The organism is Achromobacter sp. Bel (assembly GCF_012928505.1).
GTDB lineage: Bacteria > Pseudomonadota > Gammaproteobacteria > Burkholderiales > Burkholderiaceae_B > Achromobacter.
Genome location: NZ_JABBJN010000038.1, coordinates 1 through 55051 on the forward strand (window position 1 = coordinate 1; position 55051 = coordinate 55051).

Genomic DNA, 55051 nt, shown 5'->3' on the forward strand with positions numbered 1-55051 from the left:
GGCTTCTGCCTTGGCCGCTGGCGCCGCAGCCGCAGCGTCGGTCTTGGCGGCCGGAGCCGCCGCAGCGGCAGCGCCTTCCACCACGACCACGACCGAGCCCTTGGCGACCTTGTCGCCGACCTTGACCTTCACTTCCTTGACCACGCCGCCTTGCGAGGCCGGGATCTCCATCGAGGCCTTGTCGGACTCGACGGTGATCAGGCTTTGCTCGGCCTTGATCGTGTCGCCGACGGCGACCATGATCTCGATGACTTCCACTTCCTTGAAGTCGCCGATATCCGGCACTTCGATCTCGATCGGGCCGCTGGCGGCAGCCGGCGCAGCGGCTTCGGCACGGGCGGCGGGCGCGGCAGCAGCGGCCTGCTTCGGCGCTTCCTTGGCGGCAGCCTTGGGGGCCTCTTCCTTGGCGGCCGGGGCCGCAGCGGCTTCCGCTTCCACTTCCAGCACGACCGCGCCTTCGGCGACCTTGTCGCCGACCTTCACGGTGATGGACTTCACCACGCCGCCCTGCGACGCGGGGATCTCCATCGAGGCCTTGTCGGATTCAACCGTGATCAGGCTTTGTTCGGCCTTGATCGTGTCGCCCACCGCCACCAGCACCTCAATGACTTCCACTTCCTTGAAGTCGCCGATGTCCGGAACCTTGATTTGCACGATGCTCATGTCTCTTTACCCTCAGGCGTATTGCGGGTTGGCTTTGTTCGGATTGATGCCGTACTTCTTGATGGCTTCGGCCACCTTGGCAACCGGGACCTTGCCCTCGTCGGCCAGGGCGCGCAGCGCGGCGACGACGACGAAGTGGCGGTCCACTTCGAAGTGCTCGCGCAGCTTCGAGCGGAAATCCGAGCGGCCGAAACCATCGGTGCCCAGCACCTTGTATTCGCGGCCCTTGGGCACGAACGGACGGATCTGGTCGGCAAAGAGCTTCATGTAGTCGGTCGACGCGATGATCGGGCCTTCCGTCTTGGCCAACTGCTCCGTCACGTAAGCCACCTGCGGCTTCTTCTCGTCGGGGTGCAGCATGTTGTGGCGTTCGACGTCCAGGCCGTTGCGGCGCAGTTCGGTGAAGCTGGTGACGCTCCAGATATCCGAGGCGACGTCCCAATCGGCGGCCAGCAGGTCTTGCGCAGCCATGACTTCGCGCAGGATCGTGCCCGAACCCATCAGCTGCACGCGGTTCTTGCCCTTGCCGTGCGACTTCAGCTTGTACATCCCCTTGATGATGCCTTCCTCGTCGCCCTGGGTCAGACCCGGCTGCGGGTAGTTCTCGTTCATCACCGTCAGGTAGTAATAGACGTTTTCCTGGTCTTCCACCATGCGCTTCAAGCCATGCTGGATGATCACGGCCAGCTCATGGCCGAACGTCGGGTCGTAGGACACGCAGTTCGGAATGGTGGACGCCAAGATGTGGCTGTGGCCGTCTTCGTGCTGCAGGCCTTCGCCGTTGAGCGTCGTGCGGCCGGCAGTGCCGCCCAGGAGGAAGCCTCGCGCCTGCATGTCGCCCGCTGCCCAGGCCAGATCGCCAATGCGCTGGAACCCGAACATCGAGTAGTAGATGAAGAACGGGATCATGATGCGGTTGTTCGAGGAGTACGACGTGGCCGCCGCAATCCACGAGCTCATCGCGCCCGCTTCGTTGATGCCTTCCTGCAGAAGCTGGCCGTCGGCCGCTTCCTTGTAATACATCACCTGGTCCTTATCGACCGGAGTGTATTTCTGGCCTTCCGGCGCGTAGATGCCGATCTGGCGGAACAGGCCTTCCATGCCGAACGTGCGCGATTCGTCGGCCAGGATCGGCACGACGCGCGGACCCAGTTCCTTGTCGCGCAGCACCTGGTTCAGGATGCGCACAAAGGCTTGGGTCGTGGAGATCTCGCGACCTTCGGCGGTGGGTTCCAGCACGGCCTTGAACGCTTCCAGCGCGGGCGCTTTCAGTTGCTCGTCGGCCTTCGCGCGGCGGCGCGGCAGGTAGCCGCCCAGCTCGGCGCGGCGCTCGTGCAGGTACTTCATTTCCGGCGAGTCTTCGGCCGGCTTGAAGTACGGCAGATCCGCCAGTTGGTCGTCGGGAATCGGGATGCCGAAACGGTCGCGGAATTCGCGGATCGATTCCAGCTCCAGCTTCTTTTGCTGGTGGGTCGGGTTCTTGGCCTGGCCCACGTGGCCCATGCCGTAGCCCTTGATGGTCTTGGCCAGGATGACGGTGGGTTGGCCGGTGTGGCTGGTCGCGGCGTCGAACGCGGCGTACACCTTGTGGGGGTCGTGGCCGCCACGGTTCAGGCGCCAGATGTCCTCGTCGCTCATGCGCGACACGGCTTCCAGCAGCTTCGGGTGCTTGCCGAAGAAGTGTTCACGGACGAACTTGCCGTCGTTGGCCTTGTACGCCTGGTACTCGCCGTCCACGGTGTCTTCCATGATCTTGCGCAGGATGCCTTCCTTGTCGTGCGCAAGCAGCGGATCCCAGTAGCCGCCCCAGATCAGCTTGATCACGTTCCAGCCCGAACCGCGGAAGTCGCCTTCCAGTTCCTGGATGATCTTGCCGTTGCCGCGCACCGGGCCGTCCAGGCGCTGCAGGTTGCAGTTCACCACGAAGATCAGGTTGTCGAGCTTTTCACGCGCCGCCAGGGCGATGGCACCCAGCGATTCGGGTTCGTCCATTTCGCCGTCGCCGCAGAACACCCAGACCTTGCGGTTGCTGGTGTCGGCGATGCCGCGGGCGTGCAGGTACTTCAGGAAACGGGCCTGGTAAATGGCCATCAGCGGGCCCAGGCCCATCGACACCGTCGGGAACTGCCAGAAATCCGGCATCAGCTTCGGGTGGGGATAGGACGACAGGCCCTTGCCGTCCACTTCCTGGCGGAAGTGGTTCAGCTGGTCTTCGGTCAAGCGCCCTTCCAGATAGGCGCGGCCGTACATGCCGGGGGACGTGTGGCCCTGGAAATAGACCAGGTCGCCGCCGTGGTTTTCGTCTTCAGCGTGCCAGAAGTGGTTCTGGCCGCAGCCGATCATGGTGGCCAGCGAGGCGAACGACGCGATGTGGCCGCCCAGGTCGCCGCCGTCCGGCGGGTTGTGCTTGTTGGCGCGCACGACCATGGCCATGGCGTTCCAGCGCACGTACGAACGGATGCGCGATTCCAGCTCCAGGTTGCCCGGATGCGCGGGCTCCAGGCCCGGGGGAATCGTGTTGACGTAGGCGGTATTCGGCGAGAACGGGATGTGGGCGCCGGAGCGACGGGCTTCGTCGATCAGGCGTTCCAGCAGGTAGTGCGCGCGCTGCGGCCCTTCGCGATCAAGGACTGCCGCCAGGGCTTCGAGCCACTCCTGGGTTTCAAGGGTGTCTTCGTCGTTGGCAGCCTGCGGGGCGCCAGCCTGGGCGAAAGAGGACATCGTGTGTCTCCTGTTGGGGTTCGTTCGTGACCACACCCGCTTATCTTCTCGCGGACTCTGCATGGTAGCCGGGATCATCCGGGCTACCATGTCAGGCATGGGTCGGGGTGTTTTTCTAGAGACCTGCTTTGGGTCGGTTCCCTATCAGCCGGCATTCTAAGAAAGAAGATTAACCGCTCGCAAGGAAAATTTCATGTTGCGGTACGGCATTTCATAATGCGGAATTATGAATGCAAGCTGAACGCCTCCTGAGCGCTCTTTTTACGGGTTACGGCAAAAGGGGGCATTGATTCCCGGCAATTCCCTGCCAACCCGCACTAAAATGCGCGGTCTATCTGGCCCGAATTCCATGTCCAGCGCGCCCAAGTCCAACATACCTACGCCGTTCCACGATCACGCCCGCACCCGCCGCCGCGGCGTGTACTGGGTCACGCCTGCCATGGTGCTGATCCTCTACATCTGTGTGATGGCCGTGTTCTTCTGGTTGCAACGCATTCATGACGACAGTGTCATGTTTGTCACGATCGACCAGGAAATGCGTCAACAACGCCTGATATGGGTCGTGTTGGCGCTGTCCTGCGTGATTGTCATCAGCTTGCTGATGCTGTGGCGCTACACCCGCTTCCGTTCCGCCGCCGAGGCCGCGCTGATCGCCGAAACCGGTTTCCGGCGCGCCATGGAAAACTCCATGTCCACCGGCATGCGCGTGCTGGACATGGAGGGCCGCATCGCCTACGTGAACCCGGCTTTCTGCCGGATGATCGGCTGGAACGAGGCCGACCTGATCGGCCGCAGCCCGCCCTTCCCCTACTGGGTGCCCGGCCGCCACGAACAGCACCAGCACACGCTGGACGTCCTGATGTCCGGCAAGACGCCCAGCAGCGGCCTGGAAGTCGAAGCGCAGCGTCGCGACGGCTCGCGCTTCACGGCGCGCATGTATGTATCCCCGCTGCTGGACCCCAACGGCAACCAGATCGGCTGGATGACGTCCATGACGGACATCACCGAGCCCAAGCGCATCCGCGAAGCCCTGACGGCCGCGCATGAGCGCTTCATGACGGTGCTGGAAGGCCTGGACGACGCCATTTCAGTCACGGCCGACACCCACGACGGCCTGGAATTGCTGTTCGCCAACCGCACCTACCGCCGCGTGTTCGGCGCGCAGACCGGCGGCCACGACGAATTGCTGGCCGGCCGCCGCGGCCGCTTCACCGACGAATCGGTGGAAGTGTTCGCGCCGTCCGTGCAGCGCTGGTTTGAAGTGCACCACCGGATGCTGGCCTGGACCGACGGCCGCCGCGTGCGCATGCAGGTCGCGCGCGACATCACCGAGCGCCGCGGCCACGAAGAGGCATCCCGCCTGCAGCAGGAAAAGATCCAGCTAACCAGCCGCCTGACGACGATGGGCGAAATGGCCTCGTCGCTGGCGCATGAACTGAACCAGCCGCTGACTGCCATCGCCAACTACAGCATGGGCGCCGTCGCCTTGGTCAAGGCGGGCCACACCAGCCCCAACATGCTGCTGCCGGCGCTGGAGAAGGCCGCCTCGCAGGCCGAACGCGCCGGCAAGATCATCAGCCGCATCCGCGAATTCGTGAAGCGCAGCGAACCGCGCCGCCAGCGCGTGGCCATCGGCCGCATTGTCGACAATGCGATCGGATTTGCCGAAATCGACGCGCGCAAGCGCCGCATCCGCATCGACAGCTTCGTGCCGTCGAACGCGCCAGACGTGCTGGCCGACCCGATCCTGATCGAGCAGGTGCTGCTGAACCTGCTGAAGAACGGGCTGGAAGCCATGGAAAAGAGCGAGTCCGACGAGCTCAAGGTGGCGGTCATCCTGCACGAACAGCACATCGAAGTGGCCGTGGTCGACCGCGGCCATGGCCTGGCTGAGCCCGAGCGCCTGTTCGAACCTTTCTTCAGCACCAAGTCCCAGGGCCTGGGCATGGGGCTGAATATCTGCCGTACCATTATCGAATCGCACCACGGCCGCCTGTGGGCGGACCCCAACCCCGCCGGCGGTACGATTTTCCGCTTTACCCTGCCCTGCGCTGCGTCCCAGACGCAGGCCCAGAATGATCAGTCCGAGGAGTTGCACGCATGAACACGCCCCACCTGTCGAGCACGGTATTCATTGTTGACGACGACGAAGCGGTCCGCGATTCGTTGCGCTGGCTGTTGGAAGCCAATGGCTACCGCGTTCGCGCCTATGCCAGCGGCGAATCCTTCCTGGAAGACTACGACGCCAGCCAGATCGGCGTGCTGATCGCCGACGTGCGCATGCCCGGCATGAGCGGCCTGGAACTCCAGGAGCAGCTGATCGCCCGCAACGCGCCGTTGCCCATCGTGTTCATCACCGGCCACGGCGACGTGCCCATGGCCGTGTCCACGATGAAGAAAGGCGCGGTCGACTTCCTGGAAAAGCCCTTCAACGAGTCCGACCTGCGCGAGATCGTCGCGCGCATGCTGGAACAGGCCACGCAACGCGTCAGCAAGCACCAGGCCCAGAAGGATCACGAAGCCATGCTGGCGCGCCTGACCGCGCGCGAGCAACAAGTGCTGGAGCGCATCGTCGCCGGCCGCTTGAACAAGCAGATCGCCGACGACCTGGGCATCAGCATCAAGACCGTCGAGGCGCATCGCGCCAACATTATGGAAAAACTGGAAGTGACTACCGTTGCTGATTTGATGAAAGTGGCCTTGGCCAAACCCGAGGCGCATGCATGACCGCTAGAATTATTGACGGCGCGGCTCTGTCGCTGCGCATTCGCGAAGAAGTCGCCCAACGCGTCGCCGCCCTGGCGGCCAAGGGCACCCGCCCCGGCCTGGCCGTGGTGCTGGTAGGCGCGGACCCCGCGTCCCAGGTGTACGTGCGCAACAAGGTTGCCGCCTGCGAGAAAGCCGGCCTGCATTCCGTCAAGGAACAGTACCCCGCCGAGATGACCGAGGCCGAACTGCTGGCCCGCATCGCCGTCCTGAACCAGGACCCGACGATCCACGGCATCCTGGTGCAGTTGCCCCTGCCCAAGCACATGGACTCCCACAAGGTCATCGAAGCCATCGCGGCCGAGAAGGACGTGGACGGGTTCCATATCAGCAACGCCGGCCTGCTCATGACCGGCCAGCCGCTGTTCCGCCCCTGCACGCCCTACGGCGTGATGAAGATGCTGGAATCCGAAGGCGTGGCACTGCGCGGCGCTGAAGCCGTGATCGTCGGCGCCAGCAATATCGTCGGCAAGCCGATGGCCATGCTGCTGTTGCAAGCCGGCGCCACCATCACGATCTGCAACTCCAAGACGCGCGACCTGGCGGCCCAGACCCGCCGCGCCGACGTCCTGGTGGTGGCCACCGGCAAGCCCGGCATGATCGACGGTTCCATGATCAAGCCCGGCGCCGTCGTCATCGACGTGGGCATCAACCGCGGCGACGACGGCAAGCTGTGCGGCGACGTGGACTTTGCTTCCGCCCGCGACGTGGCCGGCGCCATCACCCCCGTCCCCGGCGGCGTGGGCCCCATGACCATCGCCATGCTGCTGGTCAATACGGTTGAAGCCGCGGAACGGGCTGCCGCCTGATCCCGGCCGTGCGGCCCGGGCGAATCGCCCGGGCCTGCCCCGGCCCCGCGCATCGTCCTGCCGGGGCCCGCTCCGCCCTTGCATTCGGGCGGATCGCCCTTACCTGATCCCTATGAACTCCGCCGGCGCCCGGGCGAATGCCCCGCGCGCTGCCTGCTATTGCTCACGCCGGTAACACCATGACCCAGAACCCCCTGCTCGCCCCCGTTTCCGATCTGGTCGACTATGCGGCCGTCAAGCCCGGGCACATCGTGCCCGCCATCGAGGAACTGCTGGGCATCGCCCGCCAGGCGGTCGACCACGCGGCCGATGCCGCCCTGGCGCCCACCTGGGAAGCGGTGGTGGAGCCGCTGGACACCGCCTCCGAGCGCCTGTGGCGCGCCTGGTCGGTGGCAGGCCACCTGAACGCGGTCGTCAATACGCCGGAACTGCGTGAAGCGTATAACGCCGCCCTGCCGCTGATCACCGAATTCTCGACCTGGGTCGGCCTGCACGAAGGCCTGTACAAGCAGTACCAGCGCCTGGCCGCCGCCCCCGATTTCGCTTCGTGGGCGCCGGTGCGCCGCCGCATCGTCGAGATGGCGTTGCGCGACTTCCGCCTGAGCGGCGTCGAGCTCCAGGGCGCCGACCGCGAGCGCTACGCCCAGATCTCCGATCGCGAAGCCCAGGCGTCGCAGAAGTTCTCGGAAAACGTGTTGGATTCCATCGACGCCTGGTCACTGCTGGTTGAAGACGAAGCCCGCCTGGCCGGCATCCCGGCCGATGTGCTGTCTGCGGCCCGGGCTGCTGCCGAGGAAGACGGCAAGCCGGGTTGGAAGCTGACGCTGAAGATGCCGTGCTACCTGCCCGTCATGCAGTACGCGCAAGACCGCTCGCTGCGTGAAACGCTGTACCGCGGCTACGGCACCGTCGCATCCGAACACGGCGATGGCCAGTTCGACAACTCCCCGCTGATCGAAGAACTGCTGTCGCTGCGGGCCGAGGAATCGGGCCTGCTGGGTCTGGGCACCTTCGCCGCGCTGCGCTTGCAGACCCGTATGGCCCGCGACGCCCGAGAAGTGATCGTTTTCCTGCGCGACCTGGCCGCCCGCGCCAAGCCCTACGCCCAGCGCGACCTGGCCGAACTGACGTCCTACGCCACCGGTGAACTGGGCTTGGACAGCCTGCAGCCCTGGGACGTGGCCTTCGCCTCGGAACGCCTGCGCGAATCGCGCTACGCGTACTCCGAAGACGAGGTGAAACAGTATTTCACCGAACCGCGCGTGCTGGCGGGCTTGTATGAAGTGATCGAAAAATTGTTCGACGTGCGCTTGACGGAAACGCCCGTATCCACCTGGCACAGCGACGCACGCGGCGTGCGCGTGGAAAGCCCCGCGGGCGACCTGATCGGCTACCTGTACCTGGACTTGTACGCGCGTTCCGGCAAGCAAAGCGGCGCGTGGGTCGACAGCGAGCGCACGCGCCGCGTCGTGGCCGGCCGCGTGCAGACGCCCGTCGTCTACCTGACCTGCAATTTCTCGCGCCCCAATGGCGACCGCGCCGCCGTGCTGACGCACGACGACGTCATCACCCTGTTCCATGAAACCGGCCACGCCTTGCACGCCTTGCTGTCCGAAGTGGACGAACCGGGCGCCGCGGCGTTCGCCAGCGTGGAATGGGACGCCATCGAACTGCCCTCGCAGTTCATGGAGAACTTCTGCTGGGAATGGGCCGTGGTGCAAAAGCTGTCGGCCCACGTGGATACGGGCGAAGCCCTGCCGCGCGCCCTCTACGACCGCCTGGTGGCGGCCCGCAACTACCAGAGCGGCATGCAGACCGTGCGCCAGATCGAATTCGCCTTGTTCGACATGCTGATGCACGACCGCGCGAAGGGCGCCACCATCGCCGAAGTGTTGGCGCTGCTGCAGGAAGTGCGCCAAGAAGTCGCGGTGCTGTTCCCGCCAGCATGGCATCGCTTGCCGCACGCCTTCTCGCACCTGTTCGCAGGCGGCTACGGCGCGGGCTACTACAGCTACAAGTGGGCGGAAGTGTTGTCCGCCGACGCGTACGAAGCCTTCGAGGAAGCGGCAGCCAAACAAGCGGAAAATCAGGCCGGCAACGCCCTGGGCACGCTGGACCCGGAAACCGGCGCGCGCTTCCGCCGCGAAGTGCTGGCCGTGGGCGGCTCGCGTCCGGCAGCGGAATCGTTTGCGGCCTTCCGCGGCCGCGCGCCGCGCATCGACGCCCTGCTGCGCCATAGCGGCATGAGCGGCAACTAAGGCCGGCGCTCTTCCCAGGAACGGCCCGCCGCGTGCGGGCCGTTATTTTTCGTCCGCCGGCTTACGCGCCGACACGACCAGCCAGCGTCCGTGCACCGACTGCCTGGACCCCGCCTGCTTCCAGAAATCGCGGATTGCCTCGCTTTCCGCGCGCTTGATCCGCTGCCGGTAGTACAACTGCGACGGCACGGCCAGCAAGTGCTCGATCCTCCGCTTGGGCTTGACCTCGTCGACCTCGTGCAGCGTGATGTCCACGAAACCATAGTGCGACAGCAGCAGATGCAACTGCGGAAAACTCCACGGGAAATACGTGATGTAGTCGGCACCGCGCCGGCGGCCTACCATGGGCCGGAAACCCGAATGGAACCCACGTATCAGGAACTGAAAGCGCGAGCGCAGATTCCAGGTGTTCGGCGTGGTGAGGATCAACGTGCCACCTGGACGCAGCGCACGGTGCAGGCTTTGGACCAGCACGCCCGGATTGGTCAGCAGGTGAATGGCCTCGCAGCAGACGGCTGCGTCGTACTCCTGGGCGACAGGCAGCGGCGCTTCCAGGTCGTGTTCAGTCACGGAACGATAGCCCGCGCTTGCCGGCGGAAACTCCCATAGCCCCACGCCATCGAGGACCACCTGCCGGCCGCTGGCGCCGGGCAGCGTGTCGCCCAGCCAGCCCAACCCACAAGGTGCGTCCAGCACCCGGTCGGCAACCCGGCTGCGCAGGATGTCCACCACCACTGGGTAATACGGATAGTACGGATAGCGAAGGGCGGTGCCCACGGCCATGTCCACGTTCATAGCTTCCCTGAAACACTGCACTGACAAGGCCCTGAATGTAGTGCGCCGGCATGGCCCGGCGGGGCGAATTTGCCAGTTCTCCAACAATATTCAGACAAAGCTTCACAAGTCGGCGCGCCCCAACTCGCACCAGAAGTTTGCGCCAGGACAAGAAGCGTGCTCGCGGCACGGCGCCAGCGGCTTGGGGCGCGCCGCCCTGCCCGGGGCTTGCAGGTAGAATCGATGGGTTTGCCGGGCTTTCCCCTTCCAACCCTTTAGGCCCCTGGACTTATGCGACACCTCATTACCGGCCGCGCCTGGCGTGGCTTGCTGCTGGCCTTGTGCGTATTGCTTGCCGCGTGCGGCGACCGGAATGTCGACTGGACGCTCTACAACGTGAAGGGCCACTTGCCCGACCTGAAATTCTCGTTGCCCGGCGCGGGCGGCAAGACGGTCAGCAGCGACGACCTAAAAGGCAAGACGGTGCTGCTCTTTTTCGGCTATGCCAGTTGCCCGGACATCTGCCCCACCACCATGGCGCAATTGACGGCGGTGCTGCAGAACCTGGGGGACAAGGCCCAAAACGTGCGCATCTTGTTCGTCAGCGTGGATCCGCACCGCGACACGCCCGACATCCTGCAGGCCTACGTCAACGCGTTCAACAACAATGCCATTGGCGTGACCGGCGACGAAAAGCAGATCGCCGACCTGGCCCGCCGCTACCGCGTGGCCTACCAGATCGAAAAGCCCCGCCCGGGCGACGACGCCGACATGTACGAAGTGACCCACAGCCGCGGCGTGTACATTTTCGACAACGAAGGTCGCGCGCGCCTGCTGGCCTCGGACACCGACAGCATCGAAGCCTTGACCAAGGACGTCCGCCAACTGATCGACCTGACCTCCTGACCCAGGCGGGGCAACGACGATGCGCCGCAACATGTTGCGGCGGTGCGCCACATACCAGTTGTTACAGCGGCGCGATTCGGAGCGTGAGTATCATCACAGCACATTGCCCTTTTCCCCCTAGTAAGGAGTACGCGCATGAGCTTCATCATCATGATCATCGTCGGGTTCATCGTGGGCCTGATCGCCCGGGCCGTCATGCCCGGAGACCAGAACATGGGAATCATCATGACCACCATCCTGGGCATCGTCGGCGCGGTCGTCGCCGGATTCCTGGGCCAGACGATGGGCTGGTACGCGGAAGGCGAACCCGCAGGCTGGATCGCCTCGGTGGTGGGTGCCATCATCGTGCTGTTCGTGGTCGGCATGATCGCCAAGAAGCGAACCTGACGTTCGGCTAGGCAAGCATCAATGAGACGGGCCGATCGAAAGATCGGCCCGTTTTTTCTTGCCTATGCGGTGGTGGGTTCTTGGCCAAGTCGGCCATTGCGCCATCGCCGCTTGATGGGTTGCGCGCTGGGCAAGCGAGTTCTTCGCCGAGGGCTCTCGCGCTTTACCCCTCCTACGAACCGCTGGGCGGCGTGGCTTGCGCGGTTACGGTGCGATCGGTCCAGCCGCCGCCCAGCACCTTGTACAAGGTCACCAGGTTCGACAGGCGGGCCAGACGCGTGTCTACCAGCGCCTGCTGCGAGGTATACAGCGAACGCTGCGAATCCAGCACGCTCAGGTAGTCGTCGATGCCTTGGCGGAAACGCTGGTCGGACACGTCGTAGGCGCGCTGGTTGGCGTCGACCAGCAGGCGTTGCGCCTGGATCTGGTCGTCCAGCGTGCCGCGGCCGGCCAGGGCGTCCGCCACTTCGCGAAAGCCCGTCTGGATAGACTTCTCGTACTGCGCGACCTGGATGTTCTTCTGCACCTTCGCCAAGTCCAGGCCCGCCAGCAGCGAGCCGCCCGCGAAGATCGGCACGGTGATCTGGGGCACGAAGCTCCAGGCGCCGGAGCCGCCTTCAAACAGCCCGCCCAGGCTGGCGCTGGCGGTGCCCGCCTGGCCCGTCAGGCTGATGGTCGGGAAGAACGCCGCGCGCGCCGCGCCGATGTTGGCGTTGGCGCCCTTCAACTGGTGCTCGGCCGCGCGGATGTCCGGGCGCCGGGCCAGCAGGTCGGACGGCAGGCCCGCGGGCAAGGTGGTCGGCAACATGCCATCGTCCAGCTTGACGGCCTGATCCAGCGCCGCGGAGATTTCCGGCGACATGGGCTGGCCCACCAGCAGCGTCAGCGCATTGCGGTCTTGCGCGGCCTGGCGCGTGTATTGCGACAGGTTGCGCTGGGCCGTGCGCAGCGACACTTCGGCCTGGCTCAGATCCAGCGCGGTGGACAAGCCCTGGTCATAACTTTGCTGAGTGAGATTGAAGGAATCCTCCTGGCTCTTCAGCGTATCGCGCGTCAGGCTCAGCAATTCCTGGTCGGCGCGCAACGTCAGATAGGCATTGGCCACCTCGGCAATCAGCGTCAGCTGGGTCGCCGTGCGGGTTTCGTCCAGCGCCAGATAGGACTCCAGCGCCTTGTCGTTCAGGCTGCGTATGCGGCCGAACAGGTCCAGCTCCCAGGCGGACATGGCGGCGCCCACCTGATAGCTGTGGCTGGTCGTGGCGCGGCCGCTTGACGACAGGTCAGCCGGCGTGCGCTGCGCCGATTCCTGGCCGGCGATGCCCACGCTGGGCATCAGGTCGGCGCGCTGGATGCGGTACTGCGCCCTCGCCGCTTCCACGTTCAGGGCCGCCACGCGCAAGTCGCGGTTGTTCGCCAGCGACAGCTCGATCAGCTGTTGCAGAAGGGGGTCGCCGAAGAAGTCGCGCCAGCCGATATCCGCCGTGGACATTCCTTGCGCGGCCTGCGAGCCATCGGCCTTGTAGGCCGGACCTGTGGGATAGGCGGCGTCGACCGGCGCGTCCGGCCGTTCATACGTCGGCGCCAGCGAGCAGCCCGCCAGGGCCGCCGCCAGGGAAACAGACAATAAAGTTCTCATCTGGAGTTTCATTACGGTTGTCCTTCGGCAGGCACTTCCTGTGAGCCGTTGGCGCTGGTGTCGTGCTTGTCTTGGTTTTCGCTCATGCGCTTGACCTTGAACATGCGCAGCATGATCACGAAGAAGGCCGGGACGAAGAAGATCGCCAGGAACGTGCCCGTCAGCATGCCGCCGATCACGCCCGTGCCGATGGCGTTCTGGCTGCCCGACCCGGCGCCCGACGAGATCGCCAGCGGCGTCACGCCCAGGATGAACGCCAGGGACGTCATCAGGATGGGACGCAGGCGCTGGCGGGCGGCGTGGATCGCCGATTCCGTCAGGCTGGCGCCGGCCTCGAAGTGTTCCTTGGCGAACTCCACGATCAGGATGGCGTTTTTGGCCGCCAGCCCCACGGTGGTAAGCAGCCCCACCTGGAAGTACACGTCATTGGACAAGCCCCGCATCAAGGTGGCCAGCAGCACCCCGATGATCCCCAGCGGCACCACCAACATGACCGCGGTCGGGATGGACCAGCTTTCATACAGCGCCGCCAGGCACAGGAACACCACGATCAGCGAAATAGCGTAGAGCGCCGGCGCTTGCGAACCGGACAGGCGTTCTTCAAAGGACAGGCCCGTCCATTCGAAGCCCACGCCCACCGGCAGCTTGGCCGCCAACCGTTCCATTTCTTCCATGGCCGCGCCCGAGCTGTAGCCCGGCGCCGCCTGACCCTGGATGTTGTAGGACGGCACGCCGTTGTAGCGGTTCAGCTTCTGCGGGCCGAAGCTCCATGTCGCTTTCGAGAACGCCGAAAACGGCACCATGTCGCCCGCGTTGTTGCGCACATACCATTTATTCAGGTCTTCCGGCAGCATGCGCGACGACGCCTCGCCCTGCGCGAACACTTTCTTCACACGGCCGCGGTCGATGAAGTCGTTGACGTACGAAGACCCCCATGCGGTGGCCAGCGTGCTGTTGATGTCCGACACGGCCACACCCAGCGCGCGCGCCTTCTCGCGGTCGATGTCCAGCTGGTACTGCGGCGCGTCTTCGATGCCGTTCGGACGCACGCCGATCAGCACGGGGCTTTTCGCGGCCTCTCCCAGCAACTGGTTGCGCGCGGCAAGCAGCTTTTCGTGGCCCACGCCGGCACGGTCCATCAGTTGGAAGTCAAAACCGGTCACGTTGCCCAGTTCCATCACGGACGGCGGCGGCACCACGAACAGTTGCGCGCGGCGCTCGGTCTTGCCGAAATGCGCATTGGCGCGCGCCGCCACGGCAGCGGCCTTCAGCTTTGCGTCGCCGCGTTCTTCCCAGTCGCGCAGCTTGATGAACAGGATGGATGCGTTCTGGCCGCGGCCGCCGAAGTTGAAGCCATTGACCGCGAACACCGAAGTCACGGCGTCCTTTTCTTCGGTCAGCAGATACTTCGTGGCGTCGTCGATGACGGCCTTGGTGGCTTCGGCGGTAGCGCCAGCCGGCGTCTGGATCTGGGCGAACAAAATGCCCTGGTCTTCAGCCGGCAGGAACGCCGTCGGGATGCGGGTGAACAGCCAGCCCATGGCGATAACAAGCGCCAGGTACACCACCATCAGGCGCTTGGTGCGGTTCAGGCCGCGCGCCACGCTATTGGCGTAGCCGTTGCTGCTGCGTTCGAACGTGCGGTTGAACCAGCCGAAGAAGCCCCGCTTCGTGCCGTGATGGCCCTTGGGAATGGGCTTGAGCAAGGTCGCGCACAAGGCCGGCGTGAACACGATGGCCACCAGCACCGACAGCACCATCGAAGAGACGATGGTGATCGAGAACTGGCGATAGATCACGCCCGTGGAGCCGCCGAAGAACGCCATCGGGATGAACACGGCGGCCAGCACCATGGCAATGCCGATCAGCGCACCGGTGATCTGGCCCATGGACTTGCGGGTGGCCTGCTTTGGGGTCAGGCCCTCTTCGGCCATCACCCGTTCGACGTTCTCGACCACCACGATGGCGTCGTCCACCAGCAGGCCGATGGCCAGCACCATGCCGAACATCGTCAAGGTATTGATGGAATAGCCGAACGCGGCCAGCACACCGAACGTGCCCAGCAGCACCACCGGCACGGCCAGCGTGGGGATGATGGTGGCGCGGAAGTTCTGCAGGAACAGGTACATCACCAGGAAGACCAGAATGATGGCCTCCACCAGCGTCTTGAACACTTCATGGATCGACAGGCTGACGAACGGCGTCGTGTCGTACGGATAGACGACGTCCATGCCCGGCGGGAAGTACGGCTTCAGGTTGTTGATGGTGTCGCGCACCGCCTGCGCCGTGTCCAGGGCGTTGGCGCCCGGAGCCAGCTTGATCGCCAGGCCCGAGGCGGGCTTGCCGTTGTAGAAGCTGTCGATGGCGTAGGTCTGGCCGCCGAGTTCGATGCGGGAAACATCGCCCAGGCGCACTTGCGAGCCGTCGGCGTTGACCTTCAGCAGGATGCGGCCGAAGTCTTCGGCCTTCTCCAGGCGCGACGGCCCGATAATGGTGGCGTTCAGCTGCTGCCCGCGCACGGACGGCAGGCCGCCCAATTGGCCGGACGACACCTGCACGTTCTGTTCCTTGATCGCCGCCACCACGTCGACCGTGGTCAGCCCGTAGTTGACGAGCTTGGCGGGATCCAGCCAGATGCGCATCGCATACTGCGAGCCGAACAGCTGGAAGTCGCCCACGCCCTGTGTGCGGCTGATGGGATCCTGGACGTAGGATGCGACGTAGTCGGCCAGATCGTCCTTGGTCATCGTGCCGTCGGTGGACACAAAGCCCGCCACGATCAGGAAGTTCTTCGTGGCCTTGGTAACGCGGATGCCCTGCTGCTGCACTTCCTGCGGCAAGAGCGGTTGCGCCAGCGCCAGCTTGTTCTGCACCTGCACCTGCGCCGTATCCGGGTTGGTGCCCTGCTTGAAGGTCAGCGTGATGGACATGCTGCCGTCAGAGTTGCTCTCCGACGAGATGTACTGCAAGCCGTCCAGCCCGTTCATCTGCTGTTCGATCACCTGCACCACGGTGTCCTGCACCGTCTGCGCGGATGCACCCGGGTACGTCACCGCGATGCCGATGGCCGGCGGCGCGATGTTTGGGTATTGGGAGACCGGCAACTGCAGGATGGACAGCGCGCCGGCCATCATCAGCACGATCGCGATCACCCAGGCGAAAACCGGCCTATCGATAAAAAACTTTGCCATGCATGGCTCCCTGATTACTGCTTGGCCGGCGCGGCATTCGCCGCCTGCGGCTGCTGCGTATTGGCGCCAGCTTCGGTAGCGACGACTTCGACGCCCGGCCGGACCATTTGCAGACCTTCCACGATGACCTTGTCGCCAGCGGCCAAGCCGTCGGTGACCAGCCACTTGTCGCCAATGGCGCGGTCGGTCTTCAATTCACGCAATTCGACCTGGTTCTTGGCATTGACCACCAGCGCCGTCGGCAAACCGCGCTGGTTGCGCGTCACGCCGCGTTGCGGCACCAGCAGGCCATCGGCGGCTACGCCGTCGGCCAGGCGGGCGCGCACGAACATGCCCGGCAGCAGGCGGCGGTCCGGATTCGGGAACACCGCGCGCAGCGTGATCGAGCCGGTGCCCTGGTCCACGGTCACTTCCGAGAACTGGAGCTTGCCGGTCTGCTTGTATTGCGAGCCGTCTTCCAGCGTCAGCGTCACCAGCGCGGCCTGCTCGCCGTCCGCCTTCTTCAACTGGCCGCTGGCCAGCGCGTCTTGCAAACGCAGCAGTTGAACGCTGGACTGCGTCACATCGACGTAGATCGGGTCGATTTGCTGCACCGCAGCCAACGCGCCCGTCTGGTTGGCCGTGACCAGCGCGCCCTCGGTCACCGAGGAACGGCCGATGATGCCGTCGATGGGCGACAGCACCTTGGTGTAGACCAGGTTGATGCGGGCCGTGTCCAACGCGGCCTTGGCCGACATCACGTCGGCGGCGGCCTGGTCGCGCGAGGCGACGGCGTTGTCATAGGTCTGCTGGCTGACGGCGCGCGTGGCCACCAGCGGCTTGTAGCGTTCGGCCAGCAGGGCGGCAGTCTTCTGCTGCGCCTGGGCGCGGGCAAGCGCCGCCTTCTGGCTGTCGACGCTGGCCTGGTAGAGCGCGGGATCGATCTGATAGAGCTGTTCGCCCGCCTTGACCTCGCCGCCTTCGGTGAACAGGCGCTTCTGGACGATGCCGTTGACCTGGGGCCGGACTTCGGCGACGCGGAATGCGGACGTGCGGCCCGGCAACTCGGTGGTCAGGGAAACGGGCTGCGTGGTCAAGGTCACGACCGAGACTTGCGGCTTGCCCGCCTGCGGCGCGTCCTGCTTCTTGCCGCAGGCGGCCAGGGTGAGAGCCGATGCCGTCAGCGTGACGACCGCCGCGCTGCGCCACATAGCGCTTTTCTTATTCATAGATTGCATTCCAAAAAAAATAGGGCCCCCACGCTGCACCCGCTTTCGCGGGCTTGCTGCCCCCAAAAGGGGGCCTTTTTGCCTGGGGACGGCCCGGCGGAAAAAAAACCCCCACGCTGCACCCGCTTTCGCGAGCTTGCTCCCCCCCCAAAGGGGGCTTTTTTGCCTGGGGACGGCCCGGCGGCAAAAAACAGCCTGGCCGCGCCCGAGTCTGGCAAAGCAGTGCATCAATTGGGTGGGCTCGCGTTGAACACGCAGGGTGGGCGTAGTCGCATTGCTGCATTGCGGAACTCGCATTCTGCGTTATCCCGCCCAGGAAACAAAGGGGCACATTAAGAAAACATCATTCCATTTATGGGACAATTCTTCACCCCCGCCATATGACAGAATCTCGCCATGAAACGCTTACAAGGCATGGAACTCTTCGTAGAGGTGGCCAAGACGCACAGTTTTAGCCGCGCGGCGGCGACGCTGGGCGTCCCCAAGTCCACCTTGTCTCGCCAGGTGGCCGAACTGGAGCGATCCGTCGGCCTGCGGCTGCTTAGCCGCACGACTCGCAAGGTGGAACTGACCGACGCCGGCCGGCTGTACTTCGAACGCTGCCAGCGCATCGTCGCCGAAGCGCAGATCGCCCATGAAGAACTGCAGAAGCTGGTCGATACGCCCGCCGGGCCACTGCGGGTGAACATGCCCGCGGATTTCGGCACGGACTTCCTGGCTGAATCGTTCATGGAGTTCTCCCGCCGCTATCCCGACGTCACGTTTTTCCTGGATCTTGCCAATCCGGACCACGCGTCGCGCGTATTCCAGACCTGCGACATCTCCATCGAAATCGGCGACCTGCCCGACTCGACGCAGATTGCAAGGCTGCTGGGCATGCTGCCCGCCCACCTGTATGCCTCGCATGACTACCTGGACAAGCACGGCGAACCCCGGCACCCCAGCGACTTGACCCGCCACGAATGCATAGAGTTCCGCGCCGAAGGCGCTGGCCGCGTGACCCGCTGGCCGCTTTCCAACGGCGACCAGCACATCGAATTCACCCCGGGCAACCGGTTTTCGGTCAATGGCGTCGCCATGGCGCGCCGGCTGGCCATGCTGGGCGCGGGGATCGCGGTGCTGGTGGGCGGCCAGACGGCCGAACAGCAGTCAGGCCAATTGCGGCGCGTGCTGCCGGACTGGCAACTGGGGCCCTTCCCTGTCTACGCGGTCACCGAAACCCGGCTCCTGCCCGCCAAGACCCGGATCTTCATCGAATTCCTGATGGAGCGCCTGGGCAGCGACGGGCAAGCGAAGGATACCCCTGCTTTCATGAAATAACGGGGTGCCGGAAACAGATTGAAAAATCTGTGGGCCGCCGACAGGGCGTGGCGGCCGCAAGAGGCCGAAGAATGGCGAGACCCCGCGAACAAAGCGGGGTCAGAACCCTTCGTCGTCGCGCAGATAGCGCCATTGGCCCAAGGGCAAGTCGCCCAGCGACACGCGGCCGATGCGCACGCGCTTCAAACCCACCACCTTCAGGCCGACCAGTTCGCACATGCGGCGGATCTGGCGCTTCTTGCCTTCGCGCAGCACAAAACGCAGCTGGTCGTGGTTCTGCCACCGCACCTGGGCGGGCTTGAGTGCGCGGCCGTCCAGCGACAGGCCGTGATTCAGGAGGTCCAGGCCACGGTCCGACAGGTCGCCCTGCACGCGCACCAGGTATTCCTTGTCCACGCTGGAGTCTTCGCCGATCAAGTGCTTGGCGATGCGGCCGTCCTGGGTCAGTACCAGCAAGCCCTGGGAATCGATGTCCAGCCGGCCGGCGACGGCCAGCCCGTCCAGATGCGCGCGCTCGAAGCGCTGGGGCGCCCGGTCGCCCGCAAAGCGCGAGCGGGAATCGATCAGCGCCACCGCGGGCGTGTAGCCTTTTTCGGCCTGGCCGGACACGTAGCCGACCGGCTTGTTGATCAGGATCGTGACCCGCGAGGTCTGGCGCGCCTGGGCGGCGCGCTCAAGCGTGATGACCTGGTCGGGATAGGCCCGCGCGCCCAGTTCGGACACCACGGCGCCGTCCACGCGGACCCAGCCGCGTTCGATATAGCTGTCGGCCTCGCGGCGCGAGCAGAGTCCGCGCTCGGACATGAGCTTGGAGATGCGTACTTTTTCCATGGCCGGTATTGTATGCGGACGCCCGCCGGCCTGCCGCTCAGGCCGACGGGTCGTAGTCGGACGGCGCCATGGGGTCCAGCGGATAAAGCGGGCGGCGGCGGCGTTCGTAGGGGAACAGCGAAAAATCCGAACTGGTGACGCCCGCGCTGGCGCATTCCACCAGCGCCTGGGAAATGGGCTCGAACACCGGACGGCAATACATCCGGGACTTCACCAGCACGAAGCGGGCTCGCCGCGGATCCAGCCCCATGCTTTCGAACACGCCCAGGTCCCAGGGCTCGTGGGTGCGCTCGGTGATCACCAATTGCGCCGCGCCGATGTCCAGCACCGCGCTGCGGCCCATGCACGCCGTCTGCCCGGTATAGGTGGGGCCCGTGATGACGTATTGGCCGTCGGTCACCGCCCCCACCACGCCCTGCAGCCGCACCGGGGCCGCTGGGCGGCCGATGGCGGGAATCGGCCGCTTGTTGCCTACCAGGAGGTCCACCTGGGCGCCCTCGCCCGCTGCCGTCAAGGCCTCCACGGCCTCGGGGTCGCAGTACAGGCCCGCGACGATGCCCGTCAGCCCGGCGTCCACCGCGGCCATCAGCACCTCCATCGTGTCGCACGTGCCGCCGGACATGCAGTTGTCGCCATGGTCCAGCAGCAGCACCGGCTTGCCCGCCCCGCAGGCCAGTTCGACGGCCCGGGCCAGGGAGTCGGCCAAAGGCTCGCTGTCGTAGAAAAAGCCGTCGCGCGCCGCCCAGATGGCCTCTGCCATGCCGGCGGCAGCCTGCTCGGCCTGCGCCGGCTCGCCGCTCCCCACCACCACCACGCTCAGGCAAGGGTCCGGAATGTCCGCCAGGGCGAATCCGGCCAGCACGGACACGGCCAGCATGCCGGCGTCTTCAGCGCGCCTGGCCGCCTGCACGGCATCGCGCATGGCGCCTTGCGCCGTGGCGCTACGCAAGGTGTGCGTCATCAACGGCAGGCGGCGCCACGCCATCACTGGGCGCGGCCCGCCGTTGAGCCAGTCGAACAGGATGCGGCCCGCGTGCTCGCCGGTTTCGTACATGTCCACGTGCGGGTAGGTCTTGAAGCTGACAATGACATCGGCGTTGGCCATCATCTTGGGCGTGACGTTGCCGTGCAGGTCCAGCGCAACCGCGATCGGCACGTCGGGCGTCTGCTGGCGCAAGCGCTCCAGCAGGTCGCCTTCGCCGTCGTCGGTGCTTTCGACCGCCATGGCGCCATGCAGGTCCAGCAGGATCGCGCCGCATCCCCGCGCACCGGCTACGATCTCGTCGCAGAGCGTGCGATAGGCCTTTGCGTCCACACGGCCGCTGGGATAAGCGGTGGCGGACACCGGCGTGACCACCGACGCGCCGTTCGCCTCCGCCAGGTCGATGAACGCCGACATGGCCGTGCGCTTACCCTTGTTCTCTTCGTAGGCCGCGGCACCGAAGGCGGGGCCGTCGTTGCCGAACGCCGCCAATGGCGTCGGCACGGGCGAGAACGTATTGGTCTCGTGGTTCAAGCGGGCGATCATGACTTTCATTGTTTTCCTCTTTGCCGGCCGGTAGTCAGCCGTTTTGCGGCGGCGCCGGGCGCGTCCCGCCCAGGCCGAGCTTTTCCATGGCCTCGCTGGCCTCGATGATCATCGCAGCCACTTCCGCCACGCTGACGCGCAAGCCTGTGGCGCGGGTGCGCATGTGCTCATAGGCCGCGCGTTCGTCCAGCCGCTGGTGGTCCATCAGCACCCGGATCGCCTTTTCGATGACGCGCCGCGCCTTGATGGTGTTTTCCAGCTTGTCGATCTTGACCTGCTGCCGGTTCTGGAACTGCTTGGCCGACCGCGCCAGCACCAGCGTGCTGAGGATGCCCGCCGAGCGGAACGGCCGCGTCAGCACCCCGTGGGCATTGGTCTTGAGCAATTGCTTGAGCGTGGTGGGCGTCTCGTACTCGGACAGCGCGATCAAGGTAGCCTCGACTTCGCTGGCCGACCAGGCGGAACTGTTCTGCACGCACTGCGATACCTGGAAGAAGATGACATCCGCGCCGGCCGGCGCGGCATCTGGAAACGGCCAGTGCAGGTGGATGCGGCAGCCGATGCGCTTGAGCTGCTCGACCAGCACGTCGCGGTCTTCGCCAGGCGGATACACCACCGCGACGGCCACGCTGCGCAAGTCCTCATAGAGGCGGCGGAGGCTATGGTCCATGCTCATTTCAACCAGAATTCGTCCAGGCCGAACGCCGTCAGATAGGGGTCCGGCTTCACCGGCTGGTCGCTTTCCCAGACGATATCGAACCGCCCGTCGGCCCGGCACACGCCGATGCGCGGCGTCAGCACGCAGTGGTTGTTTTCGGCCAGGATGGACATCCGCCCGTCCGGCGCGTCGAACTGGACCTGATGCACCGCCCGCACCAGCTTGCGGGTGTCCATGCTGCCCACGCGCTGCAGCGCGCGCGCGAACAGGTGCACCTGGCTGTAGCACGTTTCGGCATAGACGCTGGCGGGCTGCTCGCCGAAGCGTTCGCGCCAGCGGGCCAGGAAATGCTGGTTGGCGGGCGTGTCAACGGTATTGAAATAGGTGGCGGCGGTGATGTGGCCCACGCAACGCTGCGCCCCGATTTCGGCCACTTCGGACTCGGCCATGGTCAGGCTGGCGATGGGGATGTGGGCGGTCTGCGCGCCCGCCTGCTGGCAGGCCTCGTGGTAGCGCTGGTAGAAGCGCTGCGCGTCCGCGCCGATCAGCGTGGAGAACACCACGTCAGGCTGGATGCGCCGGATGTCCGCCACCACGTCGATGATGTCGCTTTCGTCGCACCCCAGCGGCAGATAGGTTTCGTCCAGGATCTCGCCGCCGTGCTCTTCGACGGTCTCGCGCATGATGCGGTTCGTTTCGCGCGGGTAGATGTAGTCCGCGCCCACCAGGAAGATGCGCGAGCCGCAGTTCTGGATGAGGTAGGCCGCCAGCTGCATGCTGCCCTGGTTGGGCGCCGCCCCGGTGTAGATGACGTTGGGCGAATACTCGAACCCCTCGTAGACCGAGCCGTACCAGAGCAGGGAGTTGCTGCGTTCAACGACGGGAAGCATCGCCTTGCGGCAATGCGAAGTGCAGCCCCCGAAAATGACGCTGACTTCGTCGTCCAGCAACAGGCGGGCCGCCAGGCGACGGTATTCCTCGGCGTCGCTGCCCGGGTCGTACACCACGGGTTCCAGCGGCCGGCCCAGCACGCCGCCCAAGGCGTTGATCTCCTCGACGGCCAGCACCGTCCCGAAGAAATGCTGCGATTCGGTGGTGCCCGTCACGCCGCTGCGCGAATACAGCACCCCGATACGCCACCCGGGCCGTTCCGCGTCCTGGTCCTGGAGCGAGGTCATGATTGCGTCCTTATGCGTGAGTCGGGCATGCCGGCCAGCGTCGAAGCGGGAGCGGCAGCGTTCATACCTTCAGATGGTCAATGATATGGCCGATGGCCTCGGGCGCGCCAGCTTCGCCCTCGTCCACGATCGCGCCCTGTTTCAGCACCAGATAACGGTCGGCCACGTCCAGGGCGAACGCCACGTTCTGCTCGACGATGAGCATGGTCGTGCCGTGCCGCTCGCGCTCCCAGTTCAGGGCGCGGCCCAGACGTTCGATCACCGAGGGCTGCAGCCCTTCGGTGATTTCGTCCAGCAGCAGCAGCGCGGGCCGCTGCATCAGCCCGCGCGCCACCAGCAGCATCTTCTGCTCGCCGCCCGACAAGGTGCCGGCGTGCTGGCGCAGGCGCGTCGGGAACACCGGAAACAGTTCGGCGATATCGGCGAAGCGCTCGTCAAAGAGTTCATCACGCGGCAGGCCCAGGCGCAGGTTGTCGCGGATGCTCAAGTCGGGAAACAAGGGCTGTTCCTGCGCCGCATAGGCCACGCCACAGCGCGCGACTTCATGCGGGCGCAGTCGCGTGGCATCGACCCCGCCCACGCTGACACGCCCGCGCAGCTTGGGCAGGTAGCCCATGACCGTCTTGAGCAGCGTGCTCTTTCCCATGCCGTTCTTGCCCAGCAGCGCCACGCAGGCGCCGCGCTCGATCGACAGCGACACCTCGTTCAACACCACCGAGCCCTTGTAGCCGCTGGACACACCGTCCAGGCCTAATGCCGGCGCACTACCCGTCATTGCCCTGCTCCTTGCGCAGCCTGCGCACTGCCCGCATAAATGGTGCGCACCAGTTCAGATTCCACGACATCGCGGAAACTGCCGTCCATGACGATGCGGCCTTGGTGCAAGACGACGATCCGCGTCGCCACTTCCTTCACGAAATCCAGGTCGTGCTCCACCAGCAAGCAGCACAGGCCATACTTGTGCGCCAACGACGACAGCATCTGGCCGATCTGCGCGCGTTCGGCCTTGGAAAGCCCCGCCGTGGGTTCGTCCAGCAGGACGATGCGCGGTTCCAGCGCCAGTACCATGGCCAGCTCCAGCGCTTGCTGCTGCCCGTGCGACAGGTCGCGGGCGACGCTGGCCAGGCATTGGTCCAGTCCGGTCACGCGCAAGACTTCCAGGGCGTAAGGCGGCAGGTCCAATGTGGGCGAACGCCGCCACCAGGACGGTTGCTCCTGCAGGGTCGTCGCGATGCGCAGGCTCTCGGCCACGGTCATCGTGTCGAACACGTTGGCGTTCTGGAACTTTCGCCCCAGGCCATAGCGCACGCATTGCTCCGGCCCCTCGCGTAGCACCCGATGGCCGTACAGCTCCAGCTCGCCTTCGGACCGTTCGGCCCCGTCGGCGATGCAGCGCATCAACGTGGTCTTGCCCGCGCCATTGGGGCCGATCAGGCCCACCAGTTCGCCGCCCCGGGCCTGCAGGTCGATCCCTTCCAGCACTTTCAGGCTGCCAAAGCGCTTGGCCACGCCGGACAGCTTCAATGCCCACGACGCGCCACTGGCCGGTTGCGGCGGTCTGGCGCGCGCGCCAAGCGCCGGCACCGCGACCGGCGCGCCGCGCCGCAAAAAGGGCGCCGTCAACAGCGGCAACAGCCCGCGCGGCAGCAGCAGGATCACCAGGATGAACGTCACGCCCAGCAGCAATTGCCACAGGAACGGCATGTTCCCGCTCAGGTAGGAACCCGCCACATTGATGAGGATAGCCCCCAGCACCGGACCCCAGATGGTGCCGCGTCCGCCCAGCGCCACCCAGATGATCAGTTCCGTGCCGAACACGAAGCCCGTCAGCTCCGGCGCCACCACCCCGCTGAACGCGCCATAGCCGAACCCCGCCAAGCTGGCCACCGCGCCGCACACCACCAGCAGCACGATGCGCCAATGGGCGGTGTTCAGCCCCAGATAGCTGCAACGCGACTCGTTGTCGCGCAGCGCCACCAGGATGCGGCCGCCGTCGCTGCGCATCACGACCCACGCCAGCAAAGCCACCACCGACAGGGACCCGGCCGCGATCACATACCAGGCCTCGAGCGACAGATCGAACGTCTCGTAGCCCGTCAGGCCCGACGACGACCCGGTGTAGGTGCCGCCGGCCAGCACCAACTGCATCAACACGATCGGCAGCACCAGCGAGATGACCGTCGCGAAGAACGGCGACGCCCCCCGATAGAACGACAGCCAGCCCGTCGCCAGCGCCAGCAGCGCCGCCGCGCCCACCGCCGCCAAGGCAGCCAGCGCGGCGGTAGACGGCGAAAACCCGTAATGCGTGAAAGCCAGGCCCGCGGCGTAGGCGCCGACCCCGAAGAAGGCGGATTGGCCAAAAGTCAGATGGCCCGTGTAGCCCCACAGCACGTCCACTGTCACCGCCGCCATCGCGAAAAACAGCGCCTTGATCAGCACGTTAAGCAGATAGGTGTCGAACAGCCAGGGGCCGGCCACGGTCAGGATCAGGCACATGCCGGCCAACCACGCAAGCGCGTGGCCGCGCCGCCCGCGCCCCTCGGGCGCCGTGCCGGCCTCGCGCGGTTGTGCAAGCGAATGGTCAGTCATGGGCGAATCCTTGGGGACGCAGGCGCAGCGTCAGCGCGGCCAGTACGGCGATGGTGACGCCGCCCAGGATCGGGCTGACGAAAATGCTCACCAGCACCTGGCAGGCGCCATAGACCAGGCAGGTCAGCAACAGCGCGGTGATCGAATGGCCCGACACCATGACCAGCATGAAGGCGCTGACCAGCCACGGCAGGCCCATATTGGGATCCACGCTGGACAACGGCGTGATCAGCGCGCCGGCCAGCGCGCCCAGCCCGGCGCCCAGGCCGAACGTCGTGAAGCGGATGCGTTCGGCGTTGATACCCAGGCCGCGCGCCAGGTCCTCGTTCATGATCACGGCGCGGGTCCGCACGCCGAAACGTGTGCCGTTCAGCAGCCAGGTCATGGCCGCATAGATCAGCAGCGCCCCGGGCACCAGGAACAGGCGGTATGCCGAATATTCCGTGCCCAGGAAAGACACGGCTCCCTGAATGGGCGAGTCCACGAATTGCACTTCGCGTCCGAAGGCCACCGTGATGAGCTGGCCAATCACGATGCCCAGTCCCCAGGTGGCCAGGATCGCGTCCAGCGGCCGCTTGTACAGCGGCTGCACGATCAGGCGCTCCACCCCCATGCCCACCAGCACGCCGACCGCCAGGGCGAACGGCAACGCTACCCAAGGATTCAAGCCCAACTGGGTCACCACCAGACTGGCGTAGCTTCCCAGCGTAAGAATTGCCCCATGCGCAAAATTGACGATCTTCATCACGCCGAAGATGATCATCAACCCCGACGTCACGATGAAGAGCATGGCGGCCGTGCTCAAGATGTCCAGCAGCAAACCCATATCGGTCTCCGGCGCCGCCGGACGGGCCGGCAGCGCTTGTCACGTTATTGCAGCGTCACTTCAAGTCCGGGCATTGCGCACCCGGGTCCACCTGGTCGAAGGTCTGCAGAATCTTGATGGAACCGTCTTGCTGCACCTGCCCCAAGCGCATGGTCAGCGCGGCATGGCGTTGCCGATCCATCTTCACGGAGCCGCGGGGGCCGTCGAACGACACTTCACTCAGGGCTTGCACCACCTTCTGCGGATCCAGGCCGCCGGCCTTCTCAACCGCCGCCTTGTACAGGTAGAAAGCTTCGTACTGCGGGCCGGAGAATTCGTTCGCGGTCTTGGCGTCGTTGCCGAACTTCGCCTTCAGGCCGTCCAGGAACTTGCGGTTCTGCGGCGTGTCGATGCTGGTCAGATAAGACGCCGACATATACATGCCCACCGCCGTATCGCCCATCGTCTTGGCCGTGCCCTCGTCGATCGCCAGGTTACCGTAGGGCATCGACAGCCCCGCCGCCTTGATCTGCTTGGCCAGACTGACGTTCGGTCCGCCGCCCGCCGTCGAGCTGATCAGCGCGTCAGGGTTGGCCGAGCGGATCTTCGACACCACTGGCGTCCAGTCCGAGCCGTCGATGGGCAGGTATTCCTCACCCACGACGCGCCCGCCCTGCTTTTCGATGTATGCGCGCGTGAACTTCAGCATGCCGCGGCCGAAGGCGTAGTCGCTGCCGACCAGGAAAAAGGTCTTGGCTTTTCGCTCTTGCATGAAGTGGTCCACCACCGGCGCGACCTGTTGCTCGGGCACCCAGCCGTTCACATGCATCCAGCGGTTGCACGAACGGCCTTCGTAGAACGAGGTGTAGATGTACGGCACCTTGCCGCGCGACACGATCGGCAGCGCCGCGTTGCGGGCCGCGCTGGTCTCCATCGCGATGATGGCGTCGACCTTCTTCTGGAAGACCAGGGTGTCGTAGGCCTTTTGGGCGCCGACGGCACCCGACGCGTCGTCGGCGATCTCCAGGACAATCTGGCGGCCCAGGATGCCGCCGGCCGCGTTGATCTCATCGGCCGCCAGCTGGGACGCCTGCACCACGCCGGGCGCGACGACGCTATTGGCGCCCGACAGGCCGACCGGTACGCCGATGCGCAAGGGCTCGGCGGCGTGCGCGCTGGCGGAGATGCCGGCCAGCAATGCGACGAACGAGAAGCGGATGCGGAAGCTGCTGAATAGGGGTTTCATGAGGTTGCTCCTTGGAAGTCGGCTAAATGCCTGTCGCTTGACGTTGCCGCGGGGCGTCGCCCGCGCCCAGTTGCTCGTCGTAGAGATCGCAGCGCCTGTCGCGCAGCACGTGGTTGAAATCGTTCAATTGGCGCGCCCGGCGCGACGCCTTCACGTCGATCGGCGCCAGCAATACCTCTTCCTGATCCACGCTGGCGGGGCCCGCAGCCGTCCAGCCTTGCGATCCCACGATCAGGCTGCGGCCCACGAACGGCTGGCCGCGTTCCGTGCCCACGCGGTCGGCGCACACGACCGTCAGGCCGTTGCTGTGTGCCCCCGCAATGGTCAGCGCATGGGCCATCACCGGCCCGTCAGGTGTCTGCCCCGGCATCGGCACCCAGTTGGTGGGCACCGCCACGATGTCCGCGCCGCGCACCGCCAGCACCCGGTAGACCTCGGGAAACCAGCCGTCATAGCAGATGGCCACGCCCAGGCGGCCCAGTTCGGTATGGAACACCGGCAGGCCCAGGTCCCCGGCTTCGAAATACAGGTTTTCGTCGCCCCACAAATGCAGCTTGCGGTAGGTGCCGATGTAGCCGGCGGGGCCTGCGATCAGCGCGGCGTTGTACAGCCGGTCGCCGCAGCGCTCGGCGATGCCCGCCACCAGATAGATGCCCAGCCGCTGCGCCAGCGCGATCCAGGCCTGCGAACTGGGGCCGCCGGGCACGGCCTCGGCCAGCGCATAGGCCTCTTCGCGGCTCTCAAACACATAGCCCGTGTTGGCCAGTTCGGGCAGCACCACCAGCCGCGCACCTTGCGCGGCGGCCTGCTCCACCAGTTCGGCGGAGCGGGCGACATTGGCGGCGACTTCACCGATCACGGGAGCCATCTGCACACTGGCCACCCAGGTCGCCTGCTCCGGGGAATGTTGCGGGTCCGACGCTTGCATGCGATCTCCCTCTTCGGAAATTGAAAACGAAAAAGCCCCCGACCACGCATCGCGTGCAAGTCGGGGGCTTCTATAGCCATACTGAATGTTCAAGCAGCAATTATTGCTGCGGGGCACTGCATGCCTCGCCGGCAACTGCCAAAGCCAGTTGCGGGCCCCGTCAACGGGAGGGGAGGCATTCAGGTCAATCTTGACCGTGGGCAGATAATAGAGATCGCGCCGATCCCGGGACAATAAGTGCTTTCCCGGACGCTGAAACCGCATGCCGGCCTGTAGCAGCGAAGCGCCTTTCGCGGCGGGGCCATTGCCGCTGCGTCACTGCGACGCATTGGGACCGTCAGTCAGGCTTGGCATAATACGCAGCCATGATGAAACCCGCAGCACATCACCCTCCCCTTGCCGCCGGCTGGCTCGCCGTCGCCCCGCCCGTCCTGTCGCCGGCCGTGCGCCACTGGCTGTTCCGCCCCGGCGCGCTGACCGCCGGCCTGCGCCAGGTCGGCCAGGTCCGCCTGCGCGTGCTGGCCGAATATGCCGATGGCGCCCCCCTGGATGAAGCCCGCGCAATGGGCATCGCGCCCGGCGCGCCCGTCTGGATCCGGGAAGTGCTGATGTCGGTGAACGGGGTGGACAGCGTGCCGGCTCGCAGCCTGACGCCCCTGGGCGCGTCGCATGGCGCCTGGCAAGGCATGCGACGCCTGCTGACGCGGCCGCTGGCCGATATGCTCTACCACGACAGCACCGTCATCCGCTCGCCGTTCGCCTGCCGCCGGCTGGCCTCGCCGGTGCCGTTCCTCGGCACGGTGCGCGGCGTGCTGCCGGCCGAACACCGCGATCGCGATGCCGCCCGCGTCTGGGCGCGCCGGTCCGTTTTCTGGCGCCAAGGTCAGCCGCTGTTGGTGGCCGAGTGCTTTCTGCCGGGTTTCTGGGAACTGATCGCCGATCAGCCCGTACCGCCATTAGTCCCGCACCAGCGTACGCCGCGTTGATGCGCTCGCGGGCGATGCCCACGAGATTCCAAAGGCGCCCGAGCCGCGCGGGGCCTCTTATGCCAGAATAAGGCAATGAGACCCTACCTCGTTCTCGGTCTGCTCCTTCTTGGAACCCTGGCCGCCGTGGGCTACCGCTTCCGGCGGCCCAAGCCCGACGACTCCCGACGCCGCATCTACAGCGACGTGGTCGCCGGCGCCATCATGTACGCTTTCGCCGCGCCGGCCGTCGGCGGCGCGGCGCTCATACTGGCTCTCACCGCGGTCACCCGGGACCTCCAGAACCTGATGACGGCCATCTTCGGCCTGCCCTGGTTCTACATATTCGGCGTCGTGCCGGCGCTGCTGTGCGGCATCGTAGCGGGCGCGTTCAAACCCGTTCGCCCGACCTGGCCGGCGCTAGGCATGATGACGGTGGCGGGCGGCCTGTACGGATTCTTGTTCCTGGGCGCATTCGGCAGCCAGGAATTCCGATGGGCGGACTTACTGTTCCCCCTCAGCGTCGGTGCCCTGCCCGGCACCGTCGGATCATTGCTCTGCACGCTTTGGTTCTATGGCAGGCCCGGCCGCCCCCCTACGCCGGCAACGGATGCGGCGGCGGATCCTGCGCCGTAGCCGCAATCGTTCATCTCTTTTCTTCTCCCTGTCTTTCCCCCTTTCCTTGGCAGCCCGGTCACTGACATGCCCCCTCACATGCTCACCCTTTGGTTCCGACGGTTCTGGCTGCTTGCGCTGGCCAGCCTGATCACGTTGCATGCGGGCGCAAGCGTCGCCCAGACCTTCGATCGCCAGTTGGAGAACCAGCGCTACCAGCAATGGCTGCAAGACTTCCGCCGGGATTTCCAACAGTTCCGCCAAATGCCCGACCGGACGAATGCCGACGTGGACAAGCTGTTCGCCAATACGCTGGTGCCCGGTTCGCGTGCTTCGCAGGTGGTGAAGGAGCTGGCCGGCGCTCAGGGCGACAGCACCCACGGTGAAATCCGCTTCGTCGGCATCCAGCGCGTATTCATGGCGGCGCTGTCCCATTCCGTGGTCGCGGGCGACGGCGGCGTGTATCCCGAAACCCAGGCGGCCTTCAAGCAGCAGACGCTGCGCGTGCGCTATATGCATGTAGACGGCGGCGGGCGGTTGGAGAACTACTTCAACAACCCGGAGGTTTTCAAGCCTTACCAGTTGCCGGACCCCGGCGTGTTGGCCCGCGACGCCTACCCCTTCCTGCTGTTTGAAGACGCGCAGGGCAAGCTGCGCCTGGGCGGCGTATCCAAGGAATTCTGGGACCTGGTGAAGTACATGGACGCGCAACAATATGCGTAAGCTGCCGATCGCCCTTGCCTTGGCCACCCATGCGCTGTTCGCCCCGTCCGCCATGGCGGCGTGCGGGCCGGTAGACGCCGACTTCTCGGTACCCTCCACGCTGCCGGCCGTGCCGGTATCCGTCGACCTGCTCGATGACCACGTGTTGCTGGGCAAACGCGGTGAACGCGTCCCCACCCACCGTCAGTTGGCCTGGACGACCGAGCGTGGCGACCTGAATCCCCGCACCTGGACCGATCAGGTCGATTGGTCGGCCTACCGTGTCCGGGAAACCGCGGGCGCGACCGCGCCCACGCGCCTGTACTTCGATCCGGACGGCAAGCTGTGCCGGGTGGAGCGCTACGGCAAAATCCGCGGCAGGATCGTCCTTGAAGGCGGCTACACCCTGGCCTATGACGCGGCCGGCGCGCTGGCGGCCTACACCGAATATGATCTGGCGGGCGCATCCAGCGCCCTGCCCTACACCGCGACCCGCCGCGCCTGCCTGCAGCGCAACGCACAGGGCGTGCTGACCACCTTCATCGACGACGGCTGCGGCGACGCCAAAGGACCCGGCGCCAGCCGCCATTATCTGCACGATGCGTCAGGCCGGCTGCTGCGCGTGATCGACACGCTGTCGCCCGGCGAGCCGCTGGCGGTCCAGACCTATGATCCCCAGGGCAATCCCGCGCAGCGCTACGTGCGTCAGCATTCGGCGTTTATCGCGGCAGGCGATAGCCAAGGGTCTTTCGCCTACCCCGAACCCGCCACGCGGCCTGACCGCCTGTACCCGCGCCTGCGCGAACAGATGGCGGCGATGCCGGGTGAAATCCCCGGCGTGGAATGGCGCATCGTGCGTATCCCCGACGACGTGCCGATGGACGGCGATGACCAATCTTCCTGGGATCCCGCGGTGCAGACCGTGCTGGCCAAGGGCGAGACGGACGCACAAGGCACCGCGCGCGTCGCGCCGCAGGCCCAGGACCAGATCTGGCAGGCCATGCACCAGCACCCGGGCCGGGTCCTGTTCTATTTCGACCCGATGGGGCGCGTCGCGCTGGTGCCGGCCATGACACCCGCGCAATGGACCGCCTGCGGCGACCCGGCCAACCTGGCACCAGACGCCTGCGCAAAGTGATGCGTCACGCCTGCCGTGGCCGCGTATCCACCGCCAGGCACAGCACCGCCGTCAGCAGCGCCAGGCCAACGTGCCCCACATACAGCGGCGAGAAATCCGCATGGCTGACCGCGCCGTGCCCCAACATCAGCACGGTGATCGCCACGCCCATCACGCCGCCGACCTGCCGCGTCGCCTGATTGACGGCGCTACCCACGGCGTAGTGCTGCGCCGGCAGGCGGCTGACGGCCGCGCCCGACAACGACGGCAACACCATGCCCACGCCGATGCCGCTCAGCAGCAGACCTGGCAGCCATTGCGTCAGATAGGCCGGTTGCTCGCCCGGCACCAGCAGGAACCACAAGCCGCTGGCCGCATAGATCAAAGCACCGCCGACCAGGAAGGGGCGATGGCCCAGGCGCGCCGCCAGGCGCCCGGTCAAGATCGCCGTGGGCATCACCAGCAGCGGGCCGGGCGTCACGGCCAGGCCGGCGCGCGGCAGGCTGTAGTGCCACACGCCCGTCATGTAGAAGAAGAAGGCGAAGAACATCATCGCGAACGCGATGCCGAAACTCAGGGTGGCCAGGTTCACATAGCGATAGGTGCGGTGCTTGAAGAGCGACAGGTCGACCAGCGGATGCGGGGTGGCACGCGCCCACGCCACAAAGGCGCCCAGGGACACGATGCCCACGGCGGCCACCACGCCCAGTTCCACGCGGCTCCACGACGGCGATTCGGATTGCACGATTGCCAGCGCCAGCGCCCCCACGGCCACCATCAGCAACGCCATGCCGACGCCGTCCACGCGACGGCGCGCGTCGGGCTTCACGGACTCCTTCAGCAAACCCGCGCCGTACCACAGCGACAAGGCGCCCAGCGGCAGATTGATGTAGAACGCCCACGGCCAGCCGGCCACGTCCACCACGAACGCGCCCAGGCTGGGGCCGACCGCCGCCGCCAGGCCGCCCACCGCGCCCCACAGGCTGACCGCCACGGCGCGCTGGGATGCCGGAAACGCGGCCAGCACGATGGACAACGAGGCCGGCGTCAGTAGCGCCGCGCCCACGGCCTGCAGCACGCGGGCGGCGATCAGCCACCCCACGCTGCCCGCCAGGCCGCAGGCGGCGGACGCGGCCAGGAACAGCACCACCCCGATCATGAACATGCGCTTGCGGCCGTGGGTGTCGGCCAAGCCGCCGGACGGGATCAGCATGGCGGCGAACACCACGGTGTAGGCGTTGAGTACCCACGACATGTCCGCGGCCGAGGCCTGGGGAAAGCCGGCGCGCAAGGCGCCGAACGCCGCATACAGCATGGTGCTGTCCAGCGACACCAGGAATACGGCGATGCTGGCGACCCAGAAGACCGGCCAGGGAGACGCCACGGCGGGCGCATGCGCCGAATCGATCGCCGGGTCGTTAGCAGAAGGGGTTGCCGGGGCAGTGGCAGGCGCGGAGCGGGCAGTCGCGTGCATGATGGATCTATCCCAGCGCCTTCAGGTACACCGCCGGCTCGGCGGACAGGCCCTGCTTGACCAGGCGGGTCCGTTCATCGGCCAGCACTTCCTCGGCGCCCGCTGCCAGCCCGTCGAACGCCTGCCCGACGATGGATTCCGGCGTGGACTTCGGGCCGTCAAGGCCTTTGGTCAGGTCCGTGTCCACAAAGCCCATGTGCAGACCCAGGACCTGCGTCTTCTGCGCCCGCAGATCGTTGCGCAGGCCGTTGGTCATGGCCCAGGCGGCCGACTTGCTCATGGCGTATACGCCCAGCAGCGGGCCGTTGATCCAGCTGGCGATGGACAGCACGTTCAGCAGCGCGCCCCCGCCGTTGGCGGCCAGCACCGGTGCGAACGCCTGCGCCACGCGCAGCGAACCGAACAGATTGGTGTCCAGGTGGCGCTGCGCGGATTCGATGCTGCCCGGGGCCATGAAACCGCCCATCGCCGCGATGCCCGCGTTGTTGATGACCAGCGTCACATCCGAGGCGTGCGACGCGGCGGCCGCCACGTCTTGCGGATTCGTCACGTCCAGCTTGATCGCTTCAACCCCTGGCAACGTGACCGTCGACGGATCGCGCGCGCCGGCATAGACCTTGCGCGCGCCGCGGGCCAACGCCTCGCGGGCAAATGCCAACCCTAAGCCGCGGTTGGCGCCGGTAATCAAAACCACTGCATTCTTGAGATCCATGATTGGAAGTCCTTGATGTCGGTACAGCAAACTCGGGGCGACAAAATATGATGAACATCATATTTTTAGCCGGTAAAAAGACCGCGCAAAGCGGCCTTGGAATAGGTGGGGCGTCAGGCGGACGGGCGGCTGGCCTTGTGGTCGTATTGGTCCAGGACGGCCTGCCGGGCGGACGCCAGCACGGCGCGCCCCTCGGCGTTGTCGCCCAGGGCGCGGGCCAGCTGCAATGCGCCGACCAGGGTGCTGGTGACGGCCGCCGCGGCATGCTCGCCGGCCGTCTCGGGCAGTGCCTGCCGCACGGCGTCCATCAGCCGCTGTACACGCGTCGCCGAGACTTCGCGCACCTCCGTCGATTGGCGCGGTATTTCGGAAGCCAGCGCGGACACCGGACAGCCCCCTTCGCAACCCGTCAGGTGCGTCTCGCTCAAATAGGCTTCCACCCAGGCGCGCAAAGGGCTGGCTCCCCCCTCCCGGCGCTGCGCAATGCTCTTGGATATGCGCGCCGCGCCATCCCGGCCGGCGCGTTCCATGGCGGCGGCCAAAAGCGCGTCGCGCGACGGGAAATGCGCGTAGAAACCCCCGTGGGTCAGCCCGGCCTCTTTCATGACGTCGGCCACGCCAACACCCGCATAGCCCGCGCGACGGATCGCGCGCGCTGCGGCGTCGACGATGCGTTCGTGAGAGAGTGCTTTGCGGGAGGACGTGCCAGGCATGGTGGGGAAACCAAAATATGATGATGATCATATTATTCCCGCAAAAGCACCCCGTGCAAGAAAAATCTGGGGTGAATGTGTAACGCGGCGATGCAGGCCGGCAGGCGCGCCGGTTACCGCCAAGCCTCCGGCTCGACGCTGACTTCGCCCTTGTCGGCCGAAAAATACACGATGCCGTCCGAGATGTTCGCGTTCAATTGCATCGTGCGTTCGGCCAGTTTGGCCAGCGCGCGGCTTTGGTCCGACGGCAGGTTGATGACCTTCAGGTTGCGGGTGCGCTCCAGCTTGTTGCGCACGCCGTCCCACCAGATCTTGCTGGCCGACCCGCCGTAGCAATAGACGATGACTTCGTCGGCGCGGCCACAGGCGCGCAGGATCCGGCGCTCTTCGGGCTGGCCCACTTCGATCCACAGCTTGACCGCGCCGGTCAGGTCCTTGACCCACAAGTCGGGCTCGTCGGTGTCGCTCAAGCCCTTGGTGAACGCCAGCTCTTCCTGCGCATGCAGGGCGTAGGCGACCAGACGGACCATCAGGCGTTCGTCGGTTTCCGAGGGATGACGGGCGACGGTCAGCGAATGGCTGCCGTAGTAGTGGCGGTCCGTATCGGCGACGTTGAGTTCGGCCTTGTAGATGGTGGCGCGCAGGGCCATAAAGAGGGATCCGTTGAAGAGTGAGGCGAATTGCTTGAAGGGCGCAATGATAACGCTTGGGGCTGGGGGTGTGTTTTGGAGGCGTCTCGGGGCGATTTGTTTGCTGGCACTTCTGGGGCGATCTTTGCAGTGGCACTTCGTGGGTCGCTTGTCGGCGTGGGTGGCAGGGACGCTCGCGCCCACGATTGCGGTCCGGCGCGCCGGCGCCGGACTGCCCCGTCGTCATCGTCGTCCGCCTCCGGCTCCCTTCCGATTCCCTCGGGCGCATCGAGGTTGCTCGCGCCCCTGCCCCCCACGCCGACAAGCTGGATCCGTACGGGTCTGGTGCGATGTTGGAGCCGTGGTGGGTGTCGAGGCTTGCGGGGCCCGCCGATTGCGGCCGCCCGGGCGGCCGCAATCGGCATACACACCGCGCATCGTCGGGGCGGTCGCCGCTTCGCGAATGCGGGGGCCGGATTGCTAAGGGGCCTCCATCCAGGGGGGGTAGAGATGGTCGGCGCGCGGCGCGCGGCGGCTTGCGCATGGGGACTTTGCGCGCGCGCCGCCCATCCGGTGTCGGGGCTAAATGGCGGGAGGCGGCGTTACACTTCTGGTGGACTTTGCCCACATCGCCAACCCCTTTTGACCCACGCCCTCATCTTCCGACCATGACCGCCACCGCCGCTCTGCTCGCCTTCACACTGGCCGCCGCGATCCTCACGATGACGCCGGGGCTCGATACGGCGCTTGTCCTGCGCACCGCCGCCGTCGAAGGCGGACGCCGGGCGTTGATGGCGGGGCTGGGCATCTGCGCGGGATGCCTGCTTTGGGGCGCGATCGCCGCGTTTGGCCTGGGTTCCTTGCTGGCCGTCTCCACGCTGGCGTACGACACGCTGCGGATCTGCGCAGCCGTCTATTTGTTCTACCTGGGCGCCAAACTACTGTGGAGCACCCTGCCCGGCCGTAGTCCGGACCCACAAGCGACCGCATCTGATCCGGCCCCCCGCGGCGCGCCCGCTGCCACCAGCGCCACAGGCTGGTTTCTGCGGGGGTGCCTGACCAATGCCCTGAACCCGAAGGTGGGCATCTTCTACATCACATTCCTGCCCCAGTTCATCCCCGCAGGCAGCGACGTCCTGACCTTCAGCCTGCTGCTGGCGGCCATCCACGCGCTCCTGGGCGTGCTCTGGTTCGCCCTGCTAGTCGCCGCCACCCGCCCCTTGGCAAGATGGCTGTCCCGCCCTGCCGTGATGCGCGGTTTGGACCGTATGACCGGTGCCGTGTTCATTGCCTTTGGATTGAAGCTGGCGCTGGAGAAGCGCTGAAGCGGGCGCGGCATGGTGGGTCATGCGCGTTGAGCGCCTTTGAATTAGGCAGGCCTTGCCGCGCCTCACCCATCCTACGCGATGCGCCGCAATGTCCCGGCGAGCGCGAAGCGTCATTGTCCCGCCGCAAGACGCTTGAACGCCAAAAAAGGCCGCCCGCGCGGCCGTCTTTGGCGGCCCCGCAAACTCCTCCATCCCACCAGGCCCGAGGCAAAAACGCCAAGCACCCCGCCCTCCCCCGGCCCCGCGCCGACTGCGCATCAAGAACGCAATCGATCAAGACGCTAAATGACTCTTAAGACGCCCCAGGCAGCCTCAATAAACCCCAATAGCATGCCGAGCCACAAAATGCCCGTCACCCACGGCCACCAACGGCTCGACCAACGGATCATCCCCCAGCTTGCGCATCGGGCTGGGAATCTCGTCCACCAGCAATGACCGCTCCCGGTGCCGCCGCTGCGGATCCGCGATCGGCACGGCCGCCATCAGCTTCTTCGTATAAGGATGCTGCGGGTTCTCGAAGATCGCCCGGCGCGGCCCGATCTCGACGATCTGCCCCAGGTACATCACCGCCACTCGGTGGCTCACGCGCTCCACCACCGCCATATCGTGCGAGATGAACAGGAACGACACGCCCAGTTCACGTTGCAGATCCAGCAACAGGTTCACGATCTGCGCCTGGATCGACACGTCCAGCGCCGACACCGACTCGTCGGCGATGACGACCTTGGGATTCAGCGCCAACGCCCGCGCAATGCAAATGCGCTGACGCTGCCCGCCCGAGAACTCGTGCGGATAGCGGTCGATCATTTCGGGCAGCAGCCCGCACTTATCCATCAGCCAGCGCACACGATCCTGCGCGGCCTTGCCGCGGGCCACGCCGTGGATCAGCAGGGGTTCCATGATGGAATAGCCCACCGTCATCCGCGGGTCCAGCGACGCAAACGGATCCTGGAAGATGAACTGGATGTGCTGACGCAAGGTCTGCATGGCGCTGCCGCGCAGGGCGCCGATGTTCTTGCCGTCGAACTCGATCGTGCCGCTCTTGCTCTTGACCAGCTGCAGCAGCGACCGGCCCGTCGTGGTCTTGCCGCAACCGGACTCGCCCACCAGCGACAGGGTCTCGCCCGGGTATAGATCGAAGCTGACTTTCTCGACCGCGTGCACGCGCTTCTGCACCCGGCCCAGGATGCCGCCCGTGATATCGAAACTGGTCGTCAGGTCGCGCACCTTTAGCACCGGCCCGTTCTCGCGGCGGACGGTCGTCGGCGCCGCCACGGGCGCATCCACCAGCGCAGCCGGGTCCGCGACGTGGGCGGCTTCCTCGACCTTCAGCAGCGGGAACGGCGCGGGCTCGTCGGTGCCGTGCATGGCGCCCAGGCGCGGCACGGCCGACAGCAAGGCGCGCGTGTAGGCGTGCTGCGGACGCGCGAAGATTTCGTCCGAACCGCCCTCTTCCACCTTGTCGCCGCGATACATCACCAGCACGCGATCGGCCACTTCGGCCACCACGCCCATATCGTGCGTGATGAAAATCACGCCCATGTCCATCTCTTCCTGCAACTGGCGGATCAGTTGCAGGATCTGGGCCTGGATGGTGACGTCCAGCGCCGTCGTCGGCTCATCGGCGATCAGAAGCTGCGGCTTGCACGACAGCGCCATCGCGATCATCACGCGCTGGCGCATGCCCCCGGATAACTGGTGCGGATAGCGGTCCAGGATGGCGCGGGCCTCGGGGATGCGCACGCGTTCCAGCATGCGCAGCGTTTCCGCGCGTGCGCCGGCCGCGTCCAGCCCCTGGTGCAGCTGCAGGGCCTCGGCAATCTGGTTGCCCGCCGTGAAGCTGGGGTTCAGCGACGTCATCGGCTCCTGGAAGATCATCGCCACGTCGGCGCCGCGCACCCGTTGCAGCGTGCTGTCGGACGCGTGGGCCAGATCCAGCACGTCGCCATTGCGGCGGCGCAGGAACATGTCGCCGTTGACGATCTTCCCGCCACCGTATTCCACCAGGCGCATCAGCGCCAGCGACGTCACGGACTTGCCCGAACCGGACTCGCCCACGATGGCCAGGGTTTCGCCGCGGTCGACGTGGAACGAGACATTGCGCACGGCTTCGACCGTGCGGTCAGGCGTTTTGAAGCGCACGGTCAGGTCATCGACCTGCACGACGCGTTTGGGATCCATGGTTGCCATAGTGATTACTTTTCCTGACGCGGATCGAGCGCGTCGCGCAGCCCGTCGCCCAGCAGATTGAAGCCCAGCACCACCAGGAAAATGGCCGATCCGGGGAAGATCGACATCCAGGGCGCCTGGGTCATGAAGTTCTTGGCCGTGTTCAGCATCGAGCCCCACGACGGCGTCGGCGGCTGCAGGCCCAAGCCCAGGAAGGACAGGCTGGCTTCGGCGATGATGGCCGTGGCGATGGTGATCGTGGCCTGTACGATCAGCGGCGGCATGACGTTGGGGAAAACGTGCCGGCCGATGATGCGCAAGTCGGACGCGCCCAGCGCGCGGGCGCTTTGCACATAGTCTTCATTCTTGACCGCCAGCACCTGCCCGCGCGTCAAACGCACGAACTTGGGCGCGGCCGACACGCCGATGGCGATCATTGCGTTGGTCAGGCTGGGCCCCAGGAAGGCCGCCAGCGCGATGGCCAGGATCAGGAACGGGATGGCCAGCAGCGCCTCGGTGGCACGGGAAATGAAGCTGTCGGTCCAGCCGCCAAAGTAGCCGGCGGCAAGCCCGAAAGGCACGCCCACCACCAGCGCGATCAGCACGGACACCAGGCCCGCCATCAGGGAGGCGCGGGCGCCGTAAACCATGCGGCTGAAAATGTCGCGGCCCAGCTCGTCGGTGCCCAGCCAGTACGACGCCGACGGCGCCTTGCGGATGGTGGTGAAGCTGGTCTGCAAAGGGTCGTGGTTGGCGATGAACGGCGCCAGGACGGCCAGCAGGACGAAGAACGCCACGATGCCCAGGCCCAGCATCGCGACGTGGTTGCGTTTGAACTTTCCCCAGGCGCGATTGCGGCTGCGGGGCGGCGTGACGGCTGCGGCCGTTGCAGGAAGTGCGCTCATGAGTGCCTCAGGCGGGGGTTGACCAGGATGTACAGAATGTCGGCCAGCAGGTTCATCAGGATGAAGCCCACCGCCACGCAGAGCACCACGCCCTGCACCACCGCGTAGTCGCGCGTGAACACTGCGTCCACCACCAGTTTGCCGAAGCCCGGGATCGTGAAGACCTGTTCGGTCAGCACGGCGCCGGCCAGCAATTCGCCGAACAGCAAGGTCACCAGGGTGACGATCGGCATCAACGCGTTGCGCAGGGCATGGCGCAGCACCACGCGGCGCGGCGACACGCCCTTGGCGCGCGCGGTACGCACATAGTCGGCGGACAGCGCTTCCAGCATGGACGAACGCGTGTGCCGCATCAGGTAGGCGGCGATCGCCGTGGACAGCACCAGCGAGGGCATCAGCATGGTCTTGATCGACAGCCAGAAGTCTTCCGCCGGCGATACGTAGCCCGAGGCCGGCAGCAGCTTCCACTGCACCGACACCACCATGATCAGGATGATCCCCAGCCAGAAGTTGGGGATCGACATGCCGGACAGCGCCGCGATGTTGGCGCCCATTTCGATGGGCTTGCCTTTGCGCACCGCGGCGATGATCCCCATCGGGATGCCGATCAACAGCGCAAAGAACATGGCCATGGCGGCCAGTTGCAGGGTGACGGGCAGCTTTTGCGCGATCAGCGTCGTGACGGGCACGTCGGTGCGCAAAGACTTGCCCAGATCCCCCTGCAGCACCTGGCCGGCCCAGGCCGCGTATTGCATCGGCAGCGGATCGTTCAAGCGGTATTTGTCGCGCAGGTAGTCCAGGACGGCCGGATCGCGCTCTTCGCCGGCCAGTGTCAGCACGGGGTCGCCGGGCAGGATTTTCTGCAGCATGAACACGATCATCGACACCAGTATCAGTGTCGGTATCGCGACGATCACGCGGCGCAAGATAAGTTTAAGCATGTGGGAAAAACCGTAGAACAGGAACGGCGGACGGCGTCAGGCCAACGACACCTGGCGCGCGGCCGCCGCAAAGAACCATTGGAGACGCCGCAAACGCGTCGCCGCCTCCAACGTGCGCGGCGCCCTGGGGCCGCCGCGCGTCGTCATCACTTCTGGGCGAATGTCACACCTTTCAGGCGGATCATGCCGTCAGGATACGGCGTAAAGCCCTTGACCTTCTTGCCCATCGCGAACGGCCACGGCTGGTAGTAGTTGTACACGCCCGGCAGCTCGTCCTGGATGATCGTCTGCGCCTGCTCGTAGATCGCCTTGCGCTTCGCTTCATCCGGTATCGTGCGGGCCTCGTTCAGCAGCTTGTCCACTTCCGGGTTGCAGTAATGGCCGTCGTTCAGTGCGCCCTTGCAGGTCACGAACGAATGGATGTTGCCATCCGGGTCCACGCGGCCGGACCAGCCCAGCATCACGATCTGGAAGTTGCCGCCCGACGATTCCTTTTGCAGGGCCGCGTACTCCGTGGGGCGCAAGGATAGGTCAAAACCCGCCTCGGACGCCATCGCCTGAACAATTTCGGCCACCGACGAGGTCGTCGTGTTGTTGCCGAAGACCAGCTCCGCCTTCACGCGTTCCATGCCTGCCTGCTTGAGCAACGCCTTGGACTTGGCCACATCGCGCTGGGTGACCGGGAACTTGTCGCTGTGATAGGGGCTGGCGGGCGGGAACGGCTGTTGGGCCGGTTCGAAAATGCCGCCGCCTGCCACGTCGTTGATGGCATTGCGGTCGATCGCGTATTGGAACGCCTGGCGCACCAGCTTGTTCTTGAACGGATTGTCTTCAGCCCGCTTGCCGTTGCCCACGTTGAACATGAACTGCTGGAAGCCCAGGCCGGCCACCGGCGCGAAGGTCAGGCTGGCGTCGTTCTTCACCTGGGGGGCATCCGACGGGTTCAGGCGTTCCAGCATGTCCAGGTCGCCCGCACGCAGGTTCGACAAGCGCACCGTGGTGTCGGGGATGGGCAGGAAGGTCACGCGCTTGAAGGCGTAGTCCTTGGCGTCGTAGTACTGGTCGAATTTCTCCAGCACGATGCGGTCGTTCTGGATGCGTTCAACAAACTTGTACGGACCCGAGCACACGGGCTTGCGGCCCACCGAGGCCACGTCGGCGTCGGCGAAGGTCTTGGGCGACAGCATCATGCCAGCGCGGTCGGACAGTTGGGCCAGCAGTGTGGCGTCCGGCTTTTTCAGCGTCAGCACCAGCGTAGACGCGTCAGGCGCGTCCACTTTCTCGACCGAGGCCAGCTCACCCTTGCGCAGGCTGTCCGGCAGCGTCATCGCGCGTTCCAGGTTGGCCTTGGCGGCCGTGGCGTCGAACTTGGTGCCGTCATGGAACAGCGCGTCTTCGCGCAACTTGAACGTCAGCACCTTGTTGTCGGGGCTGAACGACCACGAGGTGGCCAGCTGCGGCACGAAATGCAGCTTGGGGTCGATGTCCACCAGCTTGTCGCACAACGACGTGAACACGATGCGGCCGACATACGTGCGGGCGCGGTGCGGGTCCAGCACGTCCGGGTCTTCCTGCAGGCCGATCCGGATGTTCTGGGCGCACGCGGCCCCCGCGGCCAGCGCCAGCAAGCTGGCGCCGAAGGTCATGGTCAAGCGTTTCATTGTGTTTTTCCCCTTGTTGCTTGCGATGCTTGAATGTAGAAGCCGGGTTAGAAGCCGACCGCCTGACCGTCGCGGCGGCTGTCGCTGGCGGCGACATAACCCAGTTCGTTGTCGTTCTCGGACATGCGCCAGATGAACTGGCCCGCGCCGAAGTCCATATAGGGATCGTCAACGGACTTCAAAGCATGCCCGAGGTCTTTCAGGCCCGCAATGGTCGAAGCCTTCATGTTGGTCTCGATGTCCAGCGTGAAGTCGCGGTTGACCTTCCAGCGCGGCGCGCAGCAGGCGGCCTGGGGGTTCTGGTGGTAGTCGATCATGCGCACGACCGTCTGCATATGGCCTTGGGGCTGCATGTCGCCGCCCATCACGCCGAAGCTCATGACCGGCTTGCCGCCGCGCGTCAGGAAACCCGGGATGATGGTGTGGAACGGGCGCTTGCCACCTTCGACCACGTTGGCCGACTTGGGGTCCATCGAGAAGCCCACGCCACGGTTCTGCATGCTGATGCCGGTGCCCGGCACGACCACGCCCGATCCGAAGCCCATGTAGTTGGACTGGATGAACGAAATCATCATGCCGTTTTCGTCGGCGGCGGTCAGGTAGATGGTGCCGCCGGCGTGCGGACGACCGGCCTCGAAATGGGTGGCCTGGTCCAGGCGGATCAGCTTGGCGCGGCTGTCCAGATAGGCGTCCGACAGCATCTGTTCGGGCGTGACCTGCATGGCGCGCGGGTCGGCCACATACTTGTACAGGTCGGCGAAGGCCAGTTTCATGGCTTCGATCTGGATGTGCTGCGACTGCACGGAATCCACGGGGATGTCGGACATGTCGAAGCGTTCGACGATGCCCAGCGCGATCAGCGCGGCGATGCCCTGCCCGTTGGGCGGGATCTCGTGCAGCTCGTAACCGCGATACGACTTGGAAATGGGCTTGACCCAGTCCGGGCGGTAGTTGCGCAGGTCTTCCAGCGTCATCGCGCCACCGCATTCCTTGCTGAAGGCGGCGATGCGTTCGGCCAGTTCGCCTTCGTAGAAGTCGCGGCCGCGGGATTCGGCGATGCGGCGCAGGGTATTGGCGGCGTCCGGGAAACGGAAGTGTTCGCCGACCTTGGGCGCGCGGCCTTCCGGCATGAATGCCTGGGCGTAACCCGGTTGCGACTTCAGTTCTTCCGCGGCGGCGCCCCACTTGTGCGCCACCACCGGCGGCACGGCATAGCCGCGCTCGGCAATTTCAATGGCAGGTTCGAACAGTTGCTCGAACGGCAGCTTGCCCAGCTTTTCATGCAGCGCGGCCCAGCCGGCTACCACGCCCGGCACCGTCACGGCATCCCAGCCGCGCTTAGGCTGGATGGCCAGGCCATCCGGACCCGTGCCGTACTTGGCCTTGAAGTATTCGGTGTTCCAGGCGGCGGGCGCCACGCCCGACGAGTTCAAGCCATGCAGTTCCTTGCCGTCCCAGACGATGGCAAAGCAATCGCCGCCCAGGCCGCACGATACGGGTTCGACCAGGACGATCGTGGCCGCGGCCGCGATGGCGGCGTCCACGGCGTTGCCGCCCTTGAGCAGCATGCGCAACCCGGCCTGGGCTGCCAGCGGATGCGACGTGGACACCACGTTGCGCGCGAACAGCGGGATGCGAACGGAAGGATACGGGTTGACCCAGTCAAAGGTTTTCATCGGCTTGTCTCTAAACGGTCTGAACGGTTAAGCAGGCGAAGGTACTCTCGTGGTCTAATTAAATCAATTTGATTTTTTGTTCAGTCATAAAAGAAAATTTTATGAGTACCATCCGGTTTTTGCGCACTTTCCTGGCTGTCGCCCACCACGGCTCATTCTCCGAAGCCGCCGAGCAAGTGGCCCTGACCCAGGCAGCCGTCAGCTTCCAGATGCGTTCGCTGGAGGCCGAACTGGGCCGCGAGCTGTTCGACCGCAGCGGGCGTCTTGCCATTCTTAACGCAGCCGGCCGGGAATTGCTACCTGAAATCAAGCATTTACTGGATTTATACGACCGAATGCGGTTGCCGCGCACCGTGCCCGGCGAACTGGCGGGCGCCGTGTCGGTCGGCAGCATCGTGTCCTGCATGGGGACCCTGTCCAAGGTCGTGTCGGGCCTGAAGAAGGCCCACCCGAAGCTGGACGTGCGCATCCTGTCGGGCAAGGCCAGCGAACTGGCCGGCAAGGTCGAAGATGGCGAATTGGACGCGGCGTTCCTGGTGGAAGCCGGACGCAAGATGGCCAGCACGCGCTGGACCCCGCTATATGAAGAGCAGTTGGTGGTGATCGCCCCGGCATCCGCCACGGGCAAGGACGCCCGTCAGGTGCTGGCAAACAACCCCTTCCTGCGATTCGACCGCACGCAGCGCACGGGCCTGCAGATCGACCGGCTGCTGCGGCGCCTGGCAGTCCCACTGAACGAATTCCTGGAACTCAACGCCATCGAGACCCTGGTGGAACTGGTGCGCCAGGAAGTGGGCGTGACCCTGCTGCCGCTGATCAACGGGTCGAACTGGCAGCACAGCCCGGAACTGCGGATCTTGACGCTGCCCCAAGACTTAGGCCCGCTTTCGCGGGCCATCGGCATGCTGGAACGGCGCGAGCACGCGCGCCAGGGCATTACGGCGGCGATCTGCGAGGCATGCGCCACGGCGTTCCGGGCGCGCGAACCGCAGGCCGCCGCCTGACCGTCAGGTCGCCATCGCCGGGTCGGTCACCGACGGTTTGCCGGTTTCGACGCGGCCGGCGAAGCGGCGCAGGTAGGACGGGTCCTCGGCCAGGCGGACCGTAAAGTCATACCAATGGCCGCTGGCCTCCAGCGCCCAGTGCTGCTCGACCTTGCTGCCTGCGGGCACGGTCAGCGTCCAACGCTCATTGTTGCTGTAGTACGCGTTGGGGGTGACCTCGAAGGTGCAGGCGTCTTTGCCGCTGTTGATGAAGCTGACGTAGACGTCACCGTTGGCGATGTCGTAGCAGACGCGGATTTCCGGGTCCAGCTGCGACGTCCGTGCCAAAGCCAGGTCGCCCGAGAACTGGCGGTGGTAGCCGTTGGGGCCCAGCACCCACAGGTCGTACTTGCCCCCATCCGCCGCCGTGTCCCAGCTGCCTTCCAACTGCTTACCGGCTTCCACCGTGTAGCGGCGCGGCAGGCGATCCAGATGCAGGCGGTCATAGACGTGGAATACCGCCGCCTGCTTGCCCGTGTTGGAAAACACCAGCCACATGTTGCCCGTATTGGGCTGGCTGCGGCCGCTGGTGTGCAGTTCATACGGCAAGGCGCGCGAGTAGCGTAAGCCCTTTTCCTGCACCGGCTTGGCCTGGTTGCTGGGGTCGGGCAGCGGCACCGCCATCAGCGCCTGCTGCGCGTCCCGCTCCTGGTCCGCGCCCGCGCGGGTCAGGATGTTCAGGTCAGGCAGCTTCTCGTCGTTGGGCGTGGCGAAGTTAAAGGCCGATGTCATGTCGCCCAGCACGGCGCGGCGCCACGGGCTGATGTTGTCTTCCTTCACGCCGAAACGGGCTTCCAGGAAGCGCAGCACGGACGTGTGGTCGAACGCCTGGGAATTCACCCAGCCGCCGCGGCTCCACGGTGACACCACGTACATGGGCACGCGCGGACCGGGGCCGTAAACGCGGTTGTCGGCCGCGTCCTGTGCCGAGGCGTGCGTGTGGCGTTCCAGGTCGGTGTTGACCGTGGACGCGCCGGCCATCGAACCGTCCGGGTTCAGCGACGGCGCGGCGGGCGGCGGCACGTGGTCGAAATAGCCATCGTTCTCGTCGAAATTGATCAGCAGGACGGTCTTGCTCCACACGTCCGGGTTCGACGTCAGCGCATCCAGCGTTTCCTGGATATACCACGCGCCCTGGACGGGGCTGGACGGACCCGGGTGCTCGGAATAGGTGGCGGGCGCCACGATCCAGGACACCTGCGGCAGCCTGCCGTTGTTGACGTCGTCGCGCAGGGCTTGCAGGAAGCCGCCGTCGGGCATGGTGTTGGCCGTGCCCTTGTACAGCGGGTTGGCGGCATCCATGCTGGGGGTCCAGGCCGGGTACGGCGCGCCATTGGCGGAATTGCCCGCCTGCTCGTTGGCGCGGCGGTACTGCTGGAAACCGGCCAGCGGATTGTCGCCGAAGTTCTCGGGCAGGTTCTGGTAGACCGTCCAGCTGACGCCGGCCTTTTGCAGCCGCTCGGGATAGGTCGTCCAGGTCCAGCCGGTGGTGGACGCGCCCAGGCTGTCCCACTGGTTGCGGGTCGACGGGCCATTGCCTTGCGCCAAGGGGTCGTTGGTGCCCGTCCAGTGGAACAGGCGGTTCGTGTTGGTGCCGCCGTGCGTGGAACAGTGATAGGCGTCGCACAGGGTGAACGCTTCAGCCAGCGCGAACTGGAACTCCACCTCTTTCTGGCGGTAGTAGCCCATCGACTGGTTCTGCTTGTAGCGCGGCCACTGGTTCATGCGGCCGCCGTCCCAGGCCATCTGCGCATCCATGTAATCGTGCGGCGTGCCCGACACGCGCTGGGCGTTGCCCTGCGTGCTGTCCAGGTGATACGGCATGACCACGCGCGTGCCATTGGTCTGTTCCCAGACCGAACGGTTCTGCGCCAGCGGGATCGTGATGCGGTCGCCAAAACCGCGCACGCCCTTGAACGTGCCGAAGTACATGTCGAACGAGCGGTTTTCCTGCATCAGGATGACCACGTGCTCGACGTCGTTGATCGTGCCGGTGCGGTTGTTGGCCGGAATGGCCAGCGCGCGGCGGATGGCCGGCGGGAACATCGACAGCGCGGTCAGGCCGGCGGTGGACGCCGCGGCGTTGCGCAGGAAGCGGCGCTTGCCGGCGTGGATCGGGTCTTTTTCGGACTTCACGGTTTCGTTTCCTATGACTCGGTAGGGAGCGCGGCTCAAGGCGCGCAACGCAGTTCGGGCTTGGCCGGCGTGGGCGGCACGGGCGTCGGGGTTTCGGTTCCGCCGCCGTTGTCGGGCTTGCTGTCGTCGCCGTCATCGCCGCCGCAGGCGGCCAGCGTCGCGGTCAGCATCAGCACCGCGCCGACGCGCAGCAAACCGCGCAAGATCAAGGAGTTGCTCATGGTTTTCTATCCTAGGAACATCAGGGAAACAGTTCGGAAACGGACTTGCCGGACATGGCCAGCGACTTCACTTCGGCCTCGGTCAAGGCACGCGACCAGAAGGCCAGGTCGTCGAAATTCATCGTGTAGGGGCCTTTGGTGCCGGCGCAGCAGATGCCGTAGGTGCCGCGGCCGTCTTCGTTCAAGCCGATGTGCGGACCGAAGACGCCGGCCACCTGGGCCAGGTTCACCGAACCCGTGGCGGTCGAGCGGCGCGTGAATCCCAGTTCGCTGTCGTAGACGGAGGCCGTCATCGTCTTGGCGGTCTTGTCGACGGTCATGGCGATATAGACCGGCTTGTTGGCCGTGAACTTCACGCCGTTGATGTCGACGCGCGATCCGCCGCCCGCCAGGTTGAAGCGCAGCTCGGGGCCGGCCCACTGCGCGATGGTGATGCCGGGGTTGCCGCCGGAGTTGTAGTCCTTGTTGCCCAGGATCGAGCGATCGTTGGCCGTGCCGTCGGACTGGAACCAGAAGCCGATCGTGAAGACCTGCAGGCTGTCGAGCAGGCCCGCCGGGTAGTCCAGCTTGAAGGCGCCCAGGGCGGCCGAACCGCGCTCGTTCTTGAACATCTTGCCGAATACGCCCGCATCGGCGAAGGCCGGGGCTTGCACGCCGTCGTACGGCGTGATCACGCCGCCGCCCGCCGCGATGTCGGTCACGTTGCCTTCAAATGGGAACAGCATCGTCAGACCGGTGCGCAGCGACGGCAACAGCACCACGGGCTTGGCATACACCACCGTGGCGCGCGTGGCGCTGACGGCTCGCCCTGCGGACACGCTGTAGTCCAACGTGTGCACGCCTTCGGTATCGAACGTGAAACCCGTATCCGCGTATTCCGTCGCCGTGCCGGGCAGGCGCGCCACTTCGGCGCCGTCGCGGCTGACGACGATCTCGCCGTCGGGTTCGCCAACGCGCACCCAGGACAGCGTCACGGTCTTGTTGTCCATCGACGTGCGGGTCGCCAGGCGGCGCAGCGCCAGCGGCTCCGACAACGACGTGCCCGCCATGTCGTACTGGCCGTCGGCCGGCAGCGCGCCCAGATGCGCAAGCATCGTCGGGGCAACGTCGGCAGCGCTGGGCAGCGCGTACCAATTGCTGTCCCAGACGCCGTCAAACGACGCATCGTCGGCCGTGCCGCCCAGCATCGCCGGCTGGTTCGTGGCCAGCATGATGGTCTTGTTCGAGGACAGCGGCAGGCCGTCGACGGTGCCCGTCTTGCCCAGGCCGTGGCTCGTCGCCACGACGATCAGCCAGTTCTCGTTGGGATTCGCGGCGCGGCGGTCGGCGATCTGCTTGGCCAGCACGCCCACGGCGGCATCCGTCTGCCGGATCACGGCCTGGTAGTTGGCGCCGAAGCCGCTGTCGGACGCGGCGCGCTCGGCGGCGCCGAACTGGGCCACGACCACGTCGTAGCCTTCCGTGATGCGGTCGCGGGCCTGCGTGGCGACGCAATCGTCGACGCCCGCGCAGTCCGTCACCGCTTGCACATAGCCGGCATCGCGATCGCGGCTGACCAGCCCCGCCAGCAGCGTCGAATTGAACGCCCCTGCCAGGCGCGCGTCAGGACGCGCCGTCTTCACGCGCTGGAACAGGCTGGGCGACTTCATCGCCTGGCCCGTCGCGTCGGACCGCACGCCGTGCACGTCGGCCCATTGGCCGGTCAGCAAGGTGGCCCAGCCCGGTGCGGCCAGCGTAGGCTGCTGGGTCACTCCGCCCGTCACGCCGCCCGTCCAAGCGCGGGTGACTGTCAACTGCCCGATGTTGGACAGGGTCTTGTCCGCAACGCCGCTGCGCATGGCGTCATAGGTCAAGCCATCAACGCCGATGAACAGCACCTTCTCGACGGCCGGCTTGCCGGGCTCGGTCACCGGCGGCGTCGTGGGAGGCGCCTCGGCGTCGTCGTCATCGTCGCTGCCCCCACAGCCCGCCAATGCGCTGGTCGCCAGCAACATGGCGCACCATCTTCTCCAATTCAATGCTTGCATGCTTATCTTCTCGTTTCATGAACAGGGTTTTACGCTGCGCACATAGTGGCGGTTCAACGTGAAGGCCCCATGAAACAAAGGGCAGAAAGCTTGATCGACGGATCAGGATTCTTTTGCGAAAAAGGCCGTAGCGCCGCCCATGAAAAAGGACCGGCGTACCGGTCCTAAGAACTGCAACGGAAGCGGCGCCTGCGCCGCCCCGCCTTACATGCGTTGGCGCGCCGCTTACGCGCCGATCTTCACGCCGGTCAGATAACCGACAGCCGCGCCGAAGCCGTCCTTGTAATTGGCCTTGACCAGCGGTTCCAGCGTCGGCCGCACCACCGCGTGAATGCCGCCCCAATCGGCCGCATGCTGGAAGTTGCTGGTGATGTAGGTCCAGCCGTTGATCTCGTCCACGGCCTGCAGGCCGGTGGATTCCGCCGCCACCGGGCACGACAGCAAGCGCGACAAGGCCTTGGTGTCGACGTTGTAGGCCCACATGAAGTTGTTGACGTGGCCGCCGCTGTCCTCGCCCACGAACAGGGTTCGCAGCTTTTCGGAGAACTTCAGGTTGTCGGGGTTGGAGATGAACTCGGCGTCATGCGTGTTGCCCAGCGCATCCGGCGCGGCCAGCGGCTTGCCGATCAGCTCCGCCACGGCGCCCATGTCGACCGGCACCCATTCGCTGTCGATCGCGCTGCCGTCGGTATCCACCTGGCCCGCCTTCATGTGCAACTGGTACACGGCACCAGCCGAATTGCCTTCGACCTTCAGGCCCGGGACTTTGCCGTCGATCATCGACGATTCCACACGGGACATGGCGCTATAGGCGATTTTGTCGCGAGCATTAACGGTAGTGCCTTCCATCTTGGTGAAGGCCAGCGTGCCGCCCACCATCGCCGCGTAGCGGTGCGTTTCCAGGAAGGCCGCGGCCTGGCGGCGGCCCGGCTGCAGCTTGACCCAATTATCCTTGCCGCTGTAACGGATCTTGGTGAAAGCCGCGTCGGCCGGGTCGGCGGTGCGCACGTCCATGATGTCGGCCGCCACCAGCTGGTCAGCCAGTTCCTTGACTTCGGCGCTGGTGGCGTGACCCAGCTTGATCCACTTCAACGTGCCGGCGCCCGGGCCCGTGCCCGAGGTCTGCGTCCATTGGGCCACGTACAGCGTACCCGCCGACAGGTCGGCCTTGCGGTCGGCCACGAACATGAACAGGCCGCCGTTGGTGGCATCGTCGCCCATCAGCGCGGTGCGCTGGTCGGGCATCATCTGCACCAGCTCGTGCGAGATGCGGCCCATGCAATAGTGCTTTTTGATGGTGCCCGTGCCGTCCGGATGCACCGTCACTTCCGGCATATGGCCGTAGTGGTACGGATTGGCCTTGGCCGGGTCGCCGTAGACGTTCTGGCTGTAGGCCTGGAACGACGCCTGCGTGCGGGCGACCGTCGCGTCCGGCTCGTACTCTTCGCTGGACAGGTGGGTACCCCAGGGCGACAGGCTGGCGCCGCAGGTGATCCACAGGCCGTGCACCGAAGACGTGTCGACGTTGCTGTATTTCACCAGGCTGAGCTTGCCGGTGTTCGGGTCCTGCGACAGCGTCAGCACGGCGATCGGCGACGGCAGCAAGCCGTACATGTCGGCGCCGGCCTGGTCCATCGACTGGTATTCGAACTGCACCACGGCATAGACCGCGTTGCCGGCGACGCCGGCGACCGTGGTCGGCTCCGACAGCGCCAGCAGCGACGTGCCGTCCGGACAGTTCGAGAAGAACTGGCGGGCCTTTGCGGGCACCGAGTTGTCCATGATGGGCGCGCCGGCCAGGTTGAAGTAGCCACCCGCCACCATCGTGCCGCCCTTGCCGTCCGGCACCGCGTCGCCCGTCATGAAGAACGGCTCGTAGCCCAGTTCGACGGTGCGCTTGGAACCGTCGCTGAAAGTCAGCGCCAGCGCCGAGCTCACGGTCGTGCGCGCCATCAGCTGGGGCGTGGCCAGCGTCGGCGCGGGCATCGATGTGAACGCCGCGGACGTGAACGTCACCGGCGCGGTCGGCGGATTGGGATTCGGATTCGGATTCGTCGAACCATCGCCGTCATCATCGTCGTCGCTCGAATTACAGCCGGCCAGCAGCGCCGCCATGCTGACGCCGCCGATCGGCAGCATCGGCGCGCCTCCCAGCATCTTCAGGAGTCGGCGGCGATTGGCTTGATTCATATCTTGCATGCGGGTGTCCCAGTTGGATCGGATGAATGCGCTCGCGGAAGGTCGAGCGTTGCCGGCATGCTAGATAGGCGCCGTGTAAGGGCAATGACAGAAAGCTGTACAGGACCTGAATCGAAGGCCGATTTCCGGTATCGGCATTGTCATGAACAACCGCTATAGTCGGGCGCGTCGCTTCTTCGTATCCGCTGCTGCCGCCATGCCTCTTTCCCTGCGCCTTTCCCTGCCGTCCGCGCCCGCCGCGCTGCGCGTCCTTGCCGTGCTGGCGCTTGCCGCGGGCGTGGGCGTATGGGCCGCAGTGCTGCTTGCACCGCGCCCCGGCCCCTTGCCGCCCGCCGTGTCGGCCGCCGCGCCGCGCGCAGCCGACAACACGCCGGTGGCGCTGTGGTTCGGAAAAGACGAGGTGATGCGCACGCAGATCAGCGTGCTGGGCCTGATTGCGGCCGGCCCTGATGGCGCGGCGGTGCTAAGCGTGGATGGCGGCCCGCCCCTGGCTTACCGGGCGGGCGGCGAGGTGGCCCCGGGCATTGTGCTGCGCGATATCGCCGCAGATGCCGTCACGGTGGAGCAAGGGGGAAGATTGAACCGCTTGGCAACGCCCGCCGCGCTGGCGGCGCCAGCGGGGATAGCGCAGGTGAATTGAAACGCTTGAAACCCGGGGACTTGGGTCTGATGGCTTGCGGGTCAGGCGGCGCTTCCTTTCAAGCGCCCGCCGATCAGCGCTTACGGCCCGCGGGGCGGCCCATTTGCTTGCGGCCTGCCAGGTTCGACAGGGAAGACCCTGCCGGCTTCTGTGAGGCGGCAGCCTGCTTCTTCTGTTGAAGCGCCTTTTCAACCAACGCCGCCAATCCAGTCGAAGACTTCTCTTTTGTAGCCATTACCGCTCCTTGTAGAAAGGCCATGGTAGCAGGCGGGCGGCACGGCAACGCATTACTGTCATATTTCATGTCCACAATTCCGTGCTTCTAGGAAAAGACCGGAGTTGCAAAGTGCGTCAGTTACCGCGTGGGCTTGCCCGCCAGCAAGGTTTCACCTTGATCGAGATCATGGTGGTGATTGTGATCATGGGGATCCTGGCGGCCCTGATCGTGCCGCGCGTGCTGGACCGTCCCGACCAGGCCCGGCAAGTCGCCGCGCGCCAGGACATCGCAGGCATCATGCAGGCGTTAAAGCTCTACCGGCTGGACAACGGCCGCTATCCCACCACGGCGCAAGGGCTGCGGGCGCTGGCCGAAAAGCCCGACGGCGCCAACAACTGGCGCGGCTATCTGGACAAGTTGCCCAATGACCCCTGGGGTCACCCGTACCAATACCTGAGCCCCGGCGTCAAGGGCGACATCGATGTCTTCTCGTTCGGCGCCGACAACAAGCCCGGGGGAGAAAGCGGCGATGCCGACATCGGTTCCTGGGAGCTCTGAACGCGGCTTCACACTGGTGGAAGTGCTGGTGGTCCTGGTGATCGTGGCCATCGCGGCCAGCATGGTCAGCCTGTCCATTGGCAAAAGCGACAACGGCCTGCGCAGCGATGCCCAACGCCTGGCCGACGCCTTCACGGTGGCGCAAAGCGAAGCCCGCAGCGACGGCCGCCCCATCCGCTGGCTGGCCAACGGCCAAGGCTGGTCATTCGAGCGCCAGGGGCGCCTGCTGGGCCCCAGCGCGGAAGAAGACACGCCCGTGCCCGTCGACCGCCTGGAGCACGACGACATGCTGCGCCCGCAAACCTGGGCGGCCGGCGCGGTCCAGCTGCGGCAGGATCCCGACCGGCCGCTCGTCTTCAACACCGAATGGGTCGCCGCCCCGATGACGCTTACGCTCCGCGCGGGGGATGCCAGCATCACCCTGCAACGGGACGCCTCCGGCCGCTATGACATCCGTTGAACCACCCCGCCGCGCCGACCGCCAGCGCCAGCGCGGCTTCACCCTGATCGAAGTGCTGGTGGCGCTGGCCATCATTGCCGTGGCAATGGCCGCCGCCCTGCGCGCGACCGGCGTCATGTCGGCCAATAACCGCGCCTTGCAGGACAAGACGCTGGCGCTGCTGGCCGCGCAGAACGCCTTGACCCAGCTTCGGCTGAACCAGGTGCTGCCGCGTGCCGGCTCGCAAACCGTGCCCTGCCCGCAGGGCGGCCGCGCGCTGCAATGCGAACTGGTCTTCACCAATTCCATGAATCGCAGCTTCCGGCAGGTTTCCGTCAATGTCCACGACACCCGCTCCGCGCGTCCGGACGCCGTGCTGCTGCAACTGGACGGGCTGTTGTCCAGCCTGCGATGACCATGCGCCGCGCCGCTTTCCCTCCCGCCCGCGCCGCCCAGGCCGGCTTTACGCTGATCGAAGTACTGGTGGCGCTGGCGCTGATGGCGCTGGTCAGCCTGATGGCGTGGCGCGGCCTGGCCAGCGTGTCCAGCGCGCGGGACTGGATCGAGCAGGAGGCCGAAGACACGGACGCCATCGTGCGCACCCTGGGGCAGATGGGGCGCGACATCGAGTTGTCCTACACCGGGCCGGGTTTTGATCCCGCCGGCAAGGACGCGCTGGTATTGACGAGCGGCCTGCGCCTGTTGCGCCGGGCGAGCGGCGGCAACACCCTGGAGCTGCTGCGCCCCGATCCCGACGGCAACGGCCTGTGGCAGCGCGTGCAATGGCAAGTGCGGGCGGACGGCCTGTGGCGCGCCAGCGGCCCGTCGGCCCCGCGCAGCCCGCTGCCGGCCGCGACCGACGGCGTGCTGCTCCTGCCCGGCGTGCGGGTGATGAGCGTGCGCGCCTGGATCCCGGGCACAGGCTGGGTCGACGCCAATGCCAGCTTCGCCACCGCGCCCACCGGCATCGAGATCCTGCTGGAACGCGGCGCGGCCAACGCGCCACAGCGTTACACCCGTATCCTGGAGCTGCCATGACGGTGCTTTCCCCGGCCCGCGAACGCGGCGCGGCAGTCATCAGCGCATTGATCATCGTCGCAATCGTGGCGGCGCTGACCACCAGCCTGTTCCAGCGCCAGACCGCCAGCACCCGGCGCGTGGAAATCGAGCTGGCCCGCGTGCAGGCCCGCGTGATGCTGGCCGGCGGCATCGACTGGGCGCGCCTGGTCATCCGAGATCACGGCAAGCGCGAGTCCACCACGCGCGGCGACCAGATCTGGGCGACGCCCGTGCTGGACACGCGCATCGAACGGCCCGGCGACGACCGCGTGGCCGTGTTCTCGGGCCGCGTGCAAGACGAGCAAGGCAAGTACAACCTGAGCAATCTGGCCCGCAACGGCGTGCCGCAACCCGAACAGGAAAAGGTGCTGCGCCGGCTGCTGAACGTGCAGCAGTTGCCCGACACCCTGGCCGGACACATCATCGACATCATCGCCGCCGCGCAGCCCCCGGCGCTGGCGGCGGATTCCCCCGCCTCGTCGAACGGCCAGCCCGTCCCCGCG

Annotated in this window: 47 protein-coding genes and 1 pseudogene; 19 read left to right on the plus strand and 29 right to left on the minus strand. The window is 66.0% G+C overall.

The genetic code is table 11. From position 1 onward, the window contains the following. Together HG262_RS21335 and aceE are read right to left on the minus strand one after the other, a co-directional pair. On the minus strand, window positions 1-663 hold a 663-nt coding region (locus HG262_RS21335; RefSeq protein ID WP_348984411.1), incomplete at its 3' end, for a biotin/lipoyl-containing protein. A 12-nt stretch (window positions 664-675) separates the two neighbouring features. Further along, window positions 676-3384 (minus strand): pyruvate dehydrogenase (acetyl-transferring), homodimeric type, encoded by a 2709-nt coding sequence (gene aceE / locus HG262_RS21340; protein WP_169272927.1) that lies wholly within the window; start codon window positions 3382-3384, stop codon window positions 676-678. 349 nt (window positions 3385-3733) lie between these two features. Here aceE and HG262_RS21345 point away from each other — a divergent pair, with 349 nt between their 5' ends. The 4 genes from HG262_RS21345 to HG262_RS21360 all read left to right on the plus strand — a co-directional run bounded on the left by HG262_RS21345 (window position 3734) and on the right by HG262_RS21360 (window position 9217). Further along, a complete protein-coding gene (locus HG262_RS21345) occupies window positions 3734-5488 on the plus strand; it encodes a PAS domain S-box protein (protein WP_105559842.1) in 1755 nt (584 codons plus the stop codon). Next, window positions 5485-6111 carry a response regulator transcription factor gene (locus HG262_RS21350; protein WP_006219003.1) on the plus strand — a complete coding sequence of 209 codons (627 nt, stop codon included), beginning with the start codon at window positions 5485-5487 and terminating at the stop codon, window positions 6109-6111. Before HG262_RS21345 ends, HG262_RS21350 begins: the two co-directional genes overlap by 4 nt. Next, the gene (gene folD / locus HG262_RS21355; RefSeq protein ID WP_169272928.1) at window positions 6108-6959 is read left to right on the plus strand and encodes a bifunctional methylenetetrahydrofolate dehydrogenase/methenyltetrahydrofolate cyclohydrolase FolD; all 852 of its coding nucleotides are present in this window, start codon (window positions 6108-6110) and stop codon (window positions 6957-6959) included. Before HG262_RS21350 ends, folD begins: the two co-directional genes overlap by 4 nt. Before the next feature lie 179 nt (window positions 6960-7138). Then, on the plus strand, window positions 7139-9217 hold the full coding sequence (locus HG262_RS21360; protein WP_169272929.1) for a M3 family metallopeptidase: 2079 nt from the start codon (window positions 7139-7141) through the stop codon (window positions 9215-9217). A 42-nt stretch (window positions 9218-9259) separates the two neighbouring features. On the opposite strand, the gene HG262_RS21365 is transcribed toward HG262_RS21360, so the two are convergent. After that, window positions 9260-10000 carry a methyltransferase domain-containing protein gene (locus HG262_RS21365; RefSeq protein ID WP_211187646.1) on the minus strand — a complete coding sequence of 247 codons (741 nt, stop codon included), beginning with the start codon at window positions 9998-10000 and terminating at the stop codon, window positions 9260-9262. A 282-nt stretch (window positions 10001-10282) separates the two neighbouring features. Here HG262_RS21365 and HG262_RS21370 point away from each other — a divergent pair, with 282 nt between their 5' ends. Both HG262_RS21370 and HG262_RS21375 read left to right on the plus strand, forming a co-directional pair. Beyond that, complete coding sequence (locus HG262_RS21370; protein ID WP_169272930.1) at window positions 10283-10897, plus strand: SCO family protein; 615 nt, start codon at window positions 10283-10285, stop codon at window positions 10895-10897. A gap of 135 nt (window positions 10898-11032) precedes the next feature. Then, window positions 11033-11284 (plus strand): GlsB/YeaQ/YmgE family stress response membrane protein, encoded by a 252-nt coding sequence (locus tag HG262_RS21375; RefSeq protein ID WP_169272931.1) that lies wholly within the window; start codon window positions 11033-11035, stop codon window positions 11282-11284. Between the two features lie 172 nt (window positions 11285-11456). On the opposite strand, the gene adeC is transcribed toward HG262_RS21375, so the two are convergent. From adeC to HG262_RS21390, 3 genes are read right to left on the minus strand one after another with little or no spacing between them, the layout of a single operon-like run. Then, window positions 11457-12932, minus strand: coding sequence for an AdeC/AdeK/OprM family multidrug efflux complex outer membrane factor (adeC, locus tag HG262_RS21380; RefSeq protein WP_169272932.1), 1476 nt, complete (start codon window positions 12930-12932; stop codon window positions 11457-11459). Beyond that, complete coding sequence (locus HG262_RS21385) at window positions 12932-16111, minus strand: efflux RND transporter permease subunit (RefSeq protein WP_169272933.1); 3180 nt, start codon at window positions 16109-16111, stop codon at window positions 12932-12934. Before HG262_RS21385 ends, adeC begins: the two co-directional genes overlap by 1 nt. Window positions 16112-16125: 14 nt before the next feature. Continuing rightward, a complete protein-coding gene (locus HG262_RS21390) occupies window positions 16126-17301 on the minus strand; it encodes an efflux RND transporter periplasmic adaptor subunit (protein ID WP_211187648.1) in 1176 nt (391 codons plus the stop codon). A gap of 432 nt (window positions 17302-17733) precedes the next feature. Between HG262_RS21390 and HG262_RS21395 the strand changes: the two genes are divergently transcribed. After that, window positions 17734-18639, plus strand: coding sequence for a LysR family transcriptional regulator (locus tag HG262_RS21395; protein WP_169272967.1), 906 nt, complete (start codon window positions 17734-17736; stop codon window positions 18637-18639). 99 nt (window positions 18640-18738) lie between these two features. Here the strand turns inward: HG262_RS21395 and HG262_RS21400 are convergent, their stop codons facing one another. The 9 genes from HG262_RS21400 to HG262_RS21440 form a co-directional block, all read right to left on the minus strand. After that, on the minus strand, window positions 18739-19470 hold the full coding sequence (locus HG262_RS21400) for a pseudouridine synthase (protein WP_169272935.1): 732 nt from the start codon (window positions 19468-19470) through the stop codon (window positions 18739-18741). 37 nt (window positions 19471-19507) lie between these two features. Continuing rightward, entirely contained in the window at window positions 19508-21007 is a 1500-nt protein-coding gene (locus HG262_RS21405; RefSeq protein WP_169272936.1) for a M81 family metallopeptidase, read from the minus strand. Between the two features lie 25 nt (window positions 21008-21032). After that, window positions 21033-21668, minus strand: coding sequence for an ANTAR domain-containing protein (locus HG262_RS21410; protein WP_169272937.1), 636 nt, complete (start codon window positions 21666-21668; stop codon window positions 21033-21035). Between the two features lie 2 nt (window positions 21669-21670). Next, a complete protein-coding gene (locus HG262_RS21415) occupies window positions 21671-22834 on the minus strand; it encodes a transporter substrate-binding domain-containing protein (protein WP_169272938.1) in 1164 nt (387 codons plus the stop codon). Window positions 22835-22895: 61 nt separating this feature from the next. Then, window positions 22896-23609 (minus strand): ABC transporter ATP-binding protein, encoded by a 714-nt coding sequence (locus tag HG262_RS21420; RefSeq protein WP_169272939.1) that lies wholly within the window; start codon window positions 23607-23609, stop codon window positions 22896-22898. Next, window positions 23606-25423 carry an ATP-binding cassette domain-containing protein gene (locus HG262_RS21425; protein ID WP_169272940.1) on the minus strand — a complete coding sequence of 606 codons (1818 nt, stop codon included), beginning with the start codon at window positions 25421-25423 and terminating at the stop codon, window positions 23606-23608. Before HG262_RS21425 ends, HG262_RS21420 begins: the two co-directional genes overlap by 4 nt. Then, window positions 25416-26249: a branched-chain amino acid ABC transporter permease gene (locus HG262_RS21430; protein ID WP_169272941.1), complete on the minus strand. Its 834-nt coding sequence runs from the start codon at window positions 26247-26249 to the stop codon at window positions 25416-25418. The genes HG262_RS21425 and HG262_RS21430 overlap by 8 nt, the downstream gene beginning before the upstream one ends. A gap of 55 nt (window positions 26250-26304) precedes the next feature. Next, window positions 26305-27474 carry a substrate-binding protein gene (locus tag HG262_RS21435; protein ID WP_169272942.1) on the minus strand — a complete coding sequence of 390 codons (1170 nt, stop codon included), beginning with the start codon at window positions 27472-27474 and terminating at the stop codon, window positions 26305-26307. Between the two features lie 22 nt (window positions 27475-27496). Beyond that, window positions 27497-28402 (minus strand): nitrilase family protein, encoded by a 906-nt coding sequence (locus tag HG262_RS21440; RefSeq protein WP_169272943.1) that lies wholly within the window; start codon window positions 28400-28402, stop codon window positions 27497-27499. Between the two features lie 365 nt (window positions 28403-28767). On the opposite strand from HG262_RS21440, the gene HG262_RS21445 reads away from it, so the two are divergent. The 4 genes from HG262_RS21445 (at window position 28768) to HG262_RS21460 (ending at window position 31822) form a co-directional block, all read left to right on the plus strand. Then, window positions 28768-29388 (plus strand): chorismate lyase, encoded by a 621-nt coding sequence (locus HG262_RS21445; RefSeq protein ID WP_169272944.1) that lies wholly within the window; start codon window positions 28768-28770, stop codon window positions 29386-29388. A gap of 75 nt (window positions 29389-29463) precedes the next feature. After that, on the plus strand, window positions 29464-30003 hold the full coding sequence (locus tag HG262_RS21450) for a hypothetical protein (RefSeq protein ID WP_169272945.1): 540 nt from the start codon (window positions 29464-29466) through the stop codon (window positions 30001-30003). A gap of 78 nt (window positions 30004-30081) precedes the next feature. After that, window positions 30082-30705: a hypothetical protein gene (locus HG262_RS21455; RefSeq protein WP_248293445.1), complete on the plus strand. Its 624-nt coding sequence runs from the start codon at window positions 30082-30084 to the stop codon at window positions 30703-30705. Beyond that, window positions 30698-31822, plus strand: coding sequence for a hypothetical protein (locus HG262_RS21460; protein ID WP_169272947.1), 1125 nt, complete (start codon window positions 30698-30700; stop codon window positions 31820-31822). Before HG262_RS21455 ends, HG262_RS21460 begins: the two co-directional genes overlap by 8 nt. A gap of 4 nt (window positions 31823-31826) precedes the next feature. On the opposite strand, the gene HG262_RS21465 is transcribed toward HG262_RS21460, so the two are convergent. The 4 genes from HG262_RS21465 to HG262_RS21480 form a co-directional block, all read right to left on the minus strand. Beyond that, window positions 31827-33275 (minus strand): DHA2 family efflux MFS transporter permease subunit, encoded by a 1449-nt coding sequence (locus HG262_RS21465; RefSeq protein ID WP_169272948.1) that lies wholly within the window; start codon window positions 33273-33275, stop codon window positions 31827-31829. Between the two features lie 7 nt (window positions 33276-33282). After that, window positions 33283-33987, minus strand: coding sequence for an SDR family oxidoreductase (locus HG262_RS21470; protein ID WP_169272949.1), 705 nt, complete (start codon window positions 33985-33987; stop codon window positions 33283-33285). Window positions 33988-34100: 113 nt separating this feature from the next. Further along, window positions 34101-34700, minus strand: a complete 600-nt coding sequence (locus tag HG262_RS21475; RefSeq protein WP_169272950.1) for a TetR/AcrR family transcriptional regulator — start codon at window positions 34698-34700, stop codon at window positions 34101-34103. A gap of 113 nt (window positions 34701-34813) precedes the next feature. Further along, window positions 34814-35350 (minus strand): YaeQ family protein, encoded by a 537-nt coding sequence (locus tag HG262_RS21480; protein WP_105559862.1) that lies wholly within the window; start codon window positions 35348-35350, stop codon window positions 34814-34816. A 647-nt stretch (window positions 35351-35997) separates the two neighbouring features. On the opposite strand from HG262_RS21480, the gene HG262_RS21485 reads away from it, so the two are divergent. After that, window positions 35998-36654, plus strand: coding sequence for a LysE family translocator (locus HG262_RS21485; protein WP_169272951.1), 657 nt, complete (start codon window positions 35998-36000; stop codon window positions 36652-36654). Between the two features lie 315 nt (window positions 36655-36969). Here the strand turns inward: HG262_RS21485 and HG262_RS21490 are convergent, their stop codons facing one another. The 5 genes from HG262_RS21490 to ggt form a co-directional block, all read right to left on the minus strand. Beyond that, window positions 36970-38838, minus strand: coding sequence for a dipeptide ABC transporter ATP-binding protein (locus HG262_RS21490; RefSeq protein WP_211187650.1), 1869 nt, complete (start codon window positions 38836-38838; stop codon window positions 36970-36972). 14 nt (window positions 38839-38852) lie between these two features. Next, window positions 38853-39731 (minus strand): nickel transporter permease, encoded by an 879-nt coding sequence (gene nikC / locus HG262_RS21495; protein WP_169272953.1) that lies wholly within the window; start codon window positions 39729-39731, stop codon window positions 38853-38855. Beyond that, a complete protein-coding gene (locus HG262_RS21500; protein ID WP_169272954.1) occupies window positions 39728-40672 on the minus strand; it encodes an ABC transporter permease in 945 nt (314 codons plus the stop codon). The genes nikC and HG262_RS21500 overlap by 4 nt, the downstream gene beginning before the upstream one ends. A gap of 146 nt (window positions 40673-40818) precedes the next feature. Then, window positions 40819-42333 carry an ABC transporter substrate-binding protein gene (locus HG262_RS21505; RefSeq protein ID WP_169272955.1) on the minus strand — a complete coding sequence of 505 codons (1515 nt, stop codon included), beginning with the start codon at window positions 42331-42333 and terminating at the stop codon, window positions 40819-40821. A gap of 47 nt (window positions 42334-42380) precedes the next feature. Next, window positions 42381-44009 (minus strand): gamma-glutamyltransferase, encoded by a 1629-nt coding sequence (gene ggt, locus HG262_RS21510; protein ID WP_169272956.1) that lies wholly within the window; start codon window positions 44007-44009, stop codon window positions 42381-42383. Window positions 44010-44110: 101 nt separating this feature from the next. Between ggt and HG262_RS21515 the strand changes: the two genes are divergently transcribed. Then, a complete protein-coding gene (locus HG262_RS21515) occupies window positions 44111-45013 on the plus strand; it encodes a LysR family transcriptional regulator (RefSeq protein ID WP_169272957.1) in 903 nt (300 codons plus the stop codon). 3 nt (window positions 45014-45016) lie between these two features. On the opposite strand, the gene HG262_RS21520 is transcribed toward HG262_RS21515, so the two are convergent. The 4 genes from HG262_RS21520 to HG262_RS21535 form a co-directional block, all read right to left on the minus strand. Next, window positions 45017-47188 (minus strand): phospholipase C, phosphocholine-specific, encoded by a 2172-nt coding sequence (locus tag HG262_RS21520; RefSeq protein ID WP_169272958.1) that lies wholly within the window; start codon window positions 47186-47188, stop codon window positions 45017-45019. 35 nt (window positions 47189-47223) lie between these two features. After that, complete coding sequence (locus tag HG262_RS21525; RefSeq protein WP_006227372.1) at window positions 47224-47409, minus strand: hypothetical protein; 186 nt, start codon at window positions 47407-47409, stop codon at window positions 47224-47226. Window positions 47410-47429: 20 nt separating this feature from the next. Next, window positions 47430-49436 carry a LamG-like jellyroll fold domain-containing protein gene (locus tag HG262_RS30870; protein ID WP_248293446.1) on the minus strand — a complete coding sequence of 669 codons (2007 nt, stop codon included), beginning with the start codon at window positions 49434-49436 and terminating at the stop codon, window positions 47430-47432. Between the two features lie 225 nt (window positions 49437-49661). After that, on the minus strand, window positions 49662-51635 hold the full coding sequence (locus tag HG262_RS21535) for an alkaline phosphatase PhoX (RefSeq protein WP_169272959.1): 1974 nt from the start codon (window positions 51633-51635) through the stop codon (window positions 49662-49664). A gap of 196 nt (window positions 51636-51831) precedes the next feature. Here HG262_RS21535 and HG262_RS21540 point away from each other — a divergent pair, with 196 nt between their 5' ends. Then, complete coding sequence (locus HG262_RS21540; RefSeq protein WP_169272960.1) at window positions 51832-52275, plus strand: general secretion pathway protein GspC; 444 nt, start codon at window positions 51832-51834, stop codon at window positions 52273-52275. Window positions 52276-52348: 73 nt separating this feature from the next. On the opposite strand, the gene HG262_RS21545 is transcribed toward HG262_RS21540, so the two are convergent. After that, a complete protein-coding gene (locus HG262_RS21545) occupies window positions 52349-52579 on the minus strand; it encodes a hypothetical protein (protein ID WP_169272961.1) in 231 nt (76 codons plus the stop codon). A 42-nt stretch (window positions 52580-52621) separates the two neighbouring features. Here HG262_RS21545 and gspG point away from each other — a divergent pair, with 42 nt between their 5' ends. The 5 genes and pseudogenes from gspG to HG262_RS21570 form a co-directional block, all read left to right on the plus strand. Beyond that, window positions 52622-53050 carry a type II secretion system major pseudopilin GspG gene (gene gspG / locus HG262_RS21550; protein ID WP_169272962.1) on the plus strand — a complete coding sequence of 143 codons (429 nt, stop codon included), beginning with the start codon at window positions 52622-52624 and terminating at the stop codon, window positions 53048-53050. After that, window positions 53022-53510, plus strand: coding sequence for a type II secretion system minor pseudopilin GspH (gene gspH, locus HG262_RS21555; protein WP_169272963.1), 489 nt, complete (start codon window positions 53022-53024; stop codon window positions 53508-53510). Before gspG ends, gspH begins: the two co-directional genes overlap by 29 nt. Continuing rightward, window positions 53497-53904, plus strand: a complete 408-nt coding sequence (gene gspI / locus HG262_RS21560) for a type II secretion system minor pseudopilin GspI (RefSeq protein WP_169272964.1) — start codon at window positions 53497-53499, stop codon at window positions 53902-53904. Before gspH ends, gspI begins: the two co-directional genes overlap by 14 nt. Window positions 53905-53906: 2 nt before the next feature. Then, entirely contained in the window at window positions 53907-54527 is a 621-nt protein-coding gene (locus HG262_RS21565; protein ID WP_248293447.1) for a prepilin-type N-terminal cleavage/methylation domain-containing protein, read from the plus strand. Beyond that, a pseudogene (locus HG262_RS21570) lies at window positions 54524-55051 on the plus strand (type II secretion system protein GspK); the annotation flags it as partial. The gene HG262_RS21565 and the pseudogene HG262_RS21570, both read left to right, overlap by 4 nt.

Excerpts from the sequence above, each read along its gene's own strand:
- HG262_RS21350 (WP_006219003.1), top strand. The coding sequence starts at position 5,485 with ATGAACACGCCCCACCTGTCGAGCACGGTATTCATTGTTGACGACGAC.
- aceE (WP_169272927.1), bottom strand. The coding sequence starts at position 3,384 with ATGTCCTCTTTCGCCCAGGCTGGCGCCCCGCAGGCTGCCAACGACGAA.
- HG262_RS21410 (WP_169272937.1), bottom strand. The coding sequence starts at position 21,668 with ATGGACCATAGCCTCCGCCGCCTCTATGAGGACTTGCGCAGCGTGGCC.
- adeC (WP_169272932.1), bottom strand. The coding sequence starts at position 12,932 with ATGAAACTCCAGATGAGAACTTTATTGTCTGTTTCCCTGGCGGCGGCC.
- HG262_RS21435 (WP_169272942.1), bottom strand. The coding sequence starts at position 27,474 with ATGAAACCCCTATTCAGCAGCTTCCGCATCCGCTTCTCGTTCGTCGCA.
- HG262_RS21365 (WP_211187646.1), bottom strand. The coding sequence starts at position 10,000 with ATGGCCGTGGGCACCGCCCTTCGCTATCCGTACTATCCGTATTACCCA.
- HG262_RS21460 (WP_169272947.1), top strand. The coding sequence starts at position 30,698 with ATGCGTAAGCTGCCGATCGCCCTTGCCTTGGCCACCCATGCGCTGTTC.
- HG262_RS21390 (WP_211187648.1), bottom strand. The coding sequence starts at position 17,301 with ATGTGGCGCAGCGCGGCGGTCGTCACGCTGACGGCATCGGCTCTCACC.
- ggt (WP_169272956.1), bottom strand. The coding sequence starts at position 44,009 with ATGAAAACCTTTGACTGGGTCAACCCGTATCCTTCCGTTCGCATCCCG.
- HG262_RS21360 (WP_169272929.1), top strand. The coding sequence starts at position 7,139 with ATGACCCAGAACCCCCTGCTCGCCCCCGTTTCCGATCTGGTCGACTAT.
- HG262_RS21485 (WP_169272951.1), top strand. The coding sequence starts at position 35,998 with ATGACCGCCACCGCCGCTCTGCTCGCCTTCACACTGGCCGCCGCGATC.
- HG262_RS21545 (WP_169272961.1), bottom strand. The coding sequence starts at position 52,579 with ATGAAATATGACAGTAATGCGTTGCCGTGCCGCCCGCCTGCTACCATG.
- HG262_RS21480 (WP_105559862.1), bottom strand. The coding sequence starts at position 35,350 with ATGGCCCTGCGCGCCACCATCTACAAGGCCGAACTCAACGTCGCCGAT.
- HG262_RS30870 (WP_248293446.1), bottom strand. The coding sequence starts at position 49,436 with ATGCAAGCATTGAATTGGAGAAGATGGTGCGCCATGTTGCTGGCGACC.
- HG262_RS21500 (WP_169272954.1), bottom strand. The coding sequence starts at position 40,672 with ATGCTTAAACTTATCTTGCGCCGCGTGATCGTCGCGATACCGACACTG.
- HG262_RS21420 (WP_169272939.1), bottom strand. The coding sequence starts at position 23,609 with ATGACGGGTAGTGCGCCGGCATTAGGCCTGGACGGTGTGTCCAGCGGC.
- HG262_RS21445 (WP_169272944.1), top strand. The coding sequence starts at position 28,768 with ATGATGAAACCCGCAGCACATCACCCTCCCCTTGCCGCCGGCTGGCTC.
- HG262_RS21490 (WP_211187650.1), bottom strand. The coding sequence starts at position 38,838 with ATGGATCCCAAACGCGTCGTGCAGGTCGATGACCTGACCGTGCGCTTC.
- HG262_RS21455 (WP_248293445.1), top strand. The coding sequence starts at position 30,082 with ATGCTCACCCTTTGGTTCCGACGGTTCTGGCTGCTTGCGCTGGCCAGC.
- HG262_RS21475 (WP_169272950.1), bottom strand. The coding sequence starts at position 34,700 with ATGCCTGGCACGTCCTCCCGCAAAGCACTCTCTCACGAACGCATCGTC.
- HG262_RS21370 (WP_169272930.1), top strand. The coding sequence starts at position 10,283 with ATGCGACACCTCATTACCGGCCGCGCCTGGCGTGGCTTGCTGCTGGCC.
- HG262_RS21505 (WP_169272955.1), bottom strand. The coding sequence starts at position 42,333 with ATGAAACGCTTGACCATGACCTTCGGCGCCAGCTTGCTGGCGCTGGCC.
- folD (WP_169272928.1), top strand. The coding sequence starts at position 6,108 with ATGACCGCTAGAATTATTGACGGCGCGGCTCTGTCGCTGCGCATTCGC.
- HG262_RS21515 (WP_169272957.1), top strand. The coding sequence starts at position 44,111 with ATGAGTACCATCCGGTTTTTGCGCACTTTCCTGGCTGTCGCCCACCAC.
- HG262_RS21525 (WP_006227372.1), bottom strand. The coding sequence starts at position 47,409 with ATGAGCAACTCCTTGATCTTGCGCGGTTTGCTGCGCGTCGGCGCGGTG.
- HG262_RS21400 (WP_169272935.1), bottom strand. The coding sequence starts at position 19,470 with ATGGAAAAAGTACGCATCTCCAAGCTCATGTCCGAGCGCGGACTCTGC.
- HG262_RS21405 (WP_169272936.1), bottom strand. The coding sequence starts at position 21,007 with ATGAAAGTCATGATCGCCCGCTTGAACCACGAGACCAATACGTTCTCG.
- HG262_RS21385 (WP_169272933.1), bottom strand. The coding sequence starts at position 16,111 with ATGGCAAAGTTTTTTATCGATAGGCCGGTTTTCGCCTGGGTGATCGCG.
- HG262_RS21465 (WP_169272948.1), bottom strand. The coding sequence starts at position 33,275 with ATGCACGCGACTGCCCGCTCCGCGCCTGCCACTGCCCCGGCAACCCCT.
- gspH (WP_169272963.1), top strand. The coding sequence starts at position 53,022 with ATGCCGACATCGGTTCCTGGGAGCTCTGAACGCGGCTTCACACTGGTG.
- HG262_RS21395 (WP_169272967.1), top strand. The coding sequence starts at position 17,734 with ATGGAACTCTTCGTAGAGGTGGCCAAGACGCACAGTTTTAGCCGCGCG.
- HG262_RS21440 (WP_169272943.1), bottom strand. The coding sequence starts at position 28,402 with ATGCAAGCGTCGGACCCGCAACATTCCCCGGAGCAGGCGACCTGGGTG.
- HG262_RS21430 (WP_169272941.1), bottom strand. The coding sequence starts at position 26,249 with ATGGGTTTGCTGCTGGACATCTTGAGCACGGCCGCCATGCTCTTCATC.
- nikC (WP_169272953.1), bottom strand. The coding sequence starts at position 39,731 with ATGAGCGCACTTCCTGCAACGGCCGCAGCCGTCACGCCGCCCCGCAGC.
- HG262_RS21450 (WP_169272945.1), top strand. The coding sequence starts at position 29,464 with ATGAGACCCTACCTCGTTCTCGGTCTGCTCCTTCTTGGAACCCTGGCC.
- HG262_RS21415 (WP_169272938.1), bottom strand. The coding sequence starts at position 22,834 with ATGACCTCGCTCCAGGACCAGGACGCGGAACGGCCCGGGTGGCGTATC.
- gspI (WP_169272964.1), top strand. The coding sequence starts at position 53,497 with ATGACATCCGTTGAACCACCCCGCCGCGCCGACCGCCAGCGCCAGCGC.
- HG262_RS21565 (WP_248293447.1), top strand. The coding sequence starts at position 53,907 with ATGCGCCGCGCCGCTTTCCCTCCCGCCCGCGCCGCCCAGGCCGGCTTT.
- HG262_RS21345 (WP_105559842.1), top strand. The coding sequence starts at position 3,734 with ATGTCCAGCGCGCCCAAGTCCAACATACCTACGCCGTTCCACGATCAC.
- HG262_RS21470 (WP_169272949.1), bottom strand. The coding sequence starts at position 33,987 with ATGGATCTCAAGAATGCAGTGGTTTTGATTACCGGCGCCAACCGCGGC.
- HG262_RS21375 (WP_169272931.1), top strand. The coding sequence starts at position 11,033 with ATGAGCTTCATCATCATGATCATCGTCGGGTTCATCGTGGGCCTGATC.
- HG262_RS21425 (WP_169272940.1), bottom strand. The coding sequence starts at position 25,423 with ATGACTGACCATTCGCTTGCACAACCGCGCGAGGCCGGCACGGCGCCC.
- HG262_RS21535 (WP_169272959.1), bottom strand. The coding sequence starts at position 51,635 with ATGCAAGATATGAATCAAGCCAATCGCCGCCGACTCCTGAAGATGCTG.
- HG262_RS21540 (WP_169272960.1), top strand. The coding sequence starts at position 51,832 with ATGCCTCTTTCCCTGCGCCTTTCCCTGCCGTCCGCGCCCGCCGCGCTG.